The following is a 55,272-nucleotide window of genomic DNA, read 5'->3' as shown; positions in this document are numbered from 1 at the left end:
CCGCGGCGGCCCGTAGTGAGCAGCCAGTGCGTTGCGCAGATCGCCGGCGGTAGGCTCGTCGACCACGAACGACATCTCGTACAGACGCAACGCGCTCTGCGCGTCGCCGCGCGCAAAACGCAGCACGTGATCCTGCGCCAATGCGCCATCCACGACGGCTTGCGAGACCGCCCAGCGTTCGGCCGTGCGATGCGCCCAGCGGCACGCGACCGTCAGGCTCTCGCTGGTTTTCAGATTCATGCCAAGCGCGCCCGCCAGCATGTCGGTCTCGCAGACGGGCACGCTACCCACTGGCGTCGCGCGCACGGTCGAGCCAGCGCGAAACTCATCGAGCGTGATACCCAGCGCGATGCCACGAAACGCGAAGGGCGTGTCGGCGCTGCGCCTGTGCGCGTCGGGTTCACTGTGCTTCGTTGCCACAGAGACATGCAGTACCGGCTCTGCGGCATTCACCACGTACGGCGCGAGACCCAGCAGCATGAAGAACGACAGCGCCGCCAGCGCGGAGCGGGTCACACGACGCTTCTTCAATGGAATGCCGTGCACGCGAACGAAGGTCTGCATCACCATGATTCAGTCAATCGCCGCCGCGCACGCGTTGAACGGTGTCGCGGCGGCGTGCCCGACCATTGGCACGATATCGAGCGTCGCCGCCGTCAACCGGCATGGCAATGCGGCCACGCCGCAGCCGCTCAAGGGCAGCAGCGCGGCGCCTAGCGCCAGCCCGGTAATGGCTCGCCAATACCGCCTGAAAACACGCAAGATGGACACGGCGCGCGCTCCCCTGCTCAGGCGGTTGTATTGACATGGTTGCCGACCAGCGCGCTCGGCGCCGCCGGTTGCGCGGCTTCGGCAGGTTGCGCATCGGGTTTGGCCGCCGTCTCGGGCGGGCTCGCGGGCCGCTCGCGTTTCACTGGCGGAAAAGTGGTGGAGTGCAGATTGTTCTGAACAGTCATGACGTGCCTCGCTTGACGTGAGATTGCGGAGATTTCGATGCGATTGCCGCAATCTCGAGGGCACGGTGACGTGAACCGGGCGCACGGATCGAAGGATTGCGGCAGTGCTGAACTACAGGCCGAATCATCACGCGGGGCGGCGGGTTGCCAAGCACGAAGCAAAGTACGCTTTTCAGCGGTACTTACGAGTCGTTTCGAGCCGGCGCCAATTCTTTCCAGCAAGGAAGATAGGTAAGCAGAGCGAGGCTGATGCGGCCCCCAAAGAAGCGCCGAATATTGCCAACTTTATTGCCAACTTTATGTTCGACGATGCATGCGCCCGCCTTATGGGGCAAGGCTTTCGGCAACCGGCAGGCAGCCTGCCAACCGGGCGCGGGGCGTTCCGTAAGTGTTGGTAAGAAAAGAGTGAGCCGCTCGCCGCGCGCGCCAGTCTAAAATTTCGGGATGAATCCACAGGTCCTAATTGTCGACGACGACCCGGTCGTGCGCGATCTGCTCTGCCGCTTCCTGCAATCGAACGGGTACGATGCCTCGGTGCTGCACGACGGCACGCATCTGCAACGCCGTCTGGAGCGCGAGCGGCCATCGGTCGTGGTGCTCGATATCATGATGCCGAACACGGACGGCCTGCGCGCGCTCACCGCGCTACGTGCCGCCGGCGACGACATTCCGGTGATCTTCGTGACGGCGCGCGGCAGCGTGGCGGACCGCATCGTCGGCCTGTCGCTCGGCGCCGACGACTATCTGACCAAGCCATTCGATCCGCGCGAACTGCTCGCCCGCATCCAGACCGTGCTGCGGCGGCGTGGTCCGTCTACCACGAGTGCACCGGAAGCCCGCAAGCCGTATCGATTCGGCCCCTTCGAACTCGACTTCGCCACCCGCAGCCTGTCACGCGACAGCACGCGTCTCGCGCTGCGCGACAGTGAATTCGCGCTCCTGAAGATTTTCGTCAACAACCCGTACAAGGTGCTCTCGCGGGTCTTGATCCACGATCTGGTCCATCGCGACAACCTCGCGTTTCGCGATCGCAGCCTCGACGTGCCGATCTGGCGTCTGCGCCGTGTGATCGAAGACGACCCGTCCAGCCCCTGCTACGTGCAGACGGTGCGCGGCAAGGGCTATGTGTTCGTGCCGGATGCCGACGGCACTCCCTTCGCGATCGAGGCCGCGGCGGACTCATGAAAAACCCGTTGAACACGCTATTCGGCCGAATGGCGTTGCTCTCGACGGCGGTATTGTTGGCCATTCAGGCCGGCTGGTTCGTCCTGATCGTGATGCAGCCGCCTCACCATGAGGTGGACGGTTTTGCGCGCGGCATTCTGCTCATGCTGCAGGCGGCCAACGGCGAACCCGTGCAGAGCGCCGATCTCGCGCCGGCCATGCGTGTGCATCTGGTGCCGACATGGAACATGCCCAGCACGATTCACCTGCACGAACCGCACGAGCGGCAGTTCGTCGAACTCAGCCAGCATCTGCGGGCGCGCATGCCGGCGGGCACGCAGATCGAAGTGGACGACGCCCAGCCGCCCCGGCTATGGGTCCGTTATCCCGGTAAATCGACGTGGGTCGTGGTGCCGGTGGACATCCCGCCGCGCCCGCGCTTCATCATCGAAACCGGTTCGATGCTATTGGCTGCGCTGCTGCTCTCGCTGCTCGCCGTCTGGCAGATGCAGCGGCCGCTCTCGCGCGTTGCGCTGGCCGCACGGGCATTCGGCGCGGGCGGCCGGCCCGAGCCGGTGAATGTGCAGGGTCCGCGTGAACTGCGTGATCTGATCGGTTCGTTCAACGACATGATGCGGCGTCTGAACGAAGCGGGTGACGACCAGGCGGTGATGCTGGCCGGCGTCGCCCATGACCTGAAGGCACCGCTCACGCGCCTGAAACTGCGCGCCAGCGTGCTGGTGGCGGAAAACGAACGCGCGGGACTGATCCGCGATGTCGACTCGCTCACCAATATCGTGCAGCAGTTTCTGGAGTTTGCCGGCCAGGCTGCGGATGCCGGACCACCCGTCGAAGTGGAAGCGTTCCTGCGCGAGCAGTTTTCCTCTACGGACATGGCCGACGCCAGTGAAATAACCAACGAAGGCGATGGCCCCGACCACGCCGCCGACACCTCCGACACCGAGCCGCCCCTATTCCGCCTCGATCTGCGGGCCGGTCCGCAATTCAGGCTGCCGCGCACCCTGCTGGATCGGCTGGTGACCAATCTGGTCGACAACGCGCTCGAACATGGCGCGCCGCCCGTCGAGATCGAAACGGGCCGCGACGAGCGGCATTGGCTCATCAGCGTGCGCGATCACGGTCCGGGCATTCCGGATGATCGCATTGCCGCCGCGATGAAGCCGTTCGTGCGGCTCGACGCGGCGCGTGGCGGTGAAGGTCATTGCGGGCTGGGACTCGCTATCGTCACGCGTCTGGCGCTCGACCGTGGCGGACGCTGCGATGTGCACAATCATCCCGACGGCGGCCTGCGCATCCGCATCGCCTTGCCGATCGTGGAACTGGAACCTTGAGTCAGAACACCGAGCGCGCTGCGGCGCTTACACGGACTTACGGGGCAAGCTGAGCGGCCCACGGCGCACGTATAGTCGGCTCCGGCCTCCTCAATGGCTCCCTTTGCGGTCCGCTCCGCGCTTGCGCGCGCGGGCCGCTTTTTTCCGGCGGTTTGGGACAGCTACCGCGTCTAGACGATCAGGCGCTCGCGCAACGTCTCGATGGTGGATTCCGACAGGCCGAGCCCCAGCGTGAGGTAGCTCGTCATCGTGCCGTAGCTCGCCTGCACCTGATCGAAACCGGCCTGCAGGAAGCTCTCCTGCGCACTGAAAAGCGGTGCGTCGAGCGTGGTCGCCGCCGCGCCGCCTTGCGTCTGAACGGCTGCCACCTGAATCTTGATCGAGTCCGCTGAATAGGTATTGGTCAGCAGATAGTCCTGCATGATGATGTCGAGCGGAACGTTCGCAATGCTGAGCAGCACGGCCGCGACCCATCCCGCGCGATCCTTGCCCGCCTGCGAGTGAATCAGTTGCGCGCCCTCGGTGCTCGCGAGTTGCGTCAGCAATGCCCCATAGCCCGCCCGCTGCGCGTTACCCGTGACGTACGCGCGCTCGCCCGCTTCCATCCATGCCACCGCGCCGCCTGGCAAATCAGGCGGCGGTATGGGCTGATCGCTCAACCCCAGCACGTTGATGTTCACGTATGACGCGCCGCTTGGCAGCACGTCGGCGCTGCGGGCGGTTTCACCCGGCGTACGCAGGTCGTAGACGGTCGCAATCTTCAGCGTGTCGATCACGGCCTTGTCCGCCGCGCTCAAGGTGAGCGCGTTCGCGCGATAGAACGCGCCACGCCGCACCTGCCGGCCATCCACGGTCGGATAACCACCGCCCGCGCCGCCGATGTCCCGGAAATTGCTTACCGACGCAAGCCGCGGCGTATCCGGTTCCTGAGCCGACCCGCCACCGCCGCCGCAGGCCGACAGCAGCGCGCCGCTCACTCCGGACAGCAGCCACGCACACGCCGCACCCTTCAGGAAGGTGCGTCGTCCTGCGGATTCACCATCTGGAACATTTTCAGACATCGATGCCGTGGCGGACCGGGTCGCGGGTGGGCGAACGGTCGCAGAGAAATCCATTGAGTATTGGGGTAAAGGCGCGCTCGCCTCTGGCGGAGAACGCCCAGGCAAGCCTGCACGCTTTGGGGTGAGTGTACCCAACGAATATCACGGGCAGGTTACAAGGTAGGAGTCGGTAAGGAAGTGAAACGAGTTCAGGGGCCGTCCCCAGCAGGCCCGCATCCATCAACCCACGCCATGTTTTTTGTTCCGCCTGGTCCACGCGGATAGCGGCACCGTAAAATGGCGGCACGAGAGAGTGTCCCGCGCGCCACGCGCAGGATGACACAGAGTATGGGAGAGGGCATGGCGTCATTTGAGTGGTTCACGGAGCTGACGACGCGCGAGCGACGCACACTTTACGCGGGCTTCGGCGGTTACGCCGTCGACGCGTTCGACTTCATGATCTACTCGTTTCTGATTCCCACCTTGATCGCGACGTGGGGCATGACGAAAAGCGAAGCGGGGATGATCGCGACCAGTTCGCTGATCTCGTCGGCCGTGGGCGGCTGGCTCGCCGGCATCCTCGCCGATCGCTATGGGCGCGTACGCGTCCTGCAATGGACCATCGCCACCTTCGCGGTTTTCACGTGCCTGTCCGGCTTCACGCACTCGTTCTGGCAACTGCTCGCCACGCGCACGCTTCAGGGTATCGGCTTTGGCGGCGAGTGGTCGGTCGTGACCATCATGATGGCGGAAACGATTCGCTCGCCTGAGCATCGCGCCAAGGCCGTGGGCACGGTGCAAAGCAGCTGGTCGTTCGGCTGGGCGGCGGCGGCGCTTGTCTACTGGGCGTCGTTCGCGTGGCTGCAGGAACAGTACGCGTGGCGCGCCTGCTTCTGGGTCGGCTTGCTGCCGGCCCTGTGGATCATCTTCATTCGCCGCAACGTCAGCGATCCAGATGTCTTCATTGCTACCCGCAAGGCGCGCGAAAGCGGCGCGGATACGGGGCACTTCCTGCAAATCTTCGCCGTGCCCCATCTCAAGACCACGCTGCTCGGCAGCGCGCTGTGCACCGGCATGCTGGGCGGCTATTACGCGATCACCACCTGGCTGCCCACCTATCTCAAGACCGTGCGACATCTGTCCGTCTTCAACACCAGCGGCTATCTGATCGTGCTGATCGTGGGATCGTTTACCGGCTATATCGTCGGGGCGATCCTGTGCGACCGCATTGGCCGGCGCGCGTCGTTCGTGCTGTTCGCAATCGGTTCGTTCGCGCTCGGGATGGTCTACACGATGCTGCCCGTGACCGACCACGCCATGCTGCTGCTCGGATTTCCGCTCGGTGTCGTCGTGCAGGGAATATTTGCGGGAGTGGGTGCGTATCTATCGGAGCTGTATCCGAATTCGATTCGCGGTTCCGGTCAGGGCTTTTGCTACAACCTCGGGGGCGGACTGGGCGCACTGTTTCCAATTCTGGTCGGCACGCTGGCGCAATCCATGACGCTCGTGAATGCGATGGGCCTCGTGGCCGGCGCCGGCTATTTGCTGGTGATCGCCGCCGCGCTGTGTCTGCCCGAAACCGTGGGCCGTGCGCTACCGTCCACGACCACTGCCTCCTGAACGCCTCAGCACAGATATGAACACAATCGTTTTAGGCGGCGGCGTGATTGGCGTGGCGACCGCCTTCTATTTGCGGGCGCAAGGCTGCGACGTCACGGTGATCGAACGCGAGCCCGACGTAGCGCTAGCCACCAGTTTCGGCAACGCCGGCGTGATCGCTCCCGGCTATGTGACACCCTGGGCCGCACCGGGCATGCCGGCCAAGCTGCTCAGATATCTGTTCAAGCCCACTTCGCCGCTGATCTTCAGGCCCACCTTCGACCCCGCTCAATGGCGCTGGATCGCCCGCTGGTTGCGTGAATGCGAGCTGGAGCGGTTTCGTGTCAACAAGCAGCGCATGCAGCGGATTGCGTACTACAGCCGCAACTGTCTGCATGAATTCCGCTCGCGGCATCCGTTCGACTATGGCCGCAGCCAGGGTTATTTGCAGCTCTTTCGCAGCGAGTACGACGTGGCGCTCGCCCAGCCCGCGCTCACTGTGCTGCGTGACGCGGGCATCGCGTTTCGGGAAGTGAGCGCGGCGCAATGCGTCGAGATCGAACCTGGATTGCGCTGGGCGCGTGAGACACCCACCGCCGGGCTTTATCTGCCGGATGACGAAGCCGGCGATTGCGCCCGCTTCACGCGTGAGTTGCGCTTGATCTGCGAACACATGGGCGTGGTGTTTCGCTTCGACACCCACGTGACGTCGCTCGATGTGCAGGGCGGCGAAGTGCGCGGCGTGCGCATCGAAAGCGAGCGTGGCCTCGAACTGCTGCCCGCGGATGCGGTCGTGGTGGCGCTGGGTGTCGATAGCGCGGCGCTGCTCGCACCGCTTGGCGTCAAGCTGCCGCTCTACCCAGTCAAAGGCTACTCCGCGACCCTGCCGGTCACGGACGACGAGAAGGCCCCGCGCGCCGCATTGATGGATGAATCGCTGAAGACGGCGATCACGCGCTTTGGCCGCAACGTACGCGTGGCCGGGACGGCTGAACTGGGCAACCGGCATTCCACCTTGCGCGAACAGGCGCTGCAAACCTTGCTGAAAGTGCTGGACGACTGGTTTCCGCATGCGGCCAATCGCGGCTCGGCGCATTTCTGGGTGGGACGCCGACCCATGACGCCGGATGGACCGCCGCTGCTCGGCCGCTCCGGTGTGGAGCGTCTCTGGCTCAACGTGGGACACGGGTCCACCGGCTGGGCGATGGCGATGGGCTCGGGCAAGGTCGTGGCCGACCTGGTCGCGGGGCGGACGGCGGAGATCGATCTGGAAGGGCTCACTCTCGAGCGGTATCGGCGCTGAATATTGCGGCTTGCTGCGCGCGGCATGGCGGCGTTTGCTGCGCCGTGCTTACGCTTGCTGGTGTTGCTTATCCCACGGCCGCGCTGGCCAACGCACGATAACGCGCGCCGTGTCGCGCCAGGGTGCTCGAATACAACACCAGCGCCTCGAAGTTCGCCTGTAGATTTGCGGGCGGCTGCGCGCAAGGCTCGGGCGCCGCCGCGTCCCGGCCAAAGCGCGCCAGTGTGATGTGCGGGCGGAACGAGCGGGCATCCACCGGTAAGCCGAGGTCGATCATCAACGAACGGACGCGCCAGTCCAGCTTCAGCAAGCCATCGGTCATCGCGAGTCTTGCCACCGTCAGGCGTGGATGCGTGGCATTCGGCCAATGCTCGATGCCGGTGATCGGCGCCGGTTCCAGCGCCGCGCCTGGCTGCGCCAACTCTGCTGCCAGTCGCTCGCCCCGCTCCGCCGTGAGCGCACCGATGAACGTCACCGTCAAATGCAATTGTTCATACGGCACACGACGCGCACTGCTGGGCACGTCGAGCGCGGCAAGCGCATCGCGTGTGGCGACATCCGGCGCCAGCGCGATGAAGCAGCGCTGCCAGGGGCCGTGCTCTTGTGTCTCGCTGGCTTGCATCGTGGGTCGCCCTCGCTGTATGAAAGGTCCGCTTTGCGCGTAACAAGTATCGCAGGCGTGCTGTTGGACATCAAAGCGATGACGCACGTCGTTTCACCGGGATCACACGCCCATGAAAAAAGCCGGGTCACCCTTGCGGGTGCCCGGCTCTGTTACCGCCTTGTCGTCTCCACCTCTTCCTGCAAACAGTGGTCAGCCCGCGCAAGCGTGCATGGTGCACACGCATGCACGGACCGGACAAACACTTAGCGCGGCAGATCCGACTGTCCCATCAGGAACGCGTCCACCGAGCGCGCGCACTGACGGCCTTCGCGAATCGCCCACACGACGAGCGACTGGCCACGGCGCATGTCGCCCGCGGTGAACACCTTGTTCACCGACGTGTAGTACGCCTTGTCGCCTTCCGTCGCGGCGCGCACGTTGCCGCGCGCGTCCTTGTCGACGCCGAACGCTTCGAGGATCGGCGAGACCGGTTGCGTGAAACCCATCGCCAGCAGCACCAGGTCCGCCTTCATTTCGAACTCGGAGCCTGCCACTTCCTGCATCCTGCCGTCCTTCCATTCCACGCGCACGGCGATCAGCTTTTCCACCTTGCCATTCTTGCCTTCGAAACGCTTGGTCGCCACGGACCAGTCACGCTCGCAGCCTTCCTCGTGTGAGGACGAGGTGCGCAGCTTGATCGGCCAGTACGGCCACACGAGCGGCTTGTTCTCTTCTTCCGGCGGTTGCGGCAGCAGTTCGAACTGCGTGACATCCTTCGCGCCGTGACGGTTCGAGGTACCGACGCAGTCAGAACCCGTATCGCCACCGCCGATCACGACCACGTGCTTGCCCTTGGCAACCAGTTGTCCCGGCACCTTGTCGCCCGCATTGACCTTGTTCTGCTGCGGCAGGAATTCCATCGCGTAGTAGATGCCTTCCAGCTCGCGGCCCGGCACCGGCAGATCACGCGGCGTTTCGGAGCCGCCCGACAGCACCACCGCGTCGAACTGTTCTTTCAGTTCGTCCGGTGTGATGGTTTCCTTCGCCGTATTGGCGATGTGTCCCGGCAGCGGATCCTTGCCGATGAACACGCCCGGGCGGAAGGTCACGCCTTCGGCTTCCATCTGCCGCATGCGGCGATCGATCAGCCACTTTTCCAGCTTGAAATCGGGGATGCCGTAACGCAGCAGACCACCGATGCGATCGTTCTTCTCGAACACGGTCACATCGTGCCCCGCGCGCGCCAGTTGTTGCGCAACGGCGAGACCGGCGGGGCCGGATCCGACCACGGCAACTTTCTTGCCGGTCTTGTGCTTCGCCGGTTGCGGCGCAACCCAGCCTTCGGCCCACGCCTTGTCGATGATCGCGTGTTCGATCGACTTGATGCCGACCGGATCGTCGTTGATGCCGAGCGTACACGCCGATTCGCACGGCGCCGGGCAGATGCGGCCCGTGAACTCGGGGAAGTTGTTGGTGGAGTGCAGCACTTCGATCGCGGTCTTCCAGTCCTGATGAAACACCAGGTCATTGAAGTCCGGGATGATGTTGTTCACCGGGCAGCCGTTGTTGCAGAACGGAATGCCGCAGTCCATGCAGCGCGCGCCTTGAACCTTCGCATCGTCGTCGGAGAGTGCCGCGACGAATTCCTTGTAGTGCTTCACACGCGTGAGCGGAGCTTCGTACGTCTCATGGCGACGTTCGAACTCGAGAAAACCGGTTGCCTTGCCCATGTGGTTCTCTTATCTATCTGTACAGGTGGGGAAATCGGCACCCGCCGCGCAGCCACGCGGCGGGTACAACTAACGGGTATCTAACGTCTGGCGCTATGACGCGCTGCGCGTTAAGCGGCGAGCACTTCGCCCTTCGCTTTCTTCGCAGCCATTTCGCCGAGCGCGCGCTTGTATTCCGTCGGGAACACCTTCACGAACTGGCGGCGCGACGCGTCCCAGTTTTCGAGCAGCGCCTTTGCACGCGGCGAGCCCGTGAACTGGAAGTGACGTTCGATCAGTTTCTTCAGCAGCGCTTCGTCGGTTTCACTGGCGTGCCACAGACCCTTGTCGACCGTGCGCTCCTGCTCGGCCTGTTGCAGCACCGGGTCCAGCGCGACCATCGACTTGTTGCACTTGCCGGCGAAGGTGTTGTCCGGATCGAACACGTACGCAATCCCGCCCGACATGCCGGCCGCGAAATTGCGTCCGGTTTCGCCGAGCACCACCACCGTGCCGCCCGTCATGTATTCGCAGCCGTGATCGCCGGTGCCTTCCACGACCGCCGTCGCACCCGAGTTACGCACACAGAAACGTTCGCCTGCCACGCCACGGAAGAACGATTCGCCTTCGATCGCGCCGTACATCACCGTGTTGCCGCAGATGATGTTCTCTTCCGACTTGCCGCGGAAATCGTTGGTCGGACGAATGATGATGCGGCCACCCGAGAGACCCTTGCCGACGTAGTCGTTGCCGTCGCCGACCAGATCCAGCGTGATGCCCCTGGCGAGGAACGCGCCGAAGCTCTGACCCGCCGTGCCCTTCAACTGGATGTGCACGGTGTCGTCAGCGAGGCCGTCGTGGCCGTACTTCTTCGCGATCATGCCCGACAACATCGCGCCGACCGTACGGTTCACGTTGCGCACCGGCTGGATGAACGAGACGTGCTCGCCCTTCTCGATGGCAGCGCGCGCCTTCTCGATCAGCGTGTGATCCAGCGCGCGATCAAGGCCGTGATCCTGCACGTCCACGTGCTTGCGCGCCACCTCTTCCGAGACATGCGGCTGGTAGAACACACGCGAGAAATCCAGGCCCTTCGCCTTCCAGTGCTCGATGCCCTTCTTCATGTCGAGCAGTTCCGCGTGACCGATCAGGTCGTCGAACTTGCGGATGCCCAGTTGCGCCATGATCTCGCGCACTTCTTCCGCAACGAAGAAGAAGAAGTTGACGACGTGTTCCGGCTGACCCGAGAACTTCGCGCGCAGCACCGGATCCTGCGTGGCCACGCCGACCGGGCAGGTATTCAGGTGACACTTGCGCATCATGATGCAGCCCTGCACGACGAGCGGCGCCGTTGCAAAGCCGAATTCATCCGCGCCGAGCAGCGCGCCGATCACGACGTCGCGGCCGGTCTTCATCTGACCGTCGGCCTGCACGCGAATGCGGCCGCGCAACTGGTTCAGCACCAGGGTCTGCTGCGTTTCCGCGAGACCCAATTCCCACGGCGTACCTGCGTGCTTGAGCGACGACAGCGGCGATGCGCCCGTGCCGCCATCATGCCCGGCGATCACGACGTGGTCGGCCTTGGCCTTTGCAACACCTGCGGCCACCGTACCAACGCCCGATTCGGAAACCAGCTTCACCGACACGCTGGAACTCGAGTTGACGTTCTTCAGATCGTGGATCAGCTGCGCCAGATCTTCGATCGAGTAGATGTCGTGGTGCGGCGGCGGCGAAATCAGGCCAACGCCCGGCACCGAATAACGCAGCTTGCCGATGTAGTCGGACACCTTGTGGCCTGGCAACTGACCGCCTTCGCCTGGCTTCGCGCCCTGCGCCATCTTGATCTGGATCTGATCGGCAGAAGCGAGGTATTCCGCGGTCACGCCGAAACGGCCCGATGCCACCTGCTTGATCTTCGAGCGCAGCGAATCGCCGGCCTTCAGCGGAATGTCGACGATGACTTCATCGCCGATCACCGACTTCATCGTGTCGCCGTTCTTGATCGGAATACCGCGCAGTTCGTTGCGGTAACGGTTCGCGTCTTCACCGCCTTCGCCGGTGTTCGACTTGCCGCCAATGCGGTTCATCGCGACGGCGAGCGTGGCGTGCGCTTCCGTGCTGATCGAACCGAGCGACATGGCGCCGGTGGCGAAGCGCTTGACGATTTCCTTGGCCGGTTCCACTTCGTCGAGCGGAATGGCGCGGGTCGGATCGAGCTTGAACTCGAACAGACCACGGAAGGTCATGTGACGCTTCGTCTGATCGTTGATCAGATGCGCGTACTCCTTGTACGTCTGATACGAGTTGCTGCGCGCCGAGTGCTGCAGCTTGGCGATCGCATCCGGCGTCCACATATGTTCTTCGCCGCGCACGCGGTACGCGTACTCGCCGCCTGCGTCGAGCATGTTCGCCAGAATCGGGTTGTCGCCGAACGCCTCGCGGTGCAGACGGATCGCTTCTTCAGCCACGTCGAACAGACCAATGCCGCCGACCTTCGACGAGGTGCCGCGGAAGTACTTCGACACGAGGTCTTCAGCGAGACCAACCGCTTCGAAGATCTGCGCGCCGGTGTACGACATGTAGGTCGAAATGCCCATCTTGGACATGACCTTCTGCAGGCCCTTGCCGACCGCCTTGGTGAAGTTGTAGACCGCCTTGTCCGCCGACAGGTCGCCCTTCAGGCCGGCGGCCATCTGCGCGAGCGTTTCCATCGCGAGGTACGGGTGCACGGCTTCCGCGCCGTAACCTGCGAGCAGCGCGAAGTGGTGCGTCTCACGCGCCGAGCCGGTTTCCACGACCAGACCCGCGCTCGTGCGCAGGCCGTGTTGCACGAGGTGCGTGTGGATCGCGGCGGTGGCCAGCAGCGCCGGAATCGCGACGTTGTCGCGGTCGGTCTTGCGGTCCGACACGATCAGCATGTTGTAGCCGGACTTCACGGCATCCACGGCTTCCGCGCACAGCGAAGCAAGGCGGGCTTCGATGCCTTCCTTGCCCCACGCCACCGGGTAGCAGATGTTCAGTTCGTACGAGCTGAACTTGCCGCCCGTGTACTGATCGATCGCGCGGATCTTGGCGATGTCCTTGAAGTCGAGCACCGGCTGCGACACTTCGAGACGCATCGGCGGGTTGATGTTGTTCGTGTCCAGCAGGTTCGGCTTTGGACCGACGAACGACACCAGCGACATCACCATGTTTTCACGGATCGGGTCGATGGGCGGGTTCGTGACCTGCGCGAACAGTTGCTTGAAGTAGTGATAGAGCGTCTTGTTCTTGTTGGACATGACCGCCAGCGGCGAGTCGTTGCCCATCGAACCGACGGCTTCTTCACCGGACTGCGCCATCGGCGCCATCAGGAACTTGAGGTCTTCCTGCGTATAGCCGAATGCCTGCTGGCGATCCAGCAAAGCGGCGGGCTCACGGCGCTCCGTGACGACGTCCTCGGCCTTCGGCTCGATTTCGTCGAGCTTGATGCGCACCGCGTCGATCCAGCTCTTGTACGGCTTGGCGTTGGCGAGGTTGTCCTTCAGTTCCTTGTCGTCGATGATGCGGCCGTGCTCCATGTCGATCAGGAACATCTTGCCCGGCTGCAGACGCCACTTCTTGACGATCTTCGACTCGGGAATGGGCAGCGTGCCCGCTTCCGACGCCATGATGACGAGGTCGTCGTCCGTGACGATGTAGCGCGCCGGACGCAAGCCGTTACGGTCGAGCGTGGCGCCGATCTGACGGCCGTCGGTGAAGGCGATGGCGGCGGGGCCGTCCCACGGCTCCATCATCGCGGCGTGATACTCGTAGAAGGCACGGCGGTTGTCGTCCATCAACGTGTGCTGTTCCCAGGCTTCCGGGATCATCATCATCATGGCGTGGACGAGCGGATAACCGGCCATCACCAGCAGCTCGAGACAGTTGTCGAACGAGGCGGTGTCCGATTGGCCCGGATAGATGAGCGGCCACAGCTTGGGCAGGTCGTCGCCGAGCACGTGCGAGGCGATCGCGCCAGTACGGGCGTTCAGCCAGTTGACGTTGCCCTTCACCGTGTTGATTTCGCCGTTGTGGGCGATCATCCGGTACGGGTGAGCCAGTTCCCACGCCGGGAACGTGTTCGTGGAGAAGCGTTGGTGCACCAGCGCCAGCGCCGACACCGTGCGCTCGTCCTGCAGGTCGCGGTAGTACACGCCGACCTGACCGGCCAGCAACAGGCCCTTGTAGACCACCGTGCGGGCCGAGCAGGACGGCACGAAGTATTCCTTGCCGTGCTTGAGCTTGAGCGCCTGAATGCGGTGGCTCGCGGTTTTGCGGATGATGTACAGCTTCCGCTCCAGCGCGTCGGTCACCATGATGTCCTTGCCGCGGCCAATGAAGATCTGGCGGATCAGCGGCTCGCTTGCCTTGACGGTGGGCGAAATGGGCATGGAGTGGTCGACCGGCACATCGCGCCAGCCCAACACCACCTGGCCCTCGGCCTTCACCGTGCGCTCGAGTTCCTGTTCGCAGGCGAGGCGCGATGCGTGTTCCTTCGGCAGGAAGATCATGCCGACGCCGTATTCGCCGAACGGCGGCAAGGTCACGCCCTGCTTGGCCATTTCTTCGCGGTAGAAGCCGTCCGGAATCTGGATCAGGATGCCTGCGCCGTCACCCATCAGCGGGTCAGCGCCGACGGCGCCCCGGTGATCGAGGTTCTCGAGGATTTTCAGACCCTGCTCGATGATCTCGTGACTTTTCTTGCCCTTGATATGGGCGACGAAGCCGACGCCGCAGGCGTCGTGCTCGTTTTGCGGGTCGTACAGACCTTGCGCGGCGGGAACCGGGGACATCGGTTGCAGGTGGTCGTTCATGGGGACACCGTCTGTGAGGGGCCTTTGCGGCCGTTGAACCATTTTTCTACTGCACGGCATTTGCGCTGCAACTGCGCAGGCGGCTTGGCACAGCGCGCATCTCGAAACTGCCGGAATTCGGAATATACGCGACGAATCAAGGGAATAGCAAATAAAACGTGATGATTCGCCCCCAATTATCAGATTGGTGCATCGCACCTCATTTTTATTGGTGCCATATCAAAAAGGTGCAAAAGAAAACGGCATCCGGGAATGCCGTTTCTTAGTCAGGTGTTTGACGCGAAAGGATTAATTGCGCGCAGTGAGCGCCGGCTTACTGGGTTTGAGGTGTTTCGCGGACCTTGCGCGGCCGGCCACGCGGCAACGGCGACACTCGGCGATTCGCCGCGCGAGCCGCCCACTCACGGTACGAATCACTGCCGAGCACCCAGCCCTTCAGGGTGGCCTGCTGCAACTGACTGGCTTCGCGCTCGTCGAGCGGCTGCTCACAAAGTTCGCGGTAGGCGCGCTGCCGTTCGAAGGGTGTGTTGCCGAGCGCCCAGTACAACGGATGATCCGTAATCAGGCTATCTAGCGTGAGCCCGATGTGATGACGGTAGCTCGACCAGCGATAGTCTTCCGGCGCGCTCACCAGTTGCCCGCGCACCGGGCACATTTCGACCACCCGGCTCGCGAGCAAAAAGTAGCGCTCGCCTTCGATCACGGTGGCCCGGTAGCGCCCTTCCCACAGCGTGCCACGGCGCGAATAGCGGCGATTGAAGTGCGCCACGTAGCGGCGCCCCACCGCCTGCATCGCCTTGGGCAGGCTCGACTCTTCGGTCGGCGTGACAAGCAGTTGCACCGCACCCGGCATCAGCGCGTACGCGTGAATGGACAGGTGGTGGTCGCGGGAGGCCGCCTTCAGACAATCAATGAAGAGCTCGTAATCCTGATCGTCGACGAATGCGGGCTGCTGATCCAGTCCGCGCAGGATGACGTGTTGCGGCTGGTCGGGAACATAAAGACGTGCGAGCCGTGCCATGCTGGATTATCCAAATAGTCGCGTTGGTATATACCCGAGGGTTCAGAAAGCCGCACGCCCGTACGAAACGGCAGAGAGCGGCTGAGCCAGTAACCACGCGGGTCTTAGGGAGAAAACTCTAACAATCGCGTATGGTTTGTTTCATATGATCTGGTCATAATGAGCGGGCCTTTTCTGGAGGAGCACATATGAATTTAAAACAGGCCATGACGGGGATCGCGGCGCTCGCCTGCATGACGGGAGCCCACGCTCAATCGGCCGGCAGTTTTTACGTCACAACAGGCTGGTTCCATCTAGCACCTCAATCGAGTAGCCAACCGCTCAAGGAGACAAACGTAGGCGGCTCCCCCGTCGACGTGTCATTGCCGAACACCGGCGCCACATTAGATAGCGCGGACACCATCGGCTTCACGGCCGGTTACTTCGTCACCGACCATATCGCGATCGAAGGCGTGATCGGCGTACCGCCGAAGTTCAACCTGCAGGGGTCGGCTGGCTTCGAGCCTTACGGCACGCTCGGCACGGCGAAACAGTGGAGCCCGACTCTGCTGTTCAAGTACTACTTCAATGCACCGGAAGCAAGGTTCCGTCCGTACCTGGGCGTTGGCGTCAGCCGCATCTGGTTTACGGATGAAAAGATCACCAACGGTACGTTCGAGCAACAAGTACTGCATGGTCCGACCTCGGTATCTACGGATAGTTCGTGGGAGCCCGTGTTTAATGCCGGCTTCAACTTCAACATCGACAAGCACTGGTTTGCAGGTGTGTCGCTGTCCTACCTGCCGCTCAGCACGACCGCAAAGTTGAGTACGAATGCCCAGACGCCGGTTGGCGTGCTCAACGTCCAGTCGCAGACCAAGATCAAACTCAATCCGATCGTCAGCTACGTCAGCATCGGCTATCGCTTCTGACAGTAAGACTAAGGTTAGTAGGTTTTTGGGGGCTTGAACAATGCCGTCATGCATTCATGACGGCATTTTCTTTTGTGGCGCGCGAAAAGGCGTTTCGCCGGGCATCGCTACACGGCGCTTTGTAAATTTGACCAGCCCGGTGCATGCTGCGGCGCAAATTCTGCCGGCGCTCATAGCGCTTCGTGACGAGGAGAAGAATGCCGGCGACCTGATACGGTTATTTGTCGGCTGTTTGGCGAGCCGTTCGCGGTGCGCGCGATCCGTGGCATCAAAGTTGCGTGACATGGAGTTTCCCCGTTCGATTCCGCGGGATTATTTCTTTGACTCATCAACGACGGAGCGACCATGACTGCACTACCGAATACGCGAGACGCCCTGGGCGAATCCTGGACTACGACGAGCCGCCGCGCGCGCCGTATCGCGCGCCACAGCCGCCATGCAGCGGAAGACATCACGAGCGAACTGCGCTCGCTGATGTCCGAACTGGAAGACACGCTATCCGACGGTACGCAGGCCGATGCGGTTGCACTGCGCGCGCAATTGCGCAAGCGCCTCGACACCGCGCGTGAGCGTCTTAACGACACCCGTGACGCCGTGCGTCAGCGCGCCGAGGTCGCACTTTCGGGCGCAGATGACTACGTTCATGAAAACCCGTGGCAGACCATTGCCATCGTAGGCGGGATTGCCTTGATCGCAGGCGCGTTGTTCACGCGGATGCGCTAAGGCGCAAGCTGAATGCTGCGATGCGAAGAGGTCTGAGGGACTGAGGCGGATCGGCCTCGGTCCTTTGTGATCGGCGCTAGCTGATCAATTGTCGGCGATCACGAACAGCCGCTGATACTCCTTCACCGCATAGCGATCCGTCATGCCCGCAATGTAGTGGGCAATGAGCCGTGGCTGCCCCGTTGGATCAGGCGACTGATAAGACGGCGGCAGCAGCCGCGGATCGTCCGTGAATGCCTCGAAGAGGCCGACCACCACACGGCGTGCCTTGTTGGCCATGCGCATCACGCGGTAGTGGCGATACAGGTTCTTGAACAGAAACCGCTTCAGCGCGGCCGCCTGTTGCGCAACCGGTTCGCTGTGTGCCACCAGCGGCGGTAATGCGCGCACAGCGTCGAGCGAAGCTGGCGCATGTCGCGCGAGGTTTTGCGTAGTGGTGTCGATCAGGTCGACGATCAACGTATTGATGATGCGCCGCACGGTCTCGTGGATCAGCCTGCGTCCTTCGATCTGCGGGTAGTCGCGATGCGCGGTTTCATAGTGCGTGCGCCATAACTCCACTTGCGCCAGTTGCTCGACGGTCAGCAGACCGGAGCGCAAGCCGTCGTCGACATCGTGATTGTTGTACGCAATCTCGTCCGCAACGTTGGCGATCTGTGCTTCGATGGACGGTTGCCTTCCTTCCAGAAAACGCTCACCCAGCGCCCCCAGGCGCCGTGCATTTTCGCGCGAGCAATGCTTCAGGATGCCTTCGCGCGTTTCGAAGCAGAGATTGAGCCCATTGAACGCGCCATAGTGCTCTTCGAGGTCGTCGACCACGGCGAGACTTTGCAGGTTGTGCTCGAAGCCACCATGCTCCCGCATGCACTCGTTGAGCGCGTCCTGACCGGCGTGTCCGAATGGTGTGTGACCGAGATCGTGGGCGAGCGAAATGGCTTCCACCAGGTCTTCGTTGACCCGCAGATTACGCGCCACCGAGCGGGCGATCTGCGCCACTTCCAGGCTATGCGTGAGGCGGGTGCGAAACAGATCGCCCTCGTGATTCACGAACACCTGCGTCTTGTATTCGAGCCGGCGGAACGCGGTGGAGTGGACGATCCGGTCACGGTCGCGCTGAAATTCCGTACGCGCGCCCGGCGCGGGTTCCGGGTGGCGACGCCCGCGTGATTGCGCGGAATGCGCGGCGTACGGCGCAAGATGCACTTCGAGCGCCGCCAGCGTGGGTGCCGTGGGGAGGATGGTCTGCGCGTCCTTGGACGCGCCGCCAGAAGATGGATTCAGATTGTCGCCAGGCCTTTCACTCACCAGCATCTCCGGAACATGGAAGGCACCCTGCGAGACGCCACGACCACCGCGCCATGATCGCCGCGCTCAGACAGCGGCGGCCAGCGTGGCGTGCACCGCAGCGTCGGGGGCCGGACCGATCAGCGTTTCACCGAAACGCTTCAGCAGGATGAATTTGATCTCGCCCGCCTCGGCTTTCTTGTCGACCCGCATCAGATCGACATAACGCTCGCTGCCGAGCGCGGGGGCACGCGTGGGCAGATTCGCCGCCTTGATCACGTCCACCAGCCGATGTCGGGCGGCCTCGTCGAGATGGCCCAGGCGCACGGACAGATCAGCCGCCATCACCATGCCGCAGCCCACCGCCTCGCCGTGCAGCCACTCGCCGTAGCCAAGCCCGGCTTCGATCGCGTGGCCGAACGTGTGGCCAAAGTTGAGGATGGCGCGCAAACCGCCTTCCCGCTCGTCAGCCGCCACCACGGACGCCTTGATCTCGCAGGAGCGCTTGACCGCCTCGGCGAGAGCCTGCGGCTCGCAGCGGTTCAGCGCGCCGACATTGGCTTCGATCCAATCGAAGAAACCTGCGTCCGCGATGGCGCCCGTCTTGATGACTTCGGCAACGCCCGCTGCCAGCTCACGCGCCGGCAGCGTACGCAACGCGCCGATATCCGCGATCACCGCCTGCGGCTGATAAAACGCGCCGATCATGTTCTTGCCGAGCGGGTGATTGATACCCGTCTTGCCGCCCACCGATGAATCCACCTGCGACAGCAACGTGGTCGGCACCTGGATGAACGGCACGCCGCGCATGTAGCAGGCGGCGGCAAAACCGGTCATGTCGCCAATCACGCCGCCGCCCAGCGCGATGAGCGTGGTCTTGCGGTCGGCGCGCGCGCCGAGCAGCGCGTCGAAGATCAGATTGAGCGTGTCCCAGTTCTTGTGCGCCTCGCCGTCCGGCAATACGACTGTGGAGACCTGCTTGCCGAGCGGCGCCAGCGCCTTGCGCAATGCGTCTCCGTACAGCGGATCGACCGTGGTATTGGTGACGATGGTGACGGAAGAACCGGCGATATGCGGCGCAAACAGCGCGGTCTGGCCGATCAGATCGGCGCCGATATGGATGGGATAGGCGCGGTCGCCCAGTTCGACATTAACGGTAATCATGCTTGCCATTATGACGCAGGATGTTTGGCGACGCCGGCCATCTCGAGCTGCATCAGAACCATGTTGACGAGGCCGTTGACTGACGGCCGGCCGGTTTCAATGACGAAATGCGCGCATTCGCGGTAAAGCGGGTCACGCACCTCGTAAAGCTGCTCGAGACGGGCTTTGGGGTCTTCCGTCTGCAGCAGCGGGCGATTCTTGTCGCGCCGCGTGCGCAGCCATAAATCGTGCGGATTGGCGCGCAGATAGACCACGACGCCGTTGTTTTGCAGCGCTTCGCGGTTTTCCGGGCGTAACACCGCGCCGCCGCCGGTGGCCAGCACGATCTTCTGCCGGCCGGTCAGGTCGGCGATGACCTGCGATTCGCGGTCGCGAAAGCCTGCCTCGCCTTCCAGTTCGAAGATGACCGGAATACGGGCGCCCGTGCGCGCCTCGATTTCGTGATCCGAATCGAAGAACGGACGATCCAGCCGGCGCGCCACCGCCCGACCCACGGTTGTCTTGCCTGCTCCCATGAGTCCTACAAAAAATACATTGGCGTGTTCGTCCCGCGCTTGCAACGGTGTCCTCTGGCTAATCCGGTATGGTTCGTGCCGCAGCTTACTGGCAAAGCGACTGCCTTGTCGAGCCTGCGGGCCGCCGCTGCGGCGGGCGCTCAATTCGTCTGCACAACGCGCGGCGTAATGAAAACCACCAGCTCGCTTCGCTGATCGCGGTGTGCCCGATTGCGGAAAAGTGCGCCCAAAACGGGTATTTTGCCCAGAAGTGGCACCCGCGTCACATCATCCCGGTCATCGGTTGCGTAGATTCCACCAATCGACACCGTTCCGCCGTCCTCCACCTCGACGCGCGTCTGCACGTGCTTGGTGTTGATGGCCGGGCCCGCGGTGGTCTGCTCGCCAACGCTGTCCTTGGCGATATCGAGGTCGAGCACGACGCGACCATCGGGCGTGATCTGCGGCTCGACCTCCAGTTTGAGACTCGCGCGCCGGAACTGGACGCCGGAAACGCCCTGCCCGACTTTCGCCTGATACGGCAGCTCGGTGCCCTGCTCGACGATCGCTTTCATGCGGTCGGCGGTGACGACTCGTGGACTCGACACCGTTTCACCGCGCCCCTCGGCTTCCAGCGCGCTCAATTCAATGTTGAGCAGACGAGTGGCGTGGGCGGCGAACAGCGTGAGGCCCGCAGTGGCCGCCTCGAAACCGGAGAGCGGCCCGGCTGACAGGTCGTACACCGTGCCGTCCTTGCCACCCGACAGCCCGGTCGATGTGCCGCCGTCCGCATTTGACGTGGCCGCTGACAGGCGCACCCCGAGATTGCGCGAAAAGCCCTGTTCCCCTTCGACGATACGCGCCTCGATCAACACCTGCCGCGACGGACGGTCGATGGACGTCAGCAACTCGGCAATCTGCGCAAGCCGCCCCTCCAGGTCGGTGACGAACAGCAGATTGGTGCGCGGATCCGCCATTGCTGCGCCGCGCTTCGACAAAACGCGTTGCGCACCAGAACCGGTCAGCAAGCGCTTTACATCGTCGGCATGGGCGTAATGCAACTCGAACGTGCGGCTTGCGAGCGGCTCGAGATCGGCGACGCGCGCGTGGGCCTCGAACCGCTGACGCTCGCGCGCCGACAGATCCGCGAGCGGCGCCACCCAGATCACGTTGCCGTGCCGCTCCATCGCAAGACTGTTGACGTCGAGCAGCGTGTCGAATGCCGTGCGCCAGGAGACCTTATCCAGATGCAACGAGACGGCCCCTTTTACGCGTTCGCTCGCGACAATATTCAGACCGGTGAACTTCGCAAAGGCGTTCAGCACGGCACCGATTTCGGCGTGCTGGAAGTTCAGCGTGATGGGTTTGTCCGGGGCAAGTCCGTCTTCGATGGTGCGCGCGGTTGCATCACCGAGACGCTGCGCGGGCGCAAGCGGCACGGGCGGCCCTTCGAGCGCATTTGAACCGGCGTCGTCCTCCGACCCGGCTCTTGTTCGCGCAGACGCTGACGCTCTCAACGGCGCGAGCGGTGTGCCCTCGAGCGCGGGATCAGGGGCGATCTCGCCGTTGCCCGCGTCCTGGCCGAGTGGCGCACCTTGCTCGTCCGTGGCGTCCTCACGGAAAAATGGGTTGATCACCTCGGTCGACGCGCCCGATGTCGCGGACGCACTGGAAGGTAGCGGCGGTGCATCGTAGGGTGCGACGCTGTCGTCGAGCGGCATCCGCTCGGGGAGCGGCGGCAGCGACGCTTCGGCCACGTCCATGCCTGCATCGCCAAAGACGAATACGCAAACGAGAACGCGGACAAGCACCAGGACGAATCGTTTCGGGGACCTCATCAAGACGCCTCCGACAGATTCAGCGTGCGCGTGCCAGCCGGATTCGTCAGCGTAATGCTGGATGCGTCCAGGGCCGTGACGCGATCGTCGCCGAGGCGTTGTCCTGGTTCGAGCATCGTCGCACCGTCAACGGTTTCCAGCAGCGCCAGGCCCCGAGCGCGATCACGCAATACGCCAACGAGGCGCAAAGCTGCTGCATCCGGCGTCTCGCCCACGGTTTCCGCTTGCGGCGAAAAAGGATCGTAGAAGACCACGTCTTCGTCGTCCGCGTCGGGATCGTCGTCCGTGAACACCTCGGGGTTCGCCGCTACGGGGCTCAACGCGCTGAACACGTGCAGCGTTGCGCTGATGACGAGCACGCCATTGCTGCGCTTCACCGTCACGTCCTCGGGGACGACGAGTACCGGCAAATCCGCGAGTCCCCGCAGGAATACCAGCAAATGCAGAAAGTCGGTCTGCGCGGTGAATTGCAGCGACCGCATTGCTTCGAGTCCCGTGCCGCTCGCAGCACCCGGCGTCAATGTCAGCAGGCTCACTCCGCTGCGCGCTGCCAGCAGCGACACCACTCGCAGATCATCCGCCGAAGTCCAGCCACCAGACACGAGGCTGACCGGCGACGCTGCTGCGTCGCGACGCAGCGCCGCCAATTGCGCCAGCGAGCGCTTAGCCTGGGCCACGTGCTGGCTCGCCGCGTCGCCCGCCGCGCGGCTCGCATCCACGCCGCTTAGATCAGCCGAGATCCACGCGTTTGCGCCCATCACGAATACGGACACTGCAATCGCAATGGCGACCAGCAGGCGCCTGCGGATACTCCACTCTGCCAGCGGGACGCGCAGTTGGCGCTTCATCCAGTCGAGGCCGCTGGGTGACTCTTCAGCGTGAAGAACCGGTTGTGCGAGGATCGTACTCATCGCGCACCTCGCGAATGATCTGCGGGATGCAATTGAGCCGAGGTCGTCGTTGATGCCGACGGAGCGGTTGCGCCCGTCATCACAGTCGAAGGCGCAGTCCCACCCTGCTGCGCCTGTGCGCTCTTGCCCCGCTCACCTTCTTCATCCCAGCGCAGGCGAGCGGCAAATTCGAGCTGTGCCGACTCGCCCGCGCCAACAGGCGCGGCTGGACCATGAGCAGCGCGCGTCAATGGATGCAAGTCCGTGACTTCGGAATTCTTCACCCCACGCACCGTGTCGAGTTGCTTGAGCCAGTCCGCAGAAGCGACCGGACTGTTCGACGTCGCAAGCAATTCGGTCTCGTGAACGCGTTGACGCAACTGCTGAAGGATGACGCCTTCCGCGGGCATGTTGCTGAGCGTATCGAGCAGGTCCAGCAAGCGCGTCAATGGACTCGACAAAGTCGAGGCAAGCGCGGCGCGCTTGCTGCGTTCGTTCGCGTCATGCGAAAGCCGCGCGTGTTCGGCAAGCGGCGTAGCCATCTGCGCGAGAGCCCGTTCGCTCGACGCATGCTGTGCATCGAGGCGAGCGCGCTCGAACGCCTGCCACCCTATGGTCCCCAGCACTGCAAGACTTCCGCATAGCGCGGCGACCAGCCATTCGATCAACAGGCGCCGCCGCGCCCGGCGTGCGTTGCGACGCCGATAAGGAAGCAGGTTGAAACCGCCGATCCAGACCCTGTGGCCGCCATGCCCGAAGTGTGAATTTAGCGTAGTCATTCCATCACCCCGCGCAAAGCAAGACCCACCGCCACCGCGAAGTTCGGTTCGTGCATCAACTCCCGTGGCACGGGCTGCGCGCACTCGCCGAGCGTTGCACACTGGAACGGCAGCACCATGCAACCGAGCACGTCACCCAGATCCGCAATCGTGAACCCGACGCCGTCCAGCAGTTCGAGTTCACCGCTCAGTAACGCGCAGTCGATTTCCTGACCATCAGCCAGATCGCGTAACGCGTCGGCCAGATCGTGATGCTCCGGTGCCGGGTAGCGCATGTCGGCGATGATCACCGCATGCTCGATGCGCCAGCCGTACACTCCATCTGCGCCAACCCAGACCGCGACATAGGTCTCGTGCGGTTCGAGTTCGAGCGCCGCCGCGTGACGCATCGCACGCAAGGCGGCGTGCGGCTCGCCGTCGATTGCAGTCAGCGTCACGCCGGCAGCCGCGGCGCACTCGATCCGCACTTCGAGATGTTGACGCCCGGCGGCGGCGATCGTCACCGTGTTCGCACGATGCGGTGCATCTTCAATGAACCAGTCGACTGCAAGCGCATGGCGCTCGATTCCCGCGACGCGTTCCGCTTCGCTCATGACGGCGGCCTCCATTGCAGTGAGCGTGCTTGCCGCAACCGGCGAGCGCGCTTCCGTGGCGCCAGCATGCGTCAGTGGCAAACTCGACATGAGCGTCGCAGAGCCAGGCAACGCCATTGCACAACTCAACGTGCGGTTCAGGCAGGCTCGCGGCAGACCTGCAATCAAGGTGCGCAAGGCACGGCTAACCGCGTGACGGTCCACGATCTCGATACCCGCCATCGCGCTGGCGGCAAGCGGCACAACCGCCACGTACTCGACACGCACGGCCTCGTTGCCGCGCGTGCGCTGGCTCAACACCACGAGCCGCGCTGCCTGCGCAGTCACATCGATCCCCGCAGCAAAACGTCGCACCGTCATGAGCAACGAACTTCTGGTTGCTATCACACTCACCTCCCATCAGACACGCGCGTCGAACCATTCGAACGCAAGCACTGAGGGCAATTGTGCGCAGCCGCCAACGTTAGCGATATTCGGCCAGATGGCTAACGCGAGGCGCAGCGTTCCCGATACGATCCCAAAGCGGCTACAGTTAAGCCATGCCCTGCGCGATGCGGGATCGACCTTTTTTGACAGTAAGCATGCCGAAAGCTGACGTTCCGGACAGCTATAATCGCGGGACTGTTTTTTGGTATTGATATGCAATCCTCCTCACCTACATCCCCGCCGCCCGCGCCTAAAAAGCGTAAACGTTCGTTGTGGCTCACGCTCCTGCTGGGGCTGGTAGGTCTCATTGTTGCGGGTGTCGCGTCGGCCGGCCTCGTGCTGGGTTATGCGCTCGTCGTCGCCACGCCGAATCTGCCCTCACTCGACGCACTCACGGATTACCGGCCCAAGGTGCCGCTGCGCATCTATACGGCCGACCACGTGCTGATCGGCGAGTTTGGCGAAGAGCGGCGCGACATCGTCCATATTCAGGACGTGCCTGACAGCCTGAAAAAGGCTGTGCTTGCCATTGAAGACGCGCGTTTCTACGATCACGGTGGCGTCGATCTGACGGGTATCGCACGGGCGGGTTTCGTAGCCCTGACCAATGGCCATGCCACGCAGGGCGCCAGCACGATCACGATGCAGGTGGCCCGCAATTTCTTTCTGTCTAGCGAAAGGACCTACACGCGCAAGATCTACGAGATGTTGCTCGCCTACAAGATTGAATCGAAGTTGACCAAGGATCAGATTCTCGAGGTCTACATGAATCAGATCTATCTCGGGCAACGTGCGTATGGTTTCGCGAGCGCGGCGCGGGTGTACTTCGGCAAGGACATGAAGGACCTCACGCTGGCGGAATCCGCGATGCTTGCCGGTCTGCCCAAGGCGCCTTCAGCCTACAACCCGGTGGTCAATCCGAAGCGCGCCAAGGTTCGTCAGGAGTACATCCTGCAACGCATGCTGCAGTTGCACTACATCACGCAGGAACAGTACGACGAAGCAAGCAGACAACCGCTGGTGGTAAAGGGCGCGGGCAAGGAATTCAGCGTTCACGCCGAGTACGTGGCGGAAATGGTGCGTCAGATGATGTACGCGCAGTATCACGAAGAAGCCTACACGCGCGGACTCAACGTAGTGACGACGATTGATTCCGCAGATCAGGACGTGGCGTACCACGCGTTGCGCAAAGGACTGATGGACTACGAACGGCGTCACGGCTATCGCGGCCCGGAAGCGTTCATAGATTTGCCGAAGGACCCGGACGAGCGCGAACAGGCCATTGACGACGCGCTGCTGGAACATCCCGATAACGGCGAGATCATCGCGGCGGTGGTGACGAGCGCGACGCCCAAACAGGTACTCGCCACACTCGCTGACGGTAACGTTGCCACGCTGACGGCGGACGGCCTGCGTTTCGCGTCATCGGCACTCGGTCCTCGTGCACAGCCTAATCAACGTATCCGTCCCGGTGCGATCATCCGGGTCGCCAAAGACGACGACGGTAGCTGGTCCATCACGCAGTTGCCCCAGGTGGAAGGTGCTTTCATCTCGGTGGTGCCGCAGGATGGCGCTATCCGCGCGCTGATTGGCGGGTTCGATTTCAACAAGAACAAGTTCAATCACGTCACCCAGGCATGGCGTCAGCCCGGATCCAGTTTCAAGCCGTTCATCTATTCGGCTTCGCTTGAAAAGGGCTTGGGACCGGCCACCGTCATCAACGACGCGCCGCTCACTTTCACTGCGGCGGAAACCGGTGGCCAGGCGTGGGAACCGAAGAACTACGGCGGCGGTTTCGACGGCCCCATGACGATGCGCACGGCGCTGCAGAAATCGAAGAACCTTGTGTCGATCCGCATCCTCAACCAGATCGGGCCCAAATACGCGCAGCAGTACATCACGCGCTTTGGTTTCGATGCGGACCGTCATCCGGCTTATCTGCCTATGGCGCTTGGCGCCGGCCTCGTCACGCCTCTACAGATGGCGGGCGCATTCTCGGTGTTCGCCAACGGTGGCTACCGCGTGAATCCGTATCTGATCGCGGAGGTGACTGACCAGCGTGGTCTCGTGGTCGCGCAGGCGCAGCCGCTGGTTGCCGGACAGAGCGCGCCGCATGCCATCGACGTGCGCAATGCCTACGTGATGAACAGCTTGCTGCAAAGTGTGGCTCAGCGCGGCACGGGGGCGAAGAGCAACATCCTGAAGCGTACGGACCTAGGCGGCAAAACCGGCACGACCAACGATTCGCGCGACGCGTGGTTTGGCGGCTATCAGCATACGCTCGTCGCCATTGCGTGGATCGGCTACGACAATCCGCGCAGTCTTGGTGACAAGGAAACGGGCGGCGGGCTCGCGCTGCCGGTGTGGATCGACTACATGGCGAAGGCGTTAAAAGGCGTGCCGGAATACAAGATGCCCATGCCGCAAGGCGTCGTCACGCTCGGCGACGAACTGTATTTCGACAACTTCACCCCAGGCAACGGTTTCGTTTCGACGGTGGGCGTCAGTCAGGCAACGCTCGACGCGGAAGCGAGCGACGCATCGTCCGAGGCGGCGCCCGCACCTCAGCAGGTGGGTGAGCAGGAAAAGCAGGACATCATGAATCTGTTCCGCGGCCATTAGCCGGCGTGGCGTACTGCGTGGACGAGTTCACGTGACGGACACCGGCTTATCGGCACGCTTGGCCACAGTGGCCACCGTTGGCCAAGCCGCCTCCGCGTGCCCCCTTGTTCGCGCCGCTGCTAACCCATGTCAGCAGACGCCAAACCGCCGGTGCGGCTCAAGCCTTGAACTGCACCGGCTCGCCGGCTTGCTGGGTCGCGTAGTCGGAAAGTGCCGCAAAGAATTCCGTGCCGCTGCGCGTGTCGCGCCAGGCGTCGTCGGTGTAGCGAAAGTGAAAACCGCCCGCCTTCGCCGCGATCCAGATCTCGCGCATGGGGGGTTGCAGATTGACGATGATCTTCGAGCCGTTCTCGAATTCGAGCGTCAAAACATTGCCGCTGCGCTCGAATTCGATATCCGCTTCGGTGTCGTCGAGAACGCGCTCAATGGCCGTGAGCGCAGCCTCGGCGCGGGTCAGGTATTCGCTATCGGACATGCTAAACTCCAACGATTATTTATTCAGGGACAGTCATGCGAGTCGTTTCTCGGATGCGCTCGAGAGCGCTCCGCCCAAGGGCGCCCCGGGCGATTGTAGCGGCATTGGCCATTCTCGCAGGTTGCGCGCTCGGCGGCTGCGGCCAACGCGGCGCGCTCTACATGCCAACTGTGCCGCCCATGCCGGCCAAACCCACCGACGAGACCCTCGCGCCGTCCCCTGATACTGCCGCAAAAACCTCTGCCGAAGGAACCGGCGCACAAGCTCCGATGGGCACAGTCCCCGACACGTCGGGCACGCCGTTGTCGCTGTCGCCGGAAACCGAGTTGCATGCCGCACCGGACACCGCCGCTTCGGCGCCGCAATTGCCATTGCCTGCCTCTGGCAGCACACCCGATCAATAAGACTTTCGCATGACTCCATCCGCATTTGCCTATGTCGACGGCGTGTTGCACGCTGAAGGCGTGTCCGCCGTCTCGCTGGCCGAACAGTTCGGCACGCCGTTGTACGTCTATTCGCGCGCGGCGCTGACCGCCGCATGGCAGGCCTACGCTGGCGCCTGCGCCGGTCGCAACGCGAGCGTTCACGTGGCCGTCAAGGCGAATAGCAATCTCGCTGTGCTCAACGTGTTCGCGCGCCTTGGCGCCGGCTTCGACATCGTGTCGGGCGGTGAACTGGCGCGTGTGCTGGCCGCTGGCGGCAAGGCGGAGAACGTGGTGTTTTCGGGTGTGGGCAAAAGCGCGGCAGAAATGCGCGAGGCGCTCGTCGCCGGCGTGAAATGCTTCAACGTGGAGTCCATTCCTGAACTCGACCGTCTGAACGCGGTGGCGGCGTCGGTGGGTAAGAAGGCGCCCGTATCGTTGCGCGTCAATCCTGATGTGGACGCCAAGACGCACCCGTACATTTCCACGGGCCTCAAGTCGAACAAATTCGGCGTCGCGTTCGACGAGGCGCGTGCCACGTACCGCGCTGCCGCGGCAATGACGCATCTCGACGTGGTGGGTATCGACTGTCATATCGGCTCGCAGATCACCGAAGTCGCGCCGTATCTCGACGCGGTGGACAAGCTCCTCGAACTGGTCGACCAGATCGAAGCGGACGGTACGCAGATCCGCCACATCGACGTCGGCGGCGGTCTCGGCATTACCTACGACGACGAAGCGCCGCCCGAAATCGGCGTATTCGTGCGCACGGTGCTCGATCGCATCGAAGCGCGCGGTCATGGCCATCGCGAGGTGTATTTCGAGCCGGGCCGTTCGCTGGTCGGCAACGCCGGCATTCTGCTCACGCGCGTCGAGTTTTTGAAGCCGGGCGTCGAAAAGAACTTTGCGATCGTCGATGCCGCCATGAACGATCTCGCACGCCCCGCCATGTACGAGGCGTATCACGCCATCGAGCCAGTGGTGAAACGCGACGTGCCGGCGCATGTGTACGACGTGGTCGGCCCGGTCTGTGAAAGCGGCGATTGGCTGGGCCGTGAGCGGCTGCTGGCGCTCGAGCCGGGCGACCTGCTCGCGCTGCGTTCAGCCGGCGCCTATGGCTTCGTGATGAGCTCGAACTACAACACCCGCCCGCGCGCCGCTGAAGTCATGGTGGATGGCAACCAGGTGCACGTGGTTCGCGCCCGCGAGGAAGTTGCGCAGTTGTTCGCGGGTGAGGCCGTGTTGCCGGACTGAGGCGCTTCTGCAAACGGAGGCGCCCTGCCACTACGACTGGCGCGCCTCCGCAATCCGCCCGCGCAACCAGACCACCAGGCGCCATCCCAACAGCGCCACCATGATCGCGCCGTAGATCTTCGGCAGCAGCAAGTCATGCTTGCCAGCCTTCATCCACCAGAAATGCAGGATCGCCAGCGCGCCAACCGCGTAGATGGCACGGTGCAGCGTCTGCCAACGACGCCCGAGTTTGCGCACCATCGCACGCGGTGAGGTCACGGCAAGCGCGATCAGCAGGACGAACGCCGCGAACCCCACCATGATGAAGGGCCGCTTGCCGATGTCCTTCAGAACCGCGACCACATCGAACCACTTGTCGAACCAGATGTAAGTGGTGAAGTGCAGCGCCGCGTAAAAGAACGTATAGAGGCCGAGCATGCGCCGAAAGCGCACGAGAACGGCCACGCCCGTCAGCCGACGCAGCGGCGTGACCGCCAGCGTGATGCACAGGAACACGAGCGTCCACAGTCCGGTGGAGCGCGTGATGAACTCAATGGGATTGGCGCCCAGCCGGTCGGTCAACGCGAACAACGCAAGCCGCGCGAGCGGATACCACGCAGCCACGAACAGCACGACCTTGGCCGGCGCGATCCAGCGCGTGGACGGCGCCGGCGCTGCCGGGCGCTTCCCAGGGGCTGCCGGCGACGCACGCCGCACGGCAGGCTCGGATGATGCAGCTTGCGATTCAGAGGCCATCACGGTTTCTCGTCAGAAGTTCTTCTTCAGGTCCATGCCCTGATAGAGCGACGCCACCTGATCGCCGTACCCGTTGAACATCAACGTATTGCGCTTGGGCGTGAAGATGCCGTCGCCGATGCGCCGCTCCGTGGCCTGGCTCCAGCGCGGGTGATCGACGTTCGGATTCACGTTCGAATAAAAGCCGTATTCGTTCGGCGCATACGTGTTCCAGCTGGTCGCGGGCTGCTTTTCCACGAAGCGGATTTTCACCAGTGACTTGCCGCTCTTGAAACCGTATTTCCACGGCACGATGATTCGCAGCGGCGCGCCGTTCTGGTTGGGCAGCACATCACCGTATAAACCCACGGTCAGCAGGGTCAGCGGATTCATGGCCTCGTCCATCCGCAATCCTTCGGAATACGGCCAGTCGAGGACCGGTGTGGAGAGACCCGGCATCTGCGAAGGATCAGCCAGCGTGATGAACTGCACGTACTTCGCGTTGCCGGTCGGCTCGGCGCGCTTGATGAGTTCCGACAGCGAAAAGCCGATCCACGGCATCACCATCGACCAGCCTTCCACGCAACGATGCCGGTAGACGCGCTCTTCGAGCGGCGCCAGCTTGAGCATGTCGTCGATGTCGTACACCTTCGCGTTCTTCACCTCGCCTTCGACGCTCACCCGCCACGGATGCGGACGCAGCGTACCGGCGTTTTGTGCGGGATCGCTCTTGTCCGTGCCGAACTCGTAGAAGTTGTTGTAGGTCGTGATGTCCTTGTACGTCGTGACCTTATCCGCCGCGACGAACCTGGCATTTGTTTTCGCCATCAACTTCTGCAGTTTCGCTTCCGGCGCTGAATACATGGCGAACGCGTCGCCATGCGCACCCATCAGCCCACCCGCCGCTGCGGCGCCCAAGGCTTGCAGCATGCGCCGACGGTTCTGATACACCCCTTGGGGCGTAATTTCACTGCGAGGGATATCGTCGCCGTGTAGTGCCGTCCGCTCCGATCGCTTGATCCACATCTGCAACTCCTGCCGGCCCGCGAGCCAGGTTGAAAAACGGTTCGACTACGCAACCCCATGTACTGTTCTGATAAACATCCTGGATGCACGGATATTCCCCGCCGCAACGAAAAAACCGCCGGTGCGAGGCACACGGCGGTTTCCGGTCGGTTCAGACCAGCAATATTTACAGCTTGCCGTAACTATGCAGCCCGGAGAGGAACATATTGACGCCGAGGAAGGCAAAGGTGGTCACCAGCAGACCCGTCAGCGCCCACCACGCGGCAACCGCGCCACGCAGCCCCTTCATCAACCGCATGTGCAGCCAGGCGGCGTAATTCAGCCAGACGATCAGCGCCCACGTTTCCTTGGGGTCCCAGCTCCAGTAGCCGCCCCACGCCTGTGCGGCCCACAGCGCGCCGAGAATCGTCGCAATGGTGAAGAACGCGAAACCGACCGCGATCGACTTGTACATCAGGTCGTCGAGCACCTCGAGTTGCGGCAGACGGTCGACCAGCATGCCGTGCTCTTTCACCAGATACGCCACGCCGACCATCGCCGACAGCGCGAAACTGCCGTAGCCAATGAAGTTCGCCGGCACGTGGATCTTCATCCACCAGCTTTGCAGCGCCGGAACGAGCGGCTGGATCTGCTGCGCGTCGCGCGAGATCGAATACCACATCAGGAAACCGACGGCGGCGCTGATCACCAGCAGCACGAACGCACCGAGCGCACGGGTGTTGTAGTGCTGCTCGTAGTAAAGATAGAACAGCGAGGTGATCAAGCAGAACAGCACGAACACTTCATACAGGTTCGAAATGGGAATGTGGCCGACGTCCGCACCAATCAGGTACGACTCGTACCAGCGCACCATCAGGCCGACGAAGCCCATCAGCACCGCGGCCCACGTCATCTTCGAGCCGATCGCGGCGCCGGTAGGCGAGCGCGACAGCAGGCTGATCCAGTAGAACAGCGTGGAGAGGACGAAGAGCGCGCTCATCCACAGGATTGCAGACTGGCTCGAGAGGAAATACTTGAGGAAGAACGCGCTATCTGCGCGCGCCAGATCACCCTGATAAATCTGGATGGCGAAGAGCGACAGCAACGCAATACCCGCAATCAGCAGACGCACCGGCTTCCAGCGCCACCCGAGCGTGACGAACACCGGCACCGCGCACACCAGCACCAGTTTGTCGTAGTAATTCATGAACGGGTGATAGCGCCACAGCGCGAAACCCGCCCCCGCGACCATTGCTAGCGCGAATAGCCAGTCGAACAGACCGAGGCGTTTCAGAAATGGGCGTTCGTCGAAGAGCGCCGGATGCGGCGCGGCAGCGGCTGACGCATTCGCGGCCGGCGTATTGCCGCGCGACGGTGATGAGGAAACCTGAGTCAAGTCCATGATCTTACCGGGTCGAATCTTGTGAGCCTGCGGACGGTGCAGCAGATGACGCGCCGGCATGGTCGGCGGCGTCTACGGGCCGGGCACCCAGCGCGGCGCCCACCGCGTCGCGCGTTTGCGTGAACTCCTTGTCGAAGTCGAACGTCTTGCGCGCGCTCGACATTGCCATCACGACGTTGCTCCCGCGATCAGTATCTTTGATCCAGAACCAGAGGCGCCGTTCGCGAACGTAGAACATCGAAAAGATGCCCAATACGAGGAGCAGGCTGCCAAGATACACGACTTTTTTGCCCGGCGCGCGCGTCAACTGAAATACCGAAGCTTGCACCTGCTTGAATGAGTCGAGCTGCAAATAGACCGGAGAACCATACAAAAAGCTGTCAGATATCGCATTGATCGAGCTTTGGATGAACTGGCTGGTCTCGGGCGTGGGCACCGCGTCGGGCTCGCCGGCCTGTTCCCGGGCTTCCTGCCACAAGTCCCAGGTGGCGCCTTCCAGCATGCGCAACAGCAGCCCAGCGGCCTTTTCCTGCTCGCCCTTTGGCACGGAGCGGTCAATAAAGGCGGCGATGGCCTGGAAGCCACCAATGTTTCCGCCGCCCTGCACCATACCCACACTGCTGTCCGCGCCGGCAAAGAGGGTCAGCACGCGCAGTGCGCTTTCTTCCAGATGTTGTTGCAGATCGGCGCTGGAAGCCGGCACCGAGCGCTGGGCGAAGCGATGCGCGGCAGCGGCACGCATGGCCGGATTTTCGAGGATGGCCCGCAGGTTCATCCATTCGTTGACCGTGCCGCCCTGATCGGCGGGGATGCGCAGATAGCGGAACGGGTCGTCCGGATTGACGCGCATGCCGGCGAGGAACATCTTCTCGCCGCCTACGTCCACCGGCAGCATGTAGTTGTTGTACTCGCGCGCCTGGCCGTCCTTGTCGCGTACCTTGTACTGAACCGAAGGGCCGACGTTATGGAGGTCCAGCGGCTTCGAGCTCTTGGCGCCGGAGCCAAGGCGCTCGTCGAAGGCCTGCTTGAGCGTCTGATGCGCGACACCGCGCGCGTCGTTCGCACCGCTGCCGTTCGAGATGTTTTCGACGTTGATGGCGCGGAAATCGGCGAATTCGATGGTCTGCCCGTCCGCGCCGGGAACCGCTTTGCCCAATGGCGTGTTGTTGCCGATGGTGCCGCTGAACGGCGCACTTTTTGCGCTGGTTCCCGTCATCGGGAAAGCGGTCATCTGCATCTGCGAGCCGCCGTCCTGGAAGCTGGACTGATAGATCGAGACGCCGTCGTACTCGAACGGCTTGTTCACCTCGACCCGCGCCGGAACCCGCGCGCCCGTCTTGTGATCGATCACGACGATGTCGCTTGCGAACAGCTTCGGCATGCCGGTCGAGTAGTAGTCAACGATGAACTTGTTCAACTGGATCGAGAACGGCAGATCCTGGATCAACGAGCCGCTCGGCTGATTCAGGATGGCCGTCGAGACATGCTCGCCCTCCGGCACCCAGGCATAACCACGGAAGGTCGGATTCGACTCGGAGAGACGATGGTCGGGCGAGATGTCGCTGATCATGGCGCCGCTGTTGATCGGCGTCTTGTTGAACATCCACATCTGCAGCTTGATGGGCAGATTGCTGTCGAGCAGGCCGCCCAGACAGATGATCACGATGGCCAGGTGAGCGGAGATGTAGCCGAGTTTGGTCAGGGCGCCACGTTTGGCAGCGATCAGCGTCGCGCCATTCGACTCACGCGTCACGAACTTGTAGCCGAGCCGGCCCGAAAGTTTCGCGAGCGTTGCCGCCGCCTCCGCGCGCGTGCCGTGCACCGCGAACTCACCCTTGTGATGGAAGGCGCGCAAGCTGGATTCGCGGACCTTGTCCTTCCAGCTCTTCATGTCGGCGATCATCTTCGGCGCGTTGCGGATCACGCACAGCGACACCGACACCATCAGGAAGCCGAGGATCAACATGAACCACCACGCGCTATACACCGTGTAGAGGCTTAGCGAGCGGAAGATGTCGGCCCAGAAGGGGCCGAACTGGTTGACGTAGTTGGGATACGGGTCGTCCTGCGTGAGGACCGTACCAATGATGCTGGCAATGGCCAGGACCACCAGCAGCGAGATGGCAAAGCGCATCGAGCTCAGCAATTCGATGCTGCGACGCATGGGCCGTTGACCCGACTTCACTTCGATTTCCGACGTGGTGACGCTCATTCACACTCCGACTGAACAGCAAAAAAGGGTGAACGGTCGTCGCAAACGTTCGAAGCGCGCGACGCCATCACCCTTTTCTTGTTTTTCACCGGCCTCGTCGGACCGGTTGCACTTGCAAGCGGACTTCTTAATGCAAGCCCGCGATGTAATCGGCCACAGCCTTGATTTCACTGTCCGACAGGCGCGACGCGATGGTATGCATGACGTCGCTATTGTTGCGTGCGCCCGGACCTTGCGTGAACGCATCAAGCTGCGCCACGGTGTATTCCGCCCATTGCCCCGAAAGACGCGGGTACTGAACCGGGATACCCTGGCCAGTCGGCCCGTGGCAACTCGCACACGCCGGCACAGAACGTTCGACCACGCCACCGCGATAGATCTTCTCACCTAGCGCGACGGTGCTCTTGTTATGTGCGTAACCGGGCTTCGGGGTTTGCGCCGCGAAATACGCGGCTACGTTGACCATGTCCTGATTGGACAGCGCCGCCGCCATGCCGGCCATGATCGCATTATTGCGCGCGGGCTGCTTCGCGCCGGGCTGCGTTTTGAAATCCATCAACTGCTTGACGAGGTACTCGGGATGCTGGCCCGCCAGCTTGGGATACGCCCCGCCAGCGCTATTGCCGTCTGCCCCGTGACATGACGCGCAAACCTGCGCCGCAATGGCTTGCCCCCGATTGACGTCCGGTTTTGCCGGATCTGCTGCACGCGCCTGAACTGCTAAACCTGAAAGACTTGCCGCTACTTGAAACACCATCAGAGCTTTGCACAGTCGATTCATTCGCACACCCTGTTTCGTCTTGTGGGAATTAGAGGTTCTGCAAAATACGACGGCGACCGATTTACCGCTGAGGCCCGCGCGCTGGCCCCTCAGGTCTTCAGTAAACCATCGTATTGTACAATAACTCGCTAATCGCTTAGGCGCCAGTCGGGCTTGACCCGTCCCCAGCCCGGGTTCCCCGGCGTCTCACATTCTGGTTCCTCCATGTCCTTCCTGCTCCACCAAGCCCGCTTTTTCACGACCGTCAATCACCTGCGTGATCTGCCGGCTACCCCGCAACCCGAAATCGCGTTTGCCGGGCGCTCGAATGCGGGCAAATCCACGGCGATCAATCTGCTCTGCAATCAGAAGCGGCTGGCATTTGCCAGTAAGACGCCGGGCCGTACGCAGCACATCAATTACTTCTCGGTCGGGCCGGCCGCGGAGCCCGTCGCCCATCTGGTCGACCTGCCCGGTTACGGCTACGCGGAAGTGCCGGGGGCGGCCAAGGCACATTGGGAAGCGCTGCTGTCGAGTTATCTGCAATCGCGCTCGCAATTGCGCGGCATGATCCTGATGATGGATTCGCGCCGGCCGCTGACGGACCTGGACCGCTTGATGATCGAGTGGTTTGCGCCGACCGGAAAGCCGATCCACACCTTGCTGACCAAATGCGACAAATTGACGCGGCAAGAGAGTATTAACGCGCTGCGTGCAACGCAGAAGGGGCTGGCCGAATATCGCGCCGGTGGCTACCAGGGCGAACTCACTGTGCAGCTATTTTCGGCACTCAAGCGGATCGGGCTGGACGAGGCCCACGAGCTAATCGAAAGCTGGCTGATTCCAGATACCGCAGGCGATCCGGCCAGCGCGGAATGAGAATCTAGGGCGCTTGAGGCTGCGTGCAAAACCTTCCCGGCCCCATTTTCGATCGCCCATAAAAAAACCCGCCGCTACAGACGGCGGGCCAAACAGCCTAATCGAAAAAAACGACAGGCACCCGCTCAGGGAGGAGAAGCGGGGAGGTCAGCGCTACGCGCCTTGCTCGAACGGTATGATATACCATTGTCCTGAAAAGAGTTTTTGACAGGAGGAGGCAGGCGCATTTTGTCCTCTCCACGAATTTCACGACATCCAATATGAGCTTCTATCCGCACTACCGTCCGCGCCGCATGCGCCGTGACGACTTCTCGCGCCGCCTCATGCGCGAAAACCTCCTCACCACCAATGACCTGATCTACCCGGTCTTCGTCATCGAAGGTACGAATGTTCGGCAAGCCGTGCCGTCCATGCCGGGTGTCGAACGCGTTTCGGTCGATCTGCTGATGGGCGTGGCCGAGCAATGCGTCGCACTGGGCGTCCCGGTGCTGTCGTTGTTCCCGGTGATCGAACCGTCGCTGAAAACGCCCGACGGTCGCGAGGCGACCAACGAAGCAGGCTTGATTCCACGTGCCGTGCGCGAATTGAAGAAGCACTTCCCGGAACTGGGTGTGCTCACCGACGTCGCGCTCGACCCCTACACGAGCCACGGCCAGGACGGCGTGCTCGATGAGGCCGGCTATGTCATCAACGATGAAACTGTCGAGATTCTCGTCGAGCAGGCGCGTGCGCAGGCCGAAGCGGGTGTCGATATCGTGGCACCGTCGGACATGATGGACGGTCGCATCGGCGCGATCCGCGAGATGCTCGAAAGCGAAAATCACATCCACACGCGCATCATGGCGTACGCGGCCAAGTTCGCCTCGGCCTTCTACGGTCCCTTCCGCGATGCCGTGGGTTCAGCGGCGAACCTCGGCAAGGGCAACAAGATGACCTATCAGATCGACCCGTCGAACTCCGATGAAGCGCTGCGCGAAGTACGTGCGGACATCGAGGAAGGCGCGGACATGGTGATGGTCAAGCCCGGCATGCCGTACCTCGATATCGTGCGGCGCGTGAAAGACGAGTTCCGTTTTCCGACCTACGTGTATCAGGTGAGCGGCGAATACGCGATGCTGAAGGCGGCCGCCCAAAACGGCTGGCTGGATCACGACAAGGTGATGATGGAGTCGTTGCTGGCGTTCAAGCGCGCCGGAGCTGACGGTGTGCTGACCTACTTCGCACTGGACGCAGCGCGGATTCTCCGCGCGCAAAAGTGACGGCGTGAGGCGGCTCGGATGGGCAAGCTGGACTTGATGCTTGCCGTCTGACGCGGTTGGGTTTTCGGCCTGCCTTGTCGCTGCGCTGGTGTTTGCTTACTTTACTGGCTTTGCGGGATCGAAACGGAGGCGCATCCAACCGGTGCGCCTCCATTTTTTATGATTGCGGCGGCGCGCCCACGCGCTCGAGGCTGTGCAGGAACGTGTCAGCCGACTCGTAGCCCACCACGCGCAACACTTCCGCGCCGCTCTGATTGAAGAAAATGATGCCCGGCGGCCCGAACAGGTTGAAACGCTTCAGCAGCGCCTGATCATCGGGGTTGTTTGCCGTCACATCCGCACGCAGAAGATTCAGCTGCTGAAGGCGAGCGTGCACCCGCGGATCGCTGAAGGTGAATTTCTCCATTTCCTTGCAGCTCACGCACCAATCCGCGTAGAAATCCAGCATGGCGGGTTGGGTAGCCGTTTTTACTGCCTGGTCGAGTTGCTCGGATGAGCGCACCGGGGCGAAGGCGAGGTCATTCGCCCCGCCGGACTTCGAGGCGCTCGCCACGTTCGACGCCTCCGCGGCGCCCCCTCGTGCGGCCAGAACGGCCAGTGGTTTCAAGGGATCCGTAGAGCCAGCGGCAAGACCCACCAGCAGCACGGCCGCCCAGATCGTCAGCGCGACGGCGAGGCCCCGGCCCAGTCGCCGCCAGATCGAGCCCGGCAAGCCCGCTGCGGCCGGCGAAAACAGCCCCAGCGCCGCCGCCGCGACCAGCAGCCATAACGTGCTGAGCAGCATCTGCGCAGCCCCGCCAAGGACCGGCCAGACGATCCACAGCGCAGCCGCCAGCAGCACCACGCCAAAGAAAACCTTCACGCCGTCCATCCAGGCGCCCGCGCGCGGCAGCAGCGTTCCCGCGCCGAGCCCGATGATGAGCAGCGGAACGCCGAGGCCAATCCCCATCGAGAAAAGGGCGACGCCACCCAGCACCGCGTTTCCCGTATGAGCGACGAACGCCAGGATGGCAAAAAGCGGCGCGGTCATGCACGCGCCGACGACCAGCGCCGACAGCGCGCCCATCAACGCGACCGCGGCAAACTTACCGCCTGAATGCCCCTGCGATGCGCGCTGCGCGCCGTCTTGCCAGCGCTGCGGCAACGCGATGTCGTAACCGGCGATCAACGTCGCGGCAAAGGCCGTCAACAGTATCCCGAATGCGCCCAATACCCACGGGTTCTGCAGCCAGGCGCCGAGACTCTGGCCTATTAACGCGGCGGCGATCCCCAGCACCGTGTAGACCAACGCCATGCCCAACACATAAGCCAGTGACAGCGTGAAGCCCCGGCCCCGCGTCACTTTCGCGCCCTCGCCGATGATGATCGCGGACAGGATAGGAATCATCGGATACGAACACGGCAGCAGGCTCAAGACGGCGCCTGCGACGAAGAACAGGCCAATCACGGTGAGAAAACTGCCGCCCTGCAACAGCGACTGCGCATAGTCTGCGCTGGTCGTGCGGTCGTACCAGGAACCTGTGGTCGCCCCGCTCGGGTCAGCCGCCGTCTGCCCGACGCCTGCCGCGTTTCCACCGGCGGCTGCAGCGTGGAGTGCAGCACCCTCCACGTGATAGACACGCTCCATGGGCGGATAGCAGATGCCGGCGTCAGCGCAGCCTTGCGAGGTGACAGCAAGGTCGAAGGGCCCCGACGCCTGTTTCACCGGGATGCGGATGGTCAACTCGTTGCGGTACGTCTCGACGTTCTTGTTGAACGTCTGGTCGAACTTGACGTGTCCAGCGGGCAACTGCGGATCGCCAATCGTCACCGTGCCATTGCGGGTCGCAAAGGAGAAGCGCTCGCGGTACATGTAGTAGCCGTCCGCGATCTTGTAGTGAACGAGCACCTCGCCGGGCTGCTCGGTCGCGCTGAATTTGAAGGCCACCGCGGGATCGAGGAACTCGTCGTCCGCTCGCGCAGCGCCACCTCCGGCACAAAGCAGCAATACGACCAAAGATGAAAGCAGGAGAACAACAGCGCGCAGCATGACCTTCGGCTGTCGATAGAGACCGTTAAACATGAAGGGGACGTTGAGTTTCAGCGATGACCCATTGGCCGTACGCCGCAGAAGCGGTTGCTTGCCATGAGAGGATTTCGGGGGTGTCGTAAGGATGATGCGTCTGGATGAACTGCTCGAGTTCTTGCGCGCGGGCGACGCTCGTTTTGAACAGAAGCTGAATCTCGTCCGCCGTTTCGAGCTTACCTTGCCAGTGGTAATTCGAGTGCACCGAGCCCTGCTGGCTGACGCATGCGGCAAGACGGGCATCCAGGACCTGGGCCGCCAGTTTTTCGGCGATGACCGAGTCGGGGACAGTCGTCAGCATCAGGATTACGTTCGCACTCACAGACAGCTCCGGCAAGTCAGGAAAGGCCTCTCGCTATCGTATCACTGGGCTTGATTGGTCGCCGAGGTGAGGGGCAGGATTGCGGGCGTGCCTTCTGGTTTAGTCGGCGTTTGGCTGGGCTGCGCTTCCGCGCTAGTTGTCGTCGCGATGTCGTTGCGATGTCGTCGCGATCGCAGCATGGCCGCCTCGGGCGCGTGTGGGTCCGTAGCCTCGGTCCGGCGCCCACAAACAAAAAGGCCAGGCATTTGCCTGGCCTTTTCGCCGATGCGTGAAGGGAGCTTATTCCGCTTCTTGCACTTCCGTTTCTTCGACTTCCGGACGGTCCATCAATTCGACCAGTGCCATCGGTGCGTTGTCGCCGACGCGGAAACCGAACTTCAGGATACGCAGGTAGCCACCCGGACGGTTTGCGAAGCGCGGGCCCAGCACGTCGAACAGCTTCGAGACCGAGTCACGATCGCGCAGGCGGTTGAACGCCAGACGACGATTTGCCAGCGACGGCTTCTTGCCGAGCGTGATCAGCGGCTCGACGACTTTACGGAGTTCCTTCGCCTTCGGCAGCGTCGTCTTGATGACTTCGTGCTCGATCAACGAGTTGGACATGTTACGGAGCATTGCCAAACGGTGGCTGCTCGTGCGGTTCAGTTTCCGCAGACCATGACGGTGACGCATGTTAATTCCTTCGTTTCAAAGTTTTGGTCCAGCTCTTCTATCGCGCTCGACGAACCGCTAGGTCGCAAGTGCACGGGCCGGTAGTTAAAAAAGGCAAGACGCGGATTTTAAAGGAAAATCCGCGTCTTGACCAGTGAAGCAGCGGGTGACTTTCGTCCCGGATGACTTCTCGAGTTACTTATCCAGCCCTGCGGGCGGCCAGTTTTCGAGCTTCATGCCGAGCGTCAGACCACGCGACGCCAATACTTCCTTGATTTCGTTCAACGACTTGCGACCCAGATTCGGAGTCTTCAGCAATTCGTTTTCGGTACGCTGGATCAGGTCGCCGATGTAGTAAATGTTCTCAGCCTTCAGGCAGTTCGCGGAACGAACCGTGAGTTCGAGATCATCCACCGGACGCAGCAGGATCGGATCGATCTGCGGCGCACGCGACGGTGCTTCAGCCGTTGCTTCCGTGCCTTCCAGAGCAGCGAACACCGACAGTTGATCAACCAGAATGCGCGCCGATTGACGGATCGCTTCTTCCGGCGAAATCACACCGTTGGTTTCGATGTTCATGACGAGCTTGTCGAGGTCGGTACGCTGTTCGACACGCGCGCTTTCTACGGCGTAGCTCACGCGGCGAACCGGCGAGAACGACGCGTCCAGCACGATACGGCCGATGATCTTGGCCGACTCTTCGCCATAGCGACGCACGTTACCCGGCACATAACCACGGCCCTTTTCGACCTTGATCTGCACGTCGAGCTTGCCGCCCTTCGACAGGTGAGCAATGACGTGATCGGGGTTGATCACTTCGCAATCGTGGGCGAGTTCGATGTCGCCAGCGGTCACAACGCCTTCGCCTTCCTTGCGCAGCGTAACCGTCACTTCATCACGGTTATGCAGCTTGAACACCACGCCTTTCAGGTTCAACAACAGGTTAACCACATCCTCTTGCACACCGTCAAGCGTCGAGTATTCGTGAACGACGCCTGCAATCGTCACTTCGGTCGGCGCGTAGCCCACCATCGACGACAGCAGCACGCGCCGAAGCGCGTTACCCAAGGTGTGGCCGTAACCGCGTTCAAACGGTTCCATGACCACTTTCGCATGGCTCTCACCAAGCGATTCAACTGCGATGATCTTGGGCTTCAACAAACTGGTTTGCATAGGTTTTCCTTTTCAATACCCTCGGCTCGTTACACCGATAAGGCTGACCGGTAACAACCTGAAAATAAACAGCCGAGGCGCCCCCTTGCGCGACGCAATCAGGGTACCCCGGCCGTTAATCCGATTACCGCGAATACAATTCGACGATCAGGCTTTCGTTGATGTCGCCAGCGATGTCGCTGCGTTCCGGCTTTTGCTTGAACGTACCTTCGAACTTCTTCGAATCGACAGAAACCCAGCTTGCCAAACCGCCTTGCTCAGCCAGCGACAGGGCTTCGACGATACGCGCCTGCTTCTTCGACTGTTCACGCACGGCAACGACGTCACCTGCCTTCACTTGCATCGACGGGATGTTCGACACCACGCCGTTGACCATGATCGCCTTGTGGCTGACGAGCTGACGCGCTTCAGCGCGCGTCGAGCCGAAGCCCATGCGGTACACGACGTTGTCGAGACGCGACTCGAGCAATTGCAGCAGGTTTTCACCCGTGTTGCCCTTGAGGCGGTCGGCTTCAGCGAAGTAGCGACGGAACTGGCGCTCGAGCACACCGTAGATGCGCTTCACTTTTTGCTTTTCGCGCAGCTGCGTACCGTAGTCGGACGTACGGGCACCCGAGGTGCGGCCATGTTGGCCGGGCTTGCTGTCAAGCTTGCACTTGTCAGCGAGCGAACGACGGGCGCTCTTCAGGAAGAGGTCAGTGCCTTCACGGCGGGACAGCTTGGCCTTAGGGCCGATATAACGTGCCACGTTGATTCCTTCTATGATTGATCACGCGAACTCGCGTTCACGCTAGTCCGAACCCTTTGGGTCGAACGGTGGGCTTAGTCAATTCAATAACGCAAGCAGCCCGCTGTCGCCGGCACACAACCCGGCGGCAACAGGCGCAAGCGAGAGCGCGTCTTAGATACGACGACGCTTCGGCGGACGGCAGCCGTTGTGCGGGACCGGCGTCACGTCGGAGATCGCGGTGATCTTGATACCAAGACCATGCAACGCGCGCACCGCGGACTCACGGCCAGGACCGGGGCCCTTGATCCGCACTTCGAGGTTCTTCACGCCGTATTCCATCGCCACGCGGCCAGCCGATTCGGCTGCGACCTGAGCTGCAAACGGGGTCGATTTACGCGAACCCTTGAAGCCCTGACCACCCGACGTTGCCCAGGCAAGTGCATTGCCTTGACGATCGGTGATCGTGATGATGGTGTTGTTGAACGACGCGTGAACGTGAACCACGCCCTCGGCGACGTTCTTCTTGACCTTCTTGCGAACGCGTTGCGCCGCGGAGTTGTTCGAAGCCTTAGCCATTACGTTTTCCTGTAACTGTCAGTTCCGCTTACTTCTTCAGCGATTGCGCTGCACGACGCGGACCCTTGCGCGTACGGGCATTCGTACGCGTACGTTGGCCACGCAGGGGCAAGCCCTTACGGTGACGCACGCCACGATAGCAGCCGAGATCCATCAGGCGCTTGATGTTCATCGTTGTTTCACGGCGAAGATCGCCTTCAACGATGAACTTGCCGACTTCTTCACGCAGCTTTTCGAGGTCTGCGTCGTTCAGGTCTTTGACCTTCTTCGAAAATGCCACACCAGCAGCGACGCAAATGTCGCGCGAGCGCGTGCGGCCAATACCGTAAATCGCCGTCAGGCCAATTTCGGTATGCTGGTGATTCGGGATGTTAACCCCTGCGATACGAGCCATTGTTTTTCCTCAAACAAAAAGCGCAAGCAAAAGCGCGGCGTTCAGCCTTGACGCTGTTTGTGGCGCGGATCAGAGCTGCAAATCACGCGCACAACGCCTTTGCGCTTGATGATCTTGCAATTGCGGCAAATGCGCTTAACCGATGCCATCACTTTCATGATATTACCCTTTTTTCAAATCACTTCGCCCGGAACACGATCCGCGCACGCGACAGATCGTAAGGCGTCAATTCAACCGTCACCTTGTCGCCCGGCAGGATTCGGATGTAATGCATCCGCATCTTGCCGGATATGTGTCCCAATACGACATGGCCGTTTTCCAGCTTCACCCTGAAGGTAGCATTAGGCAGGTTTTCGATGACTTCACCCTGCATCTGGATCACATCGTCTTTGGCCATAAGTCCTTTCAACGCATCGGGACGCCGCCGCCTTTGAAATTGGCTTTCTTCAGCAGCGATTCATACTGTTGCGACATAACGTACGACTGCACCTGTGCCATGAAGTCCATTGTGACGACGACAATGATCAGCAGCGACGTTCCACCAAAATAAAACGGCACGTTCCAGCGCAGCACCAGGAATTCGGGTAGCAAGCAAACAAACACGATGTAGATCGCACCGGCCAGCGTCAGACGCGTGAGGATGCGGTCGATATATCGAGCCGTCTGGTCGCCCGGGCGGATGCCTGGGACGAAAGCGCCACTCTTCTTCAGGTTGTCGGCCGTCTCCCTGCTGTTGAACACCAACGCGGTGTAGAAGAAGCAGAAGAAGACGATCGCCAACGCGTACAACAACACATACACCGGTTGACCAGGCTTGAGGGCCTCGGCCACGTTGTGCAGCGTGTCTGCGAACCAGCTGTTACGCGACCCCGAACTGAACCAGTTCAGGATAGTTGCCGGGAAGAGAATGATCGACGATGCAAAGATCGGCGGAATCACACCCGACATATTCAACTTCAGCGGCAGATGCGACGACTGCCCGCCGTAAATCTTGTTACCAACCTGCCGCTTCGCGTAGTTCACGAGGATCTTGCGCTGGCCGCGTTCGATGAACACCACCAGGTAAGTCACAGCAGCAATCAGTGCAACCACGATAATCGCCGAGACGGGACCCATTGAGCCGGTGCGAACCAGTTCGAAGAGACCGCCGATTGCATTCGGGAAACCCGCTGCAATCCCGCCGAAAATAATGATCGAGATACCGTTGCCGAGCCCGCGTTCCGTGATCTGCTCACCCAGCCACATCAGGAACATCGTGCCGGTCACCAGCGTAACGACTGTTGTCAGCCGGAACACCATACCCGGATCGATCACCAGAGCCGGCTGATTCTCAAGCGCGACGGCGATGCCGAATGCCTGGAACGTTGCCAGCAGGACCGTGAAGATACGCGTGTACTGCGTAATCTTCCGTTGCCCCGCCTGCCCTTCTTTTTTCAGCGCTTCCATCTGCGGCGAGACGATCGCCAGCAGCTGCATGATGATCGATGCCGAAATATAAGGCATGATCCCAAGCGCGAAAATCGTGAACCGCGAGAGCGCGCCGCCCGAGAACATGTTGAACATGCCAAGGATGCCGCCCGACTGGCTTTGGAACAGCTTTGCCAGCTGGTCCGGATCAATACCCGGAACCGGAATGTGCGCGCCGATACGATAGACGACCAACGCCAGCAGCAGGAACACTGCCCGCCGACGCAGATCGCCAAACTTCGCCGCGCTGCGACCGGGTTTTGCGAGACTCGGACTGTTAGCCAAGTACCTTCTCCGATGCAAATGCTAGTGACGGCAATCGACTTGCGCGTTACTCGGCAAAGGAGCCGCCAGCTGCTTCAATCGCAGCGCGCGCACCCTTCGTCGCACCCAGACCCTTCACAACGATCTTGCGCTTCAGCTCGCCCGTCGCGATGATCTTGGCGCTCTTGATCAGCTCGCCAACCAGGCCAGCTTGCTTCAGAGCCAGCAGATCGATTTCGTCGACCGGCAGCTTTTCCAAATCCGACAGACGCACTTCACCAACGAATTCCTTCGTCAGCGAGGTGAAGCCACGCTTCGGCAGACGACGTTGCAGCGGCATTTGACCGCCTTCGAAGCCCACCTTGTGGAAGCCGCCCGAACGCGACTTCTGACCCTTGTGACCGCGGCCAGCCGTCTTGCCGAGACCCGAACCGATACCACGACCCACGCGGCGCTTTGCGTGCTTCGAGCCTTCGGCCGGCTTCAGGTTATTCAATTCCATTTTCAACTCCTTGAGTCCGGGGTCAGCCGCTTAGCTGATGACCTTAACGAGGTACGAAACCTTGTTGATCATGCCGCGCACAGCCGGCGTGTCCTGCAACTCGCTAACCGAGTTGAGTCGACGCAGGCCCAAGCCACGCACCGTAGCGCGGTGCGTTTCGCGGGTCCCGATCAGGCTCTTGACGAGCTGAACCTTGACAGTTTTATCAGACATGGTGTCCACCTTTAGCCCAGAATTTCTTCGACGGACTTGCCACGCTTCGCCGCGATGTCGCCCGGCGTGGACTGCTTGCGCAGGCCGTCGAGCGTTGCACGAACGAGGTTGTACGGGTTCGTCGAACCGTGGCTCTTGGCCACCACATTCTGCACGCCCATCACGTCGAACACTGCGCGCATCGGGCCGCCAGCGATCACGCCGGTACCGTCCTTCGCCGGGGCGAGGAGGACCATCGATGCGCCGTGCTTACCGTGCACTTCGTGTTGCAGCGTACCGTTCTTGAGCGGCACCTTGAACATGTTGCGGCGGGCTTGTTCCATCGCCTTCTGAACAGCGACCGGCACTTCCTTCGCCTTGCCCTTGCCCATACCGACGCGGCCATCACCGTCGCCAACCACGGTCAGTGCGGCAAAACCGAGAATCCGGCCGCCCTTCACAACCTTGGTCACGCGGTTGACCGAAATCATCTTTTCGCGCAGGCCGTCGTCGCGTTCGTCAGCCTGAACTTTCGCTTGCATCTTTGCCATGACGAATTCTTCCCTTAGAACTTGAGTCCGGCTTCGCGCGCCGCATCAGCCAGCGCTTTCACGCGGCCGTGGTAACGGAAACCCGAACGGTCGAAGGCGACGGATTCGATGCCGGCAGCCTTAGCCTTTTCTGCAATGCGCTTGCCGATCAACGTAGCAGCGGCGACGTTGCCGCCCTTGCCAGTCTGGTCAGCCAATTGAGCACGCACTTCGGCTTCGAGCGTCGACGCGCTGGCGAGCACCTTGGTGCCGCACGGCGAGAACACTTGCGCGTAGATGTGCGTGTTCGTGCGATGCACGGCGAGACGCGCGACCTGCAGCTCAGCGATCTTGACACGCGTCTGACGAGCGCGGCGCAGGCGAGATTGAGTCTTATCCATGATTGCGCACCCTTACTTCTTCTTCGTTTCTTTGAGGATCACAACCTCATTGGCGTAACGCACACCCTTGCCCTTGTAGGGCTCCGGCGGGCGATAGCCGCGCACTTCTGCAGCGACCTGGCCAACTTGTTGTTTATTGATCCCCTTGATCACGATTTCGGTTTGCGTCGGGGTTTCAGCCTTGACGCCTTCCGGCATCTGGTGCACCACCGGGTGCGAGAAACCCAGCGACAGATTCAGCTTGTCGCCTTGCGCCTGTGCGCGGTAACCGACGCCAACCAGCGTCAGCTTGCGCTCGAAACCCTTCGTCACGCCGTTCACCATGTTCGCAACGAGTGCGCGCATCGTGCCCGACATCGCGTTCGCTTCGCGGCTTTCGTCAACCGGCTCGAACTTCAGCGTGCCGTTGTCGTTCACCACTTTCACGAGGCGGTTTGCAGCTTGCGAAATCGTGCCCAGCGGACCCTTGACGGTAATGCGTTCGTCGCTCAGGGCCACTTCTGCGCCTTGCAGCGCGATCGGGCTTTTACCTACTCGAGACATGTTTCTCTCCTTTCGGCCTTAAGCGACGTAGCAGATGACTTCGCCGCCAACGCCCGTAGCGCGCGCCTTGCGGTCCGTCATCACGCCCTTCGGCGTCGACACGATTGCCACGCCGAGGCCATTCATGACCACGGGGATGTCGTTACGGCCGCGGTACACACGCAGACCAGGCTTCGAAACGCGTTCAATGCGCTCGATCACCGGACGGCCAGCGTAGTACTTCAACACGATGTTCAATTCCGACTTCGCACCTTCGGACTTCACTGCGAAATCATCGATATAGCCTTCGTCCTTGAGGACTTGCGCGATCGCAACCTTCACTTTCGACGAGGGCATTTGCACCGAAACCTTCTCAACCATCTGCGCATTGCGGATGCGAGTCAGCATATCGGCGATAGGATCACTCATGCTCATTTACGTTTCTCCTATTACCAGCTCGCCTTGGTCAGGCCAGGGATCTCGCCGCGGAACGCGATTTCGCGAATCTTGTTACGCGCCAGCCCGAATTTACGGAACGTGCCGCGCGGGCGACCGGTAATTGCGCAACGATTGCGCTTACGAGTCGGGTTAGAGTTGCGCGGCAGTTGTTGCAGTTCGAGACGGGCTGCGTAGTGCTCTTCGTCCGACTTGCTCATATCGCCAATGATCGCCTTCAACTCGTTACGCTTGGGAGCGTACTTTGCAGCGAGGCGAGCACGCTTCTTTTCACGTTCGATCAGTGCCAGTTTAGCCACGGTAACCTCAGTTTCTGAACGGGAACTTGAAGCTGGCGAGCAGAGCCTTTGCTTCGTCGTCGGTCTTCGCAGTCGTCGTGATGCTGATGTTCAGCCCACGCAGTGCGTCGATCTTGTCGTAGTCGATTTCGGGGAAAATGATCTGCTCTTTCACACCGATGTTGTAGTTGCCGCGACCATCGAACGCACGACCTGACACGCCACGGAAGTCGCGCACACGGGGGAGCGCAACCGTCACGAAACGGTCCAGAAATTCGTACATTGCCTGACCACGCAGCGTGACCATTGCACCGATCGGATAGCCCTGACGGATCTTGAAGCCAGCGATTGCCTTGCGTGCCTTCGTGATCACAGGCTTCTGGCCAGCAATCTTCGTCAGGTCGCCAACGGCGTTTTCGATGATCTTCTTGTCAGCAACCGCTTCGCCAAGGCCCATGTTCAGGGTGATCTTGGTGATGCGCGGCACTTCCATCACGGACTTGTAACCGAACTTTTCAATAAGGCCGGGTACAACCTTTTCTTTGTAAAACTCTTGCAAACGAGCCATTTTTTTACTCCGCAGCGTCAGGCGCTCAGCTCGGCACCGGTCGTTTTAAGGAAACGGACTTTCTTGTCTCCTTCGACCTTGATGCCTACACGCGATGCCTTGCCATTCGCGTCGACCAATGCGACGTTCGAAATTTGCAGCGGCATCGTCTTGGCTTCCACGCCGCCCGTCGTACCCTTCATCGGGTTCGGCTTGACATGCTTCTTGACGAGGTTGATACCCTCGACCGTCACATGGCTCTCGCCAACGGACAGCACGATGCCGCGCTTGCCCTTGTCCTTGCCGGTGATGACGATAACTTCGTCACCTTTGCGAATCTTGTTCATCGCGACTCCTTACAGCACTTCAGGTGCCAGCGAAACGATCTTCATGAATCGTTCGCTACGCAACTCGCGCGTGACAGGCCCGAAGATACGGGTGCCAATAGGTTCGAGCTTGGCATTCAACAACACGGCGGCGTTGCCATCGAACTTGATCAGCGAGCCGTCTTGACGGCGCACACCCTTGGCGGTGCGAACCACCACGGCGTTATAGATTTCGCCTTTCTTCACGCGCCCGCGCGGCGTTGCTTCTTTGACGGTCACCTTGATGATGTCGCCAATGCTGGCATAACGACGCTTCGAGCCGCCGAGCACCTTGATGCACATGACTTCACGCGCACCCGTGTTGTCGGCCACTTCAAGCCGAGTTTCGGTCTGGATCATGGTTTATCTTTCCCAACTTAATCCGGTCACACCACCATGGCGTACCCGGTCAGTCTTGGTCCCGTCAGCCAATCGGCTGCTTGGGTATGAACAGCAGCGACGGCAAACGAAACCCGCCATCGCAATCCGGTGAATCCTTCGGATCAGACTGGCGCCTGAACCGCTTCCCCCACCAACTTCGCCCGCGACGGGGCTCCCATAAAAGAGGGAAGACCGAGATTATAACAAATAATCCCGGTCTTGCAAGCGAAACTTACTGCGATTTCAATTACTTCTACAACTTTGCGCGTCAGATGACGCGAGCAGCCTCGACCAGGCGAGCCACAACCCAAGCTTTCGTCTTCGAAATCGGACGCGTTTCCTGGATTTCAACGAGGTCGCCCTCGTTGTACGTGTTCGCATCGTCGTGCGCGTGGTACTTCTTCGAACGCACAACGTACTTGCCGTAGATCGGGTGCTTCACGCGGTGCTCGACCAGCACGGTGACCGTCTTGTCCATCTTGTTGCTGACGACCTTGCCGACCAGCGTCCGCTTAAGCGAGGTTTTTACGCTATCGTTCATTTCTGGTTCGCCTTCTCAGTCAGGACGGTCCGCACACGTGCGATGTCGCGACGGACCTTCTTCAGCTGGCTCGTGTTCGTGAGCTGCTGGGTCGCGAGTTGCATGCGCAGGCCGAATTGCGCCTTCAACAGGTCCGACAGCTCCTTGTTGAGCGCGGCCTGATCTTTCTGGTGAAGTTCGGAAGCCTTCATCATTTGCTCCTTAGGCGCCGAGCTGGCGGACGATAACGGTCGTCTTGAGCGGCAGCTTCGCTGCAGCCAGACGGAACGCTTCGCGTGCCAGTTCTTCGGTTACGCCGTCCATTTCGTACAGCATCTTGCCCGGTTGAATCTCTGCGACGTAGTACTCAGGGTTACCTTTACCGTTACCCATACGTACTTCAGCCGGCTTGTGCGAGATCGGCTTGTCCGGGAAGATGCGGATCCAGATACGGCCACCACGCTTGATGTGACGGGTCATTGCACGACGCGCCGCTTCAATCTGGCGCGCGGTCAAACGACCACGACCGATAGCCTTCAGACCATATTCACCGAACGACACTGCGTTGCCGCGAGTGGCGATACCGGTGTTACGACCCTTCTGCTCTTTGCGATACTTTCTGCGTTTCGGTTGCAGCATCGTTATTCTCCAGTCTTCCCGTCACCGCCGGCACCGCCAGCACGACGGGGGGCGCCACGGCGTGCACCTGCCGGACCACCACCTTCACCATCGCGACGCGGACGGCGATCGCCACCCGGGCGTGCGTTACGGCGCGGACGCTTTTCTTCGGCGACTTCTTCCACCACCGGTGCGTCGTTGCGGCCGAGCGTGTCGCCCTTGTAGACCCACACCTTCACGCCGATGATGCCGTACGTCGTCTTCGCTTCCGAAGTTGCGTAGTCGATGTCAGCGCGCAGCGTGTGAAGGGGCACGCGACCTTCGCGATACCACTCCGTACGGGCGATTTCGATACCGTTCAGACGGCCAGCGCTCATGATCTTGATGCCTTGAGCACCCAGACGCATGGCGTTTTGCATCGCACGCTTCATCGCGCGGCGGAACATAATCCGGCGCTCGAGCTGTTGCGTGATCGAATCGGCGATCAGTTGCGCATCGGTTTCCGGCTTGCGGATTTCTTCGATGTTGACGTGAACCGGAACACCCATACGCTTCTGGAGTTCCGACTTCAACAGTTCGATATCCTCACCCTTCTTGCCGATGACCACACCCGGACGCGAGCTATAAATCGTGATGCGCGCGTTCTTCGCCGGACGCTCGATAACGACGCGACCAACCGAAGCGTTCTTCAGCTTCTTCTTCAGGTACTCACGTACACCGATGTCTTCCTGCAACATCGCCGCGAAATTGTTGTTGTTCGCGTACCAACGCGACGCCCAATTGCGGCTGACGGCCAAACGGAAGCCAGTCGGATGAATTTTCTGTCCCATCGTATGACCCCTTAATTCCCGACCGTCACAGTGATGTGACAGGATTGCTTCTCGATGCGGTTACCGCGGCCTTTAGCGCGCGCGGTGAAACGCTTGAGCGACGCAGCCTTGTCGATGTAGATGCTCGTGATCTTGAGCTCATCGATATCGGCGCCTTCGTTATGCTCCGCATTCGCGATCGCCGACAGCACGACCTTTTTCACGATTCCCGCAGCCTTCTTCGGCGAGAACGTCAGAACGTTCAGCGCCTTGTCGACCGGCAAACCGCGGATCTGGTCAGCCACAAGGCGCGTTTTCTGCGCCGAGATGCGGGCACCGCGATGAATTGCTTTCACTTCCATCATGAGCCCCTTATTTCTTAGCCTTCTTGTCGGCTGCGTGACCCTTGAACGTACGGGTCAATGCAAACTCGCCAAGCTTGTGGCCGACCATGTTTTCCGAGATGTACACCGGAACGTGTTGACGGCCGTTGTGCACGGCAATCGTCAGACCGATGAAATCCGGCAGGATCGTCGAACGACGCGACCAGGTTTTGATCGGCTTCTTATCCCGCGAAGCTGCAGCCGCCTCAACTTTCTTCAGCAAATGGGCGTCGCAGAACGGACCTTTTTTTACAGAACGTGCCATTGCCTACTCCTTAACGCTTGTGACGGCGCTGGACGATCATGCTCGTCGTGCGCTTGTTGCTGCGGGTACGATAACCCTTCGTCGGCGTGCCCCACGGGCTCACCGGATCGCGACCTGCAGCCGTCTTGCCTTCACCACCACCGTGCGGGTGATCGACCGGGTTCATTGCAACGCCACGCACCGTCGGGCGGATACCGCGCCAGCGGTTTGCGCCAGCCTTACCGATTTGACGGAGGCTATGCTCTTCGTTGCCAACTTCACCAATCGTCGCGCGGCATTCAACGTGAACGCGGCGGATTTCACCAGAGCGCAGGCGGACCTGAGCGTAGATGCCTTCACGAGCCAGCAGCATCGCCGACGTACCAGCCGAACGCGCCATCTGCGCGCCCTTGCCCGGCAGCATTTCGATGCAGTGAATCGTCGTACCAACCGGAATGTTGCGGATCGGCAGCGTGTTGCCTGCGCGGATCGGAGCTTCCGAACCCGACATCAGTTGCTGGCCAACCGTCACACCCTTCGGCGCGATGATGTACTTGCGCTCGCCGTCTGCGTACAGAACCAGCGCGATGTTCGCGCTACGGTTCGGATCGTACTCAAGACGTTCGACCTTTGCCGGAATGCCGTCCTTGTTGCGACGGAAATCGACGACACGGTAATGATGCTTATGACCACCGCCCTTATGGCGCGTGGTGATGTGGCCGTTGTTGTTACGGCCGGCGGTCGAGGATTGCGAGTCGAGCAGCGGTGCGAACGGCTTGCCCTTGTGCAGATCCTTGTTGACCACCTTGACCATCGCGCGGCGACCCGGCGAAGTCGGCTTAACTTTAACGATTGCCATGATTACTTGGCCTCCGCTTCAAAGTTGATTTCCTGACCGGGCTTCAGGCAGACGTAGGCCTTCTTCACGTCCTTGCGCTTGCCCATGAAGCGGCCAAAGCGCTTGGCTTTGCCCTTCGAGACCAGCACGTTGACGGAATCGACTTCCACCTTGAACATCAGCTCAACAGCGGCCTTCACTTCCTGCTTCGTAGCATCGGGCGCGACTTCGAACACAACTTGCTCGTTCTTGTCGGCCACCAGCGTCGCCTTTTCGGAGATCACCGGCGCGAGCAGGACCTGCATCAAACGATGATCGTTCTTGCGAATCTCGCTCATGACAGCAACTCCTCGATCTGGGCGACCGCAGCCTTCGTGATCAGGATCTTCTTGAAGTAGATCAGCGACAGCGGGTCGGCGTAACGCGGCTCGACAACTGCCACATGGGCGAGGTTGCGCGACGCGAGGTACAGGTTTTCGTCAACCGTGTCGGTAATCACCAGCACGGATTCGAGACCCATCGCCTTGAATTTTTCGGCCAGCAGCTTCGTCTTCGGCGCTTCGAGCGTCAGCTCGTCGACCACCGAGATGCGGCCTTCGCGAGCCAGCTGCGAGAAGATCGAGCAGAGACCTGCGCGATGCATCTTCTTGTTAACCTTGTGCGAAAAGTTTTCTTCCGGCGAATTCGGGAAGATACGGCCACCGCCGCGCCACAACGGGCTCGACGACATACCAGCACGGGCGCGACCCGTACCCTTTTGACGCCACGGCTTCTTGGTCGTGTGCTTGACTTGCTCACGGTCCTTCTGCGCGCGGTTACCGCTGCGGGCGTTAGCCTGGTAGGCCACCACAACCTGGTGAATCAGGGCTTCGTTGTAATCACGGCCGAACACGACGTCCGACGCGCTCACAGCTGCGCCTTCCTGACCATTGGCATTCAGGAGCTTAAGTTCCATTATTTCGCTCCTTTCACGGCGCGCGTCTTCACGGCCGGCGTCACGAAAACCTTGCCGCCCTTAGCACCCGGCACGGCACCCTTGACCAGCAACAGCTTGCGGTCGGCGTCGATACGAGCGATTTCGAGGTTTTGCACGGTTACCGTATCGTCACCCATGTGACCGGTCATGCGCTTACCCGGGAAAACACGACCCGGATCCTGCGCCATACCGATCGAACCCGGCACGTTGTGCGAGCGCGAGTTACCGTGCGATGCACGGCCGGATGCGAAGTTGTAACGCTTGATGGTACCGGCGTAGCCCTTACCGATCGACACGCCTTGCACGTCGACCTTCTGGCCTACTTCGAAGAGATCGGGACCGACCACGGTGCCGTTCGACAGCTCGGCAGCCTTAGCGGCGTCAATCTTGAATTCTTTGAGGACTTCACCGGCTTGAACGCCGGCTTTGGCGAGATGACCTGCCAACGGCTTCGTCACGCGCGATGCACGGCGCGTACCGAATGCAACCTGAACGGCCGTGTAGCCATCGGTTTCCACAGTCTTGATCTGCGTCACGCGGTTGTCGGACACGTCCAGAACGGTGACGGGAATCGAATCCCCTTCAGCCGTAAAGATACGGGTCATGCCAACCTTGCGACCTACGAGTCCAAGGCTCATCGTTTTCTCCATTCCCGACTGCGATTGGTCGGGGCTAATTTACAAAATGCCGGCGATTTTCAGTCTGAAGCAAGCCGACTTTTTTGCGCAAATGCGCGAAAAGCCCACTATTATAGCGAGGCTTTCCGTTTTCCGCAAGCAATCAATGACTTAGCGATGCCACGCACACCGGGCATCGCCTGAGAGCCTTATTGCAGCTTGATTTCCACGTCCACACCAGCCGGCAGATCAAGCTTCATCAGTGCGTCGACGGTCTTGTCCGTCGGATCAACGATGTCCATCAGGCGTTGGTGGGTACGGATTTCGAGCTGGTCGCGCGACGTCTTGTTGACGTGCGGCGAGCGCAGGATGTCGAAACGTTGGATGCGGGTCGGCAGCGGCACCGGACCACGAACGATTGCGCCAGTCCGCTTTGCCGTATCAACGATTTCAGCTGCCGATTGATCGATCAAACGGTAGTCGAAAGCCTTCAGGCGAATGCGGATTTTCTGGTTTTGCATGACAATTCCTTGGAAAGAGCGAGGCGGTCTTGCACCGCCAGATAGAAAAAGAACGTAGGGCCAGACGCTCGCGGGAGCGGGCGCCCGGCCCCGGGCACCTTTACTGCAAATTACTGCAACCGCAAACCCTCGATTTTACTCGAGAATCTTTGCAACGACACCGGCGCCGACAGTACGGCCACCTTCACGGATGGCGAAGCGCAGGCCTTCTTCCATCGCGATCGGGTTGATCAGCTTCACC

The 55,272-nt window shown here is 61.5% G+C and carries 63 protein-coding genes and 1 pseudogene (1 of these 64 only partly in view); 11 read left to right on the top strand and 53 right to left on the bottom strand.

Translation table 11 applies throughout. The features are described from left to right. The 3 genes in view from D0B32_RS30505 to D0B32_RS32750 are tightly spaced (at most 56 nt apart) and all read right to left on the bottom strand, a layout consistent with a single transcriptional unit that may run on beyond the window. A protein-coding gene (locus D0B32_RS30505) for a hypothetical protein (protein WP_259295221.1) crosses the window boundary here: on the bottom strand, nt 1-570 show its 5' portion. It extends 195 nt beyond the left edge of the window; only the first 570 of its 765 coding nucleotides appear in the window; it begins with the start codon at nt 568-570; its stop codon lies off the left edge, out of view. Between the two features lie 3 nt (nt 571-573). Further along, nucleotides 574-732 carry a DUF6726 family protein gene (locus tag D0B32_RS33150; protein WP_310591217.1) on the bottom strand — a complete coding sequence of 53 codons (159 nt, stop codon included), beginning with the start codon at nt 730-732 and terminating at the stop codon, nt 574-576. A gap of 56 nt (nt 733-788) precedes the next feature. After that, nucleotides 789-956, bottom strand: coding sequence for a hypothetical protein (locus D0B32_RS32750; RefSeq protein ID WP_181969958.1), 168 nt, complete (start codon nt 954-956; stop codon nt 789-791). 444 nt (nt 957-1,400) lie between these two features. Here D0B32_RS32750 and D0B32_RS30490 point away from each other — a divergent pair, with 444 nt between their 5' ends. Together D0B32_RS30490 and D0B32_RS30485 are read left to right on the top strand one after the other, a co-directional pair. Then, nucleotides 1,401-2,141 (top strand): response regulator, encoded by a 741-nt coding sequence (locus D0B32_RS30490; protein WP_117338042.1) that lies wholly within the window; start codon nt 1,401-1,403, stop codon nt 2,139-2,141. Continuing rightward, nucleotides 2,138-3,472, top strand: coding sequence for an ATP-binding protein (locus D0B32_RS30485; protein ID WP_117338041.1), 1,335 nt, complete (start codon nt 2,138-2,140; stop codon nt 3,470-3,472). The genes D0B32_RS30490 and D0B32_RS30485 overlap by 4 nt, the downstream gene beginning before the upstream one ends. 170 nt (nt 3,473-3,642) lie before the next feature. On the opposite strand, the gene D0B32_RS30480 is transcribed toward D0B32_RS30485, so the two are convergent. Beyond that, the gene (locus D0B32_RS30480; RefSeq protein ID WP_117338040.1) at nt 3,643-4,533 is read right to left on the bottom strand and encodes a tyrosine-protein phosphatase; all 891 of its coding nucleotides are present in this window, start codon (nt 4,531-4,533) and stop codon (nt 3,643-3,645) included. A gap of 339 nt (nt 4,534-4,872) precedes the next feature. Between D0B32_RS30480 and D0B32_RS30475 the strand changes: the two genes are divergently transcribed. Both D0B32_RS30475 and D0B32_RS30470 read left to right on the top strand, forming a co-directional pair. Next, nucleotides 4,873-6,132, top strand: a complete 1,260-nt coding sequence (locus D0B32_RS30475; protein WP_117338039.1) for an MFS transporter — start codon at nt 4,873-4,875, stop codon at nt 6,130-6,132. Between the two features lie 16 nt (nt 6,133-6,148). Continuing rightward, nucleotides 6,149-7,414 (top strand): D-amino acid dehydrogenase, encoded by a 1,266-nt coding sequence (locus D0B32_RS30470; RefSeq protein ID WP_117338038.1) that lies wholly within the window; start codon nt 6,149-6,151, stop codon nt 7,412-7,414. Nucleotides 7,415-7,481: 67 nt separating this feature from the next. Here the strand turns inward: D0B32_RS30470 and thpR are convergent, their stop codons facing one another. From thpR to D0B32_RS30450, 4 genes are all read right to left on the bottom strand, one after another. Further along, on the bottom strand, nt 7,482-8,036 hold the full coding sequence (thpR, locus tag D0B32_RS30465; RefSeq protein ID WP_117338037.1) for an RNA 2',3'-cyclic phosphodiesterase: 555 nt from the start codon (nt 8,034-8,036) through the stop codon (nt 7,482-7,484). 245 nt (nt 8,037-8,281) lie between these two features. Then, nucleotides 8,282-9,748 carry a glutamate synthase subunit beta gene (locus tag D0B32_RS30460; RefSeq protein ID WP_117338036.1) on the bottom strand — a complete coding sequence of 489 codons (1,467 nt, stop codon included), beginning with the start codon at nt 9,746-9,748 and terminating at the stop codon, nt 8,282-8,284. 110 nt (nt 9,749-9,858) lie between these two features. After that, nucleotides 9,859-14,562, bottom strand: coding sequence for a glutamate synthase-related protein (locus D0B32_RS30455; RefSeq protein WP_181969957.1), 4,704 nt, complete (start codon nt 14,560-14,562; stop codon nt 9,859-9,861). Nucleotides 14,563-14,875: 313 nt separating this feature from the next. Then, nucleotides 14,876-15,583: a transposase gene (locus D0B32_RS30450; RefSeq protein ID WP_117338034.1), complete on the bottom strand. Its 708-nt coding sequence runs from the start codon at nt 15,581-15,583 to the stop codon at nt 14,876-14,878. A gap of 188 nt (nt 15,584-15,771) precedes the next feature. Between D0B32_RS30450 and D0B32_RS30445 the strand changes: the two genes are divergently transcribed. Together D0B32_RS30445 and D0B32_RS30440 are read left to right on the top strand one after the other, a co-directional pair. After that, nucleotides 15,772-16,494 (top strand): OmpW family protein, encoded by a 723-nt coding sequence (locus D0B32_RS30445; RefSeq protein WP_117338033.1) that lies wholly within the window; start codon nt 15,772-15,774, stop codon nt 16,492-16,494. A 345-nt stretch (nt 16,495-16,839) separates the two neighbouring features. After that, nucleotides 16,840-17,217 (top strand): YqjD family protein, encoded by a 378-nt coding sequence (locus D0B32_RS30440; RefSeq protein WP_117338032.1) that lies wholly within the window; start codon nt 16,840-16,842, stop codon nt 17,215-17,217. Between the two features lie 84 nt (nt 17,218-17,301). On the opposite strand, the gene D0B32_RS30435 is transcribed toward D0B32_RS30440, so the two are convergent. The 7 genes from D0B32_RS30435 to pilM all read right to left on the bottom strand — a co-directional run bounded on the left by D0B32_RS30435 (nt 17,302) and on the right by pilM (nt 24,643). Then, nucleotides 17,302-18,522 carry a deoxyguanosinetriphosphate triphosphohydrolase gene (locus D0B32_RS30435; protein ID WP_117338136.1) on the bottom strand — a complete coding sequence of 407 codons (1,221 nt, stop codon included), beginning with the start codon at nt 18,520-18,522 and terminating at the stop codon, nt 17,302-17,304. Between the two features lie 66 nt (nt 18,523-18,588). After that, nucleotides 18,589-19,665, bottom strand: coding sequence for a 3-dehydroquinate synthase (gene aroB, locus D0B32_RS30430; protein ID WP_117338135.1), 1,077 nt, complete (start codon nt 19,663-19,665; stop codon nt 18,589-18,591). Nucleotides 19,666-19,673: 8 nt separating this feature from the next. After that, nucleotides 19,674-20,225 carry a shikimate kinase gene (locus tag D0B32_RS30425; RefSeq protein WP_117338031.1) on the bottom strand — a complete coding sequence of 184 codons (552 nt, stop codon included), beginning with the start codon at nt 20,223-20,225 and terminating at the stop codon, nt 19,674-19,676. 95 nt (nt 20,226-20,320) lie between these two features. Continuing rightward, nucleotides 20,321-21,997, bottom strand: coding sequence for a type IV pilus secretin PilQ (locus tag D0B32_RS30420; RefSeq protein WP_117338030.1), 1,677 nt, complete (start codon nt 21,995-21,997; stop codon nt 20,321-20,323). Next, complete coding sequence (locus D0B32_RS30415; protein WP_117338029.1) at nt 21,997-22,908, bottom strand: hypothetical protein; 912 nt, start codon at nt 22,906-22,908, stop codon at nt 21,997-21,999. The genes D0B32_RS30420 and D0B32_RS30415 overlap by 1 nt, the downstream gene beginning before the upstream one ends. Continuing rightward, a complete protein-coding gene (locus D0B32_RS30410) occupies nt 22,905-23,666 on the bottom strand; it encodes a fimbrial assembly protein (RefSeq protein WP_117338028.1) in 762 nt (253 codons plus the stop codon). Before D0B32_RS30410 ends, D0B32_RS30415 begins: the two co-directional genes overlap by 4 nt. Beyond that, entirely contained in the window at nt 23,663-24,643 is a 981-nt protein-coding gene (gene pilM, locus D0B32_RS30405; protein WP_117338134.1) for a type IV pilus biogenesis protein PilM, read from the bottom strand. Before pilM ends, D0B32_RS30410 begins: the two co-directional genes overlap by 4 nt. Nucleotides 24,644-24,898: 255 nt before the next feature. Between pilM and D0B32_RS30400 the strand changes: the two genes are divergently transcribed. Beyond that, a complete protein-coding gene (locus D0B32_RS30400; RefSeq protein WP_117338027.1) occupies nt 24,899-27,307 on the top strand; it encodes a penicillin-binding protein 1A in 2,409 nt (802 codons plus the stop codon). Between the two features lie 157 nt (nt 27,308-27,464). On the opposite strand, the gene cyaY is transcribed toward D0B32_RS30400, so the two are convergent. After that, a complete protein-coding gene (cyaY, locus tag D0B32_RS30395) occupies nt 27,465-27,782 on the bottom strand; it encodes an iron donor protein CyaY (RefSeq protein ID WP_117338026.1) in 318 nt (105 codons plus the stop codon). Nucleotides 27,783-27,817: 35 nt separating this feature from the next. Between cyaY and D0B32_RS30390 the strand changes: the two genes are divergently transcribed. Both D0B32_RS30390 and lysA read left to right on the top strand, forming a co-directional pair. After that, nucleotides 27,818-28,186, top strand: a complete 369-nt coding sequence (locus tag D0B32_RS30390; protein WP_117338025.1) for an LPS translocon maturation chaperone LptM — start codon at nt 27,818-27,820, stop codon at nt 28,184-28,186. Between the two features lie 9 nt (nt 28,187-28,195). Further along, the gene (gene lysA / locus D0B32_RS30385; RefSeq protein ID WP_117338024.1) at nt 28,196-29,458 is read left to right on the top strand and encodes a diaminopimelate decarboxylase; all 1,263 of its coding nucleotides are present in this window, start codon (nt 28,196-28,198) and stop codon (nt 29,456-29,458) included. A 30-nt stretch (nt 29,459-29,488) separates the two neighbouring features. Here lysA and msrQ read toward each other — a convergent pair whose 3' ends face one another. The 5 genes from msrQ to D0B32_RS30360 form a co-directional block, all read right to left on the bottom strand. Beyond that, nucleotides 29,489-30,193: a protein-methionine-sulfoxide reductase heme-binding subunit MsrQ gene (gene msrQ, locus D0B32_RS30380; protein ID WP_117338023.1), complete on the bottom strand. Its 705-nt coding sequence runs from the start codon at nt 30,191-30,193 to the stop codon at nt 29,489-29,491. Nucleotides 30,194-30,205: 12 nt separating this feature from the next. Continuing rightward, the gene (gene msrP, locus D0B32_RS30375) at nt 30,206-31,198 is read right to left on the bottom strand and encodes a protein-methionine-sulfoxide reductase catalytic subunit MsrP (RefSeq protein ID WP_117338022.1); all 993 of its coding nucleotides are present in this window, start codon (nt 31,196-31,198) and stop codon (nt 30,206-30,208) included. 166 nt (nt 31,199-31,364) lie between these two features. Further along, nucleotides 31,365-32,579, bottom strand: coding sequence for a c-type cytochrome biogenesis protein CcsB (gene ccsB, locus D0B32_RS30370; RefSeq protein WP_117338133.1), 1,215 nt, complete (start codon nt 32,577-32,579; stop codon nt 31,365-31,367). 4 nt (nt 32,580-32,583) lie between these two features. Continuing rightward, nucleotides 32,584-34,791 (bottom strand): cytochrome c biogenesis protein ResB, encoded by a 2,208-nt coding sequence (locus D0B32_RS30365; protein WP_117338021.1) that lies wholly within the window; start codon nt 34,789-34,791, stop codon nt 32,584-32,586. Nucleotides 34,792-34,918: 127 nt separating this feature from the next. Next, entirely contained in the window at nt 34,919-35,572 is a 654-nt protein-coding gene (locus D0B32_RS30360; protein WP_117338020.1) for a cytochrome c, read from the bottom strand. A 204-nt stretch (nt 35,573-35,776) separates the two neighbouring features. On the opposite strand from D0B32_RS30360, the gene yihA reads away from it, so the two are divergent. Both yihA and hemB read left to right on the top strand, forming a co-directional pair. Then, nucleotides 35,777-36,430, top strand: coding sequence for a ribosome biogenesis GTP-binding protein YihA/YsxC (gene yihA, locus D0B32_RS30355; RefSeq protein WP_117338019.1), 654 nt, complete (start codon nt 35,777-35,779; stop codon nt 36,428-36,430). 260 nt (nt 36,431-36,690) lie between these two features. Beyond that, a complete protein-coding gene (gene hemB, locus D0B32_RS30350) occupies nt 36,691-37,689 on the top strand; it encodes a porphobilinogen synthase (protein ID WP_117338018.1) in 999 nt (332 codons plus the stop codon). Nucleotides 37,690-37,846: 157 nt separating this feature from the next. On the opposite strand, the gene dsbD is transcribed toward hemB, so the two are convergent. The 32 genes and pseudogenes from dsbD to D0B32_RS30190 all read right to left on the bottom strand — a co-directional run. Beyond that, the gene (dsbD, locus tag D0B32_RS30345) at nt 37,847-39,751 is read right to left on the bottom strand and encodes a protein-disulfide reductase DsbD (RefSeq protein ID WP_117338017.1); all 1,905 of its coding nucleotides are present in this window, start codon (nt 39,749-39,751) and stop codon (nt 37,847-37,849) included. Next, on the bottom strand, nt 39,744-40,055 hold the full coding sequence (gene cutA, locus D0B32_RS30340; protein ID WP_181969962.1) for a divalent-cation tolerance protein CutA: 312 nt from the start codon (nt 40,053-40,055) through the stop codon (nt 39,744-39,746). The genes dsbD and cutA overlap by 8 nt, the downstream gene beginning before the upstream one ends. Before the next feature lie 300 nt (nt 40,056-40,355). Then, nucleotides 40,356-40,748 carry a 50S ribosomal protein L17 gene (gene rplQ / locus D0B32_RS30335; protein WP_117338015.1) on the bottom strand — a complete coding sequence of 131 codons (393 nt, stop codon included), beginning with the start codon at nt 40,746-40,748 and terminating at the stop codon, nt 40,356-40,358. Between the two features lie 174 nt (nt 40,749-40,922). Then, on the bottom strand, nt 40,923-41,900 hold the full coding sequence (locus tag D0B32_RS30330; protein ID WP_028199575.1) for a DNA-directed RNA polymerase subunit alpha: 978 nt from the start codon (nt 41,898-41,900) through the stop codon (nt 40,923-40,925). Between the two features lie 124 nt (nt 41,901-42,024). Further along, a complete protein-coding gene (gene rpsD, locus D0B32_RS30325) occupies nt 42,025-42,648 on the bottom strand; it encodes a 30S ribosomal protein S4 (RefSeq protein WP_117338014.1) in 624 nt (207 codons plus the stop codon). 153 nt (nt 42,649-42,801) lie between these two features. Next, a complete protein-coding gene (gene rpsK / locus D0B32_RS30320) occupies nt 42,802-43,206 on the bottom strand; it encodes a 30S ribosomal protein S11 (protein WP_006052224.1) in 405 nt (134 codons plus the stop codon). 28 nt (nt 43,207-43,234) lie between these two features. Beyond that, nucleotides 43,235-43,600, bottom strand: coding sequence for a 30S ribosomal protein S13 (rpsM, locus tag D0B32_RS30315; protein ID WP_006052223.1), 366 nt, complete (start codon nt 43,598-43,600; stop codon nt 43,235-43,237). A 41-nt stretch (nt 43,601-43,641) separates the two neighbouring features. After that, nucleotides 43,642-43,758 (bottom strand): 50S ribosomal protein L36, encoded by a 117-nt coding sequence (gene rpmJ / locus D0B32_RS30310; RefSeq protein WP_004199844.1) that lies wholly within the window; start codon nt 43,756-43,758, stop codon nt 43,642-43,644. 20 nt (nt 43,759-43,778) lie between these two features. Beyond that, entirely contained in the window at nt 43,779-43,997 is a 219-nt protein-coding gene (infA, locus tag D0B32_RS30305; protein WP_004521905.1) for a translation initiation factor IF-1, read from the bottom strand. An 8-nt stretch (nt 43,998-44,005) separates the two neighbouring features. Next, nucleotides 44,006-45,352 (bottom strand): preprotein translocase subunit SecY, encoded by a 1,347-nt coding sequence (secY, locus tag D0B32_RS30300; protein WP_117338013.1) that lies wholly within the window; start codon nt 45,350-45,352, stop codon nt 44,006-44,008. 46 nt (nt 45,353-45,398) lie between these two features. Then, nucleotides 45,399-45,833 (bottom strand): 50S ribosomal protein L15, encoded by a 435-nt coding sequence (rplO, locus tag D0B32_RS30295; protein WP_074301421.1) that lies wholly within the window; start codon nt 45,831-45,833, stop codon nt 45,399-45,401. Nucleotides 45,834-45,863: 30 nt separating this feature from the next. Then, a complete protein-coding gene (gene rpmD, locus D0B32_RS30290) occupies nt 45,864-46,046 on the bottom strand; it encodes a 50S ribosomal protein L30 (protein ID WP_007180126.1) in 183 nt (60 codons plus the stop codon). Nucleotides 46,047-46,057: 11 nt separating this feature from the next. Further along, nucleotides 46,058-46,576, bottom strand: a complete 519-nt coding sequence (gene rpsE / locus D0B32_RS30285) for a 30S ribosomal protein S5 (protein WP_091019634.1) — start codon at nt 46,574-46,576, stop codon at nt 46,058-46,060. Nucleotides 46,577-46,590: 14 nt separating this feature from the next. Next, a complete protein-coding gene (rplR, locus tag D0B32_RS30280; protein WP_027800369.1) occupies nt 46,591-46,956 on the bottom strand; it encodes a 50S ribosomal protein L18 in 366 nt (121 codons plus the stop codon). Nucleotides 46,957-46,968: 12 nt separating this feature from the next. Beyond that, complete coding sequence (gene rplF, locus D0B32_RS30275; protein ID WP_117338012.1) at nt 46,969-47,499, bottom strand: 50S ribosomal protein L6; 531 nt, start codon at nt 47,497-47,499, stop codon at nt 46,969-46,971. A gap of 18 nt (nt 47,500-47,517) precedes the next feature. Next, nucleotides 47,518-47,913, bottom strand: a complete 396-nt coding sequence (rpsH, locus tag D0B32_RS30270) for a 30S ribosomal protein S8 (RefSeq protein ID WP_074262699.1) — start codon at nt 47,911-47,913, stop codon at nt 47,518-47,520. A gap of 14 nt (nt 47,914-47,927) precedes the next feature. Continuing rightward, on the bottom strand, nt 47,928-48,233 hold the full coding sequence (gene rpsN, locus D0B32_RS30265; protein WP_074262700.1) for a 30S ribosomal protein S14: 306 nt from the start codon (nt 48,231-48,233) through the stop codon (nt 47,928-47,930). Between the two features lie 7 nt (nt 48,234-48,240). Next, nucleotides 48,241-48,780: a 50S ribosomal protein L5 gene (gene rplE, locus D0B32_RS30260; protein ID WP_006052214.1), complete on the bottom strand. Its 540-nt coding sequence runs from the start codon at nt 48,778-48,780 to the stop codon at nt 48,241-48,243. 17 nt (nt 48,781-48,797) lie between these two features. Beyond that, nucleotides 48,798-49,106 carry a 50S ribosomal protein L24 gene (rplX, locus tag D0B32_RS30255; RefSeq protein WP_117338011.1) on the bottom strand — a complete coding sequence of 103 codons (309 nt, stop codon included), beginning with the start codon at nt 49,104-49,106 and terminating at the stop codon, nt 48,798-48,800. 9 nt (nt 49,107-49,115) lie between these two features. Continuing rightward, nucleotides 49,116-49,484, bottom strand: a complete 369-nt coding sequence (rplN, locus tag D0B32_RS30250) for a 50S ribosomal protein L14 (RefSeq protein ID WP_006052212.1) — start codon at nt 49,482-49,484, stop codon at nt 49,116-49,118. Between the two features lie 289 nt (nt 49,485-49,773). Further along, on the bottom strand, nt 49,774-50,046 hold the full coding sequence (gene rpsQ, locus D0B32_RS30245) for a 30S ribosomal protein S17 (protein ID WP_007180129.1): 273 nt from the start codon (nt 50,044-50,046) through the stop codon (nt 49,774-49,776). After that, nucleotides 50,043-50,237 carry a 50S ribosomal protein L29 gene (rpmC, locus tag D0B32_RS30240; protein WP_007180130.1) on the bottom strand — a complete coding sequence of 65 codons (195 nt, stop codon included), beginning with the start codon at nt 50,235-50,237 and terminating at the stop codon, nt 50,043-50,045. The genes rpsQ and rpmC overlap by 4 nt, the downstream gene beginning before the upstream one ends. Before the next feature lie 10 nt (nt 50,238-50,247). Further along, nucleotides 50,248-50,664 carry a 50S ribosomal protein L16 gene (gene rplP, locus D0B32_RS30235; RefSeq protein WP_074262702.1) on the bottom strand — a complete coding sequence of 139 codons (417 nt, stop codon included), beginning with the start codon at nt 50,662-50,664 and terminating at the stop codon, nt 50,248-50,250. 2 nt (nt 50,665-50,666) lie between these two features. Then, nucleotides 50,667-51,473 (bottom strand): 30S ribosomal protein S3, encoded by an 807-nt coding sequence (rpsC, locus tag D0B32_RS30230; protein ID WP_074262703.1) that lies wholly within the window; start codon nt 51,471-51,473, stop codon nt 50,667-50,669. Nucleotides 51,474-51,484: 11 nt separating this feature from the next. Continuing rightward, on the bottom strand, nt 51,485-51,817 hold the full coding sequence (gene rplV, locus D0B32_RS30225; RefSeq protein WP_007180133.1) for a 50S ribosomal protein L22: 333 nt from the start codon (nt 51,815-51,817) through the stop codon (nt 51,485-51,487). Nucleotides 51,818-51,824: 7 nt separating this feature from the next. Then, nucleotides 51,825-52,100, bottom strand: coding sequence for a 30S ribosomal protein S19 (rpsS, locus tag D0B32_RS30220; protein WP_004199273.1), 276 nt, complete (start codon nt 52,098-52,100; stop codon nt 51,825-51,827). Nucleotides 52,101-52,110: 10 nt separating this feature from the next. Then, a complete protein-coding gene (gene rplB / locus D0B32_RS30215; RefSeq protein ID WP_117338010.1) occupies nt 52,111-52,938 on the bottom strand; it encodes a 50S ribosomal protein L2 in 828 nt (275 codons plus the stop codon). 2 nt (nt 52,939-52,940) lie between these two features. After that, the gene (gene rplW, locus D0B32_RS30210; RefSeq protein ID WP_074262705.1) at nt 52,941-53,255 is read right to left on the bottom strand and encodes a 50S ribosomal protein L23; all 315 of its coding nucleotides are present in this window, start codon (nt 53,253-53,255) and stop codon (nt 52,941-52,943) included. Continuing rightward, nucleotides 53,252-53,872: a 50S ribosomal protein L4 gene (rplD, locus tag D0B32_RS30205; protein ID WP_074262706.1), complete on the bottom strand. Its 621-nt coding sequence runs from the start codon at nt 53,870-53,872 to the stop codon at nt 53,252-53,254. Before rplD ends, rplW begins: the two co-directional genes overlap by 4 nt. After that, nucleotides 53,872-54,531 (bottom strand): 50S ribosomal protein L3, encoded by a 660-nt coding sequence (gene rplC, locus D0B32_RS30200; protein ID WP_117338009.1) that lies wholly within the window; start codon nt 54,529-54,531, stop codon nt 53,872-53,874. Before rplC ends, rplD begins: the two co-directional genes overlap by 1 nt. A 188-nt stretch (nt 54,532-54,719) precedes the next feature. Beyond that, the gene (gene rpsJ, locus D0B32_RS30195) at nt 54,720-55,031 is read right to left on the bottom strand and encodes a 30S ribosomal protein S10 (protein ID WP_006998489.1); all 312 of its coding nucleotides are present in this window, start codon (nt 55,029-55,031) and stop codon (nt 54,720-54,722) included. Nucleotides 55,032-55,166: 135 nt separating this feature from the next. After that, nucleotides 55,167-55,272: pseudogene (locus D0B32_RS30190) on the bottom strand (elongation factor Tu); the annotation flags it as partial.

This window comes from Paraburkholderia sp. DHOC27, assembly GCF_003429005.1.
In the GTDB taxonomy this organism is placed as follows: Bacteria; Pseudomonadota; Gammaproteobacteria; order Burkholderiales; family Burkholderiaceae; genus Paraburkholderia.
This window is presented reverse-complemented; position numbering and strand designations above follow the sequence as displayed.

Bases quoted from the DNA above. Each gene is read 5' to 3' on its own strand.
- D0B32_RS30490 (WP_117338042.1), top strand. From the start codon at position 1,401: ATGAATCCACAGGTCCTAATTGTCGACGACGACCCGGTCGTGCGCGAT.
- aroB (WP_117338135.1), bottom strand. From the start codon at position 19,665: ATGATTACCGTTAATGTCGAACTGGGCGACCGCGCCTATCCCATCCAT.
- rpsM (WP_006052223.1), bottom strand. From the start codon at position 43,600: ATGGCTCGTATCGCAGGGGTTAACATCCCGAATCACCAGCATACCGAA.
- D0B32_RS30485 (WP_117338041.1), top strand. From the start codon at position 2,138: ATGAAAAACCCGTTGAACACGCTATTCGGCCGAATGGCGTTGCTCTCG.
- lysA (WP_117338024.1), top strand. From the start codon at position 28,196: ATGACTCCATCCGCATTTGCCTATGTCGACGGCGTGTTGCACGCTGAA.
- rplO (WP_074301421.1), bottom strand. From the start codon at position 45,833: ATGGAATTGAATAACCTGAAGCCGGCCGAAGGCTCGAAGCACGCAAAG.
- rpsC (WP_074262703.1), bottom strand. From the start codon at position 51,473: ATGGGACAGAAAATTCATCCGACTGGCTTCCGTTTGGCCGTCAGCCGC.
- D0B32_RS30480 (WP_117338040.1), bottom strand. From the start codon at position 4,533: ATGTCTGAAAATGTTCCAGATGGTGAATCCGCAGGACGACGCACCTTC.
- rplP (WP_074262702.1), bottom strand. From the start codon at position 50,664: ATGCTGCAACCGAAACGCAGAAAGTATCGCAAAGAGCAGAAGGGTCGT.
- msrQ (WP_117338023.1), bottom strand. From the start codon at position 30,193: ATGGCCTCTGAATCGCAAGCTGCATCATCCGAGCCTGCCGTGCGGCGT.
- D0B32_RS30415 (WP_117338029.1), bottom strand. From the start codon at position 22,908: ATGAGTACGATCCTCGCACAACCGGTTCTTCACGCTGAAGAGTCACCC.
- thpR (WP_117338037.1), bottom strand. From the start codon at position 8,036: ATGCAAGCCAGCGAGACACAAGAGCACGGCCCCTGGCAGCGCTGCTTC.
- dsbD (WP_117338017.1), bottom strand. From the start codon at position 39,751: ATGTTTAACGGTCTCTATCGACAGCCGAAGGTCATGCTGCGCGCTGTT.
- rplR (WP_027800369.1), bottom strand. From the start codon at position 46,956: ATGGATAAGACTCAATCTCGCCTGCGCCGCGCTCGTCAGACGCGTGTC.
- D0B32_RS32750 (WP_181969958.1), bottom strand. From the start codon at position 956: ATGACTGTTCAGAACAATCTGCACTCCACCACTTTTCCGCCAGTGAAA.
- cyaY (WP_117338026.1), bottom strand. From the start codon at position 27,782: ATGTCCGATAGCGAATACCTGACCCGCGCCGAGGCTGCGCTCACGGCC.
- D0B32_RS30460 (WP_117338036.1), bottom strand. From the start codon at position 9,748: ATGGGCAAGGCAACCGGTTTTCTCGAGTTCGAACGTCGCCATGAGACG.
- D0B32_RS30470 (WP_117338038.1), top strand. From the start codon at position 6,149: ATGAACACAATCGTTTTAGGCGGCGGCGTGATTGGCGTGGCGACCGCC.
- D0B32_RS30330 (WP_028199575.1), bottom strand. From the start codon at position 41,900: ATGCAAACCAGTTTGTTGAAGCCCAAGATCATCGCAGTTGAATCGCTT.
- rplC (WP_117338009.1), bottom strand. From the start codon at position 54,531: ATGAGCCTTGGACTCGTAGGTCGCAAGGTTGGCATGACCCGTATCTTT.
- rpsJ (WP_006998489.1), bottom strand. From the start codon at position 55,031: ATGCAAAACCAGAAAATCCGCATTCGCCTGAAGGCTTTCGACTACCGT.
- D0B32_RS30440 (WP_117338032.1), top strand. From the start codon at position 16,840: ATGACTGCACTACCGAATACGCGAGACGCCCTGGGCGAATCCTGGACT.
- rpmD (WP_007180126.1), bottom strand. From the start codon at position 46,046: ATGTCTGATAAAACTGTCAAGGTTCAGCTCGTCAAGAGCCTGATCGGG.
- rplE (WP_006052214.1), bottom strand. From the start codon at position 48,780: ATGGCTCGTTTGCAAGAGTTTTACAAAGAAAAGGTTGTACCCGGCCTT.
- rpsS (WP_004199273.1), bottom strand. From the start codon at position 52,100: ATGGCACGTTCTGTAAAAAAAGGTCCGTTCTGCGACGCCCATTTGCTG.
- yihA (WP_117338019.1), top strand. From the start codon at position 35,777: ATGTCCTTCCTGCTCCACCAAGCCCGCTTTTTCACGACCGTCAATCAC.
- rpsK (WP_006052224.1), bottom strand. From the start codon at position 43,206: ATGGCTAAGGCTTCGAACAACTCCGCGGCGCAACGCGTTCGCAAGAAG.
- D0B32_RS30390 (WP_117338025.1), top strand. From the start codon at position 27,818: ATGCGAGTCGTTTCTCGGATGCGCTCGAGAGCGCTCCGCCCAAGGGCG.
- rplD (WP_074262706.1), bottom strand. From the start codon at position 53,872: ATGGAACTTAAGCTCCTGAATGCCAATGGTCAGGAAGGCGCAGCTGTG.
- rplF (WP_117338012.1), bottom strand. From the start codon at position 47,499: ATGTCTCGAGTAGGTAAAAGCCCGATCGCGCTGCAAGGCGCAGAAGTG.
- hemB (WP_117338018.1), top strand. From the start codon at position 36,691: ATGAGCTTCTATCCGCACTACCGTCCGCGCCGCATGCGCCGTGACGAC.
- D0B32_RS30365 (WP_117338021.1), bottom strand. From the start codon at position 34,791: ATGAGCGTCACCACGTCGGAAATCGAAGTGAAGTCGGGTCAACGGCCC.
- rplQ (WP_117338015.1), bottom strand. From the start codon at position 40,748: ATGCGTCACCGTCATGGTCTGCGGAAACTGAACCGCACGAGCAGCCAC.
- D0B32_RS30400 (WP_117338027.1), top strand. From the start codon at position 24,899: ATGCAATCCTCCTCACCTACATCCCCGCCGCCCGCGCCTAAAAAGCGT.
- rpsE (WP_091019634.1), bottom strand. From the start codon at position 46,576: ATGGCAAAGATGCAAGCGAAAGTTCAGGCTGACGAACGCGACGACGGC.
- D0B32_RS30410 (WP_117338028.1), bottom strand. From the start codon at position 23,666: ATGACTACGCTAAATTCACACTTCGGGCATGGCGGCCACAGGGTCTGG.
- rplV (WP_007180133.1), bottom strand. From the start codon at position 51,817: ATGATGGAAGTGAAAGCAATTCATCGCGGTGCCCGCATCTCGGCGCAG.
- rpmJ (WP_004199844.1), bottom strand. From the start codon at position 43,758: ATGAAAGTGATGGCATCGGTTAAGCGCATTTGCCGCAATTGCAAGATC.
- D0B32_RS30455 (WP_181969957.1), bottom strand. From the start codon at position 14,562: ATGAACGACCACCTGCAACCGATGTCCCCGGTTCCCGCCGCGCAAGGT.
- D0B32_RS30475 (WP_117338039.1), top strand. From the start codon at position 4,873: ATGGCGTCATTTGAGTGGTTCACGGAGCTGACGACGCGCGAGCGACGC.
- infA (WP_004521905.1), bottom strand. From the start codon at position 43,997: ATGGCCAAAGACGATGTGATCCAGATGCAGGGTGAAGTCATCGAAAAC.
- rplB (WP_117338010.1), bottom strand. From the start codon at position 52,938: ATGGCAATCGTTAAAGTTAAGCCGACTTCGCCGGGTCGCCGCGCGATG.
- msrP (WP_117338022.1), bottom strand. From the start codon at position 31,198: ATGTGGATCAAGCGATCGGAGCGGACGGCACTACACGGCGACGATATC.
- D0B32_RS30450 (WP_117338034.1), bottom strand. From the start codon at position 15,583: ATGGCACGGCTCGCACGTCTTTATGTTCCCGACCAGCCGCAACACGTC.
- rpsH (WP_074262699.1), bottom strand. From the start codon at position 47,913: ATGAGCATGAGTGATCCTATCGCCGATATGCTGACTCGCATCCGCAAT.
- rplN (WP_006052212.1), bottom strand. From the start codon at position 49,484: ATGATCCAGACCGAAACTCGGCTTGAAGTGGCCGACAACACGGGTGCG.
- ccsB (WP_117338133.1), bottom strand. From the start codon at position 32,579: ATGGACTTGACTCAGGTTTCCTCATCACCGTCGCGCGGCAATACGCCG.
- rpsQ (WP_007180129.1), bottom strand. From the start codon at position 50,046: ATGAACGATAGCGTAAAAACCTCGCTTAAGCGGACGCTGGTCGGCAAG.
- rplX (WP_117338011.1), bottom strand. From the start codon at position 49,106: ATGAACAAGATTCGCAAAGGTGACGAAGTTATCGTCATCACCGGCAAG.
- cutA (WP_181969962.1), bottom strand. From the start codon at position 40,055: ATGCTGACGACTGTCCCCGACTCGGTCATCGCCGAAAAACTGGCGGCC.
- rplW (WP_074262705.1), bottom strand. From the start codon at position 53,255: ATGAGCGAGATTCGCAAGAACGATCATCGTTTGATGCAGGTCCTGCTC.
- D0B32_RS30420 (WP_117338030.1), bottom strand. From the start codon at position 21,997: ATGAGGTCCCCGAAACGATTCGTCCTGGTGCTTGTCCGCGTTCTCGTT.
- rpmC (WP_007180130.1), bottom strand. From the start codon at position 50,237: ATGAAGGCTTCCGAACTTCACCAGAAAGATCAGGCCGCGCTCAACAAG.
- D0B32_RS30445 (WP_117338033.1), top strand. From the start codon at position 15,772: ATGAATTTAAAACAGGCCATGACGGGGATCGCGGCGCTCGCCTGCATG.
- D0B32_RS30360 (WP_117338020.1), bottom strand. From the start codon at position 35,572: ATGAATCGACTGTGCAAAGCTCTGATGGTGTTTCAAGTAGCGGCAAGT.